Consider the following 55,179-nt stretch of genomic DNA (forward strand, 5'->3'; position numbering starts at 1 on the left):
ATGGCGCGCAGTAAAAAATCAAATCTGTTTAAAATATCGATCTCATCTGTTCTTTATATGTCCGCCGTGAGCGCTTACCCAGCTGAAATGATCAGCGATAATCAAGCTCAGCCGCGAAGTACAGGTGAAACGACTGATAAGTCAAACAAACTCTTAGTCGAGCTTCCCACTCGCATCTTATCGTCAGAAGAAGGCATTGAAATCGATGAGACCGGCGTAAATTTCCTTCCAGACGAGTCTGGAGTAGCCTGCTTCACTAAACTTGGTCGCTTCCATACAGATGATCGTGGCATACATATCAAGTACAGAAAACGGGCGCCGGAAATTTATATCCATAGCGAGTTCGATAGAAAATCAAACAATTACCACATCGTTTTCGGTAATAATTTTTGTCGTTATACTCTGACAATCCAGCGTGAAATCAAAAAATCTGGCCAATGGAAATCTTCAACCGTGTCAGATTGATTGTATTAAAGTATTTTTTTATCTTACATGTTGATGCGAAAGTATAAATCATCTGTCCGCGCACTGCTTCGGACTTTCCGTCTCGGCCAGCCGAGCGGGCGGAGCCGAACACACCATATCTGCAGCTTGCCGCCGGACTCACGGTCGGCCGTAGCCCATGGCGTTTGCTCACGGGATGCCGTCACAAGTTGCCGAATGATGATATCGGAAGTCGCCCACCAATCCTGAAACTGTGATCATTTGCGGTCTCGTGCCGTCTAGTAACATTCTGGCGCTTCGCCGAAGGGCACCCTCATTTGGCCTCATCGACACGCGGCGGCGCGGCGGGCGTGTTGCTGGCCCCAATGGCATACACCCTGACCTACGGTAGCGCCGGCTCTGGCTCAATGGCGGCCCACGAGCTTGGCTGGTTCGGCCCGTCCGCGCCGATGCGCCCCTCGGCTCCCGCAGAGATCGCAGGCCGCCGCTTCGACTACCCGACTGGTTACAACCTCAACACCACGGCGCGGGCCTACGAGCCGGTCTCGTTCGCGCAGCTGCGCCGCCTCGCCGACGGCTATGACCTGCTGCGGCTGGTGATCGAGACGCGCAAGGACCAAGCGGCCCGCATGAAGTGGACGATCAAGGCGCGCGACGCGGGACGGTCGTCCAGTGCGAAGGCCGCGGCGATCACCGCGTTCCTCGCCAAGCCCGACGGCGTGCATCCCTGGACCGACTGGCTGCGCATGGGCCTGGAGGACGTGCTCGTCCTCGACGCCTGGACGACCTTCAAGCAGCGCTCTCGCGCAGGCGACCTCCTCGCCCTTGAGCCGATCGACGGTGCCACCATCAAGCCGATCCTCGGCGAAGACGGTCGCGTGCCGACGCCGTGGGTGCAGAGCGGCGAGACCGTCTGGCCCGAGGCCTACCAGCAGATCCTCAAGGGCCTTCCGGCGGTGAACTACACCGCCCACGAGCTGCTCTACCGCCCGCGCAACCTGCGCACCGACCGCGTCTACGGCTTCTCGCCGGTCGAGCAGGTGATGACCACCGTCAACATCGCCCTGCGCCGGCAGGTCATGACCCTGGAGTACTTCACCAGCGGCACCGTGCCGGACGCGCTGATCGGCGTCCCCGAGACCTGGGGGCCGGACCAGATCGCGACCTACCAGACCTACTGGGACTCGCTGTTCACCGACAACCTGGCTGCCCGGCGGCGCGCCCGGTTCGTGCCCGGCAAGGTCGCGCTCCACCAGACGAGCGAGCCGCAGCTCAAGGGCGAGTTCGACGAGTGGCTGTCCCGAGTGGTGTGCTTCGCTTTCTCGGTCTCGCCCCAGGCGCTGATCAAGCAGATGAACCGGGCCTCGGCCGACACGCAGAAGGAACTCGCCGAGGAGGAGGGCCTCGCGCCGCTGCTCGACTGGATCAAGGGCGTCCTCGACGACGTGATCGCCGACGACCTCGCCGCGCCCGAGCTGGAGTTCGCGTGGCAGGAGGACGAGCAGATCGACGAGGCCGCGCAGGCCGAGCGCCTGCGCGGGCTGACTGCAGGCGGGCTGATGCGGCTCAACGAGGGCCGCAAGATCCTGGGCCTCGATCCCGATCCGAGCCCGGCTGCCGACGTCCTGATGGTGATGACCGGCACGGGCCTCGTGCCGATCGACGCGAACACGCTGGCGGGCAAGAAGGCGGCGCTCGACGCGTTCGGGCCGCCGCCCGCGTCGGGCACGTTCGGCGCGGCGCCGGAAGAGCCGGATGATCGCGACGACGGCCCCGCGGCTGCGGTCGCCAAGCTGCTCACCAAGTTCGACGACGCCCAGCCGCGGGACGCACACGGCCGCTGGACCGATGGGAGCGTAGGCGGCGAAGCGGATGAGGCCGCCGAGCGCGCCGCGTTCAAGCGCACCGTCCTGCGCACCGCGATCGGCGGGGCGGTGATCGCCGGGGGCGCGATCGTCACGGCCGCGTCCGGCGGCACCGTGCCGGCCGCGGTCGAAGCGGCGGTCTGGATCGCCGAGAACTACCTGCTCGGCGACGCGCTGGTCACGGCTGGCCGCCATATCGGCGCGCATCTCGGCTACGACGACGAGGAGGTCGCGCACATGCTCGACCACCTCGCCGGCGCGGTCGGGTTCGGCAAAGCGTCCGGGAACGCCGCCGCGGGCGAACGGATCCGAGACCGGCTCAGCGAGGTGGTGGGCGCCGCGCTCGACGCGATGATCGCTTCCATCCGCGAAGCCGGCCTCGACGCCGACCGCCGCAGCGCCATCGTGGCTGCCCTGGAGGATCTGCGCGGCCGCCTCACGGCGCGGATCGCCCATTTGCCAGCGCCGGCCCACAAGGCCGTCGGTGCGGAACTCACGAAGCGCCGGGTGTGGAGGCCGGCCGATCCCGTCCCTTTCGACCGGCCGGCCACGCGCCGGGCGATGCATGCGATTGCGGAGCGGCTGGAGAGAGCCCTGGCTGCTACCAGCTCTGACGTGGTCGCCGGGCTCCGCGGGCTCTTCAAGCTCGCCAAGGTCGGACCGGAGCCCGACGACGTCGACGCATTGCGCCGCGCGCTGGACGCCTTTCTCGACGAGTTCGACTTCACGGATCTACGCGCGGTCGCGCCGGAGGTGGCCGACGAACTTGAGGCCGTCGCGGCTGATGCGGGTCGCCGCGCGCTGGCGCAGATTGGCGCAGCCAGCCGCGCCCAACTGGTCGAGCGCGTGAACACCCGAGCGGTCGCCGCGGCGCGGACCCGCGCGGCCGAGATGGTCGGGATGCGCTTCGACGCCGACGGGCGGCTCGTGCCGTCGGCCGACGCGCGGATGGTGATCACCGAGGCGACCCGCACGCGGCTGCGCGAGACCATCGCGTCGGGCCTGGAGCACAACGTCGGTCTCGACGCCATCGCGGAGGCGATCGAGGCGGACTACGCCTTCTCGGCAGAGCGGGCAGCACGCATCGCCGAGTACGAGGTGGCCAGCGCCAACGGTGCGGCGTCGCTGGAGAGCTACCGGGGGCGGTCGAGGACGGCATCGCGGTCCGCAAGGCGTGGTGGGCCGAGGAGGGCTGCTGCGCGGTCTGCCAGGCCAACGCGGATGCCGGCGCGGTCGAGCTCAACGACGCATTCCCGAGCGGGGACGACACAACGCCCGCGCATCCGTCATGTCGCTGTGTGGTGGTGCCTGTCGTCGAGGACGACGCGTCGATCGACAAAGCGTTCGACCCGTCGAAGCATCCGCGGGATCCGGACACGGGCGAATTCTCAGGCGCGGGTGGATCGGGACGGGCGGCCAAGCGGCTCGCGACGCGGGCCCTGGCCGACCGGTCGCACCAAGACGTGCTGGATCTCGGACGCGTTCACGGCGATCGCTTCTCGACTCACGCCGGGCGGAATGTGGATGGATGGCGACACGGCGTCACCGCCGAGTTCGTCCGGCACATCGACCGTCGGCACGGCCCCGGCAGTGGAGCCCCCAACCCGATCGTTCCGGCCGATTACAGCAACCTTCCGCGGCTGCTCCGGCACGGTTCGGTGGCGCGAGGCGGCAAGACGCGCGGACAGGGCCTGCAGGGCGTCGTCGTCCGGCACACGATCCGCGGGCAGACGTACGAGGCCGTTCTGGCCGTGCGCAAGCGGACGGGATCGCTCACGCTGCACACGTTCTACAAGGTCGGGGTTTAGAGGTGGCGCGGCCCGCTGACGCCGCGTGCCCGATCTCGCGATCGCCCTTGGGCTTGACGTCCGAAACGGTCGACGGGTCCGCGCCTGAGTAAAAGCTACGCCGGTCGGGTTGCGAACTCAAGCAACGTGAAGATGTAGATCTGCTGCGCTGCCGTACTGACGCGAAATCACTCGAGCCCACGGCTGGACCGATTGGTGGCTGATCAACAATGGTCTATCCCGTCGGAGCCTCACATGCCCGAGCTGTCCCTGTTCCTGCCGCTGACGAAGGTCGATGCGGCCAACCGGCTCGTCTACGGCCTCGCCACCGCCGAGGCCCCGGATCGCGCCGGCGAGATCTGCGACTACACCTCGACGAAGCCGTTCTACGAGAAGTGGTCGGGCGGCATCGCTAAGGCGACCGACGGCCGCTCGCTCGGCAACCTGCGGGCGATGCACGGCAAGATCGCGGCCGGCAAGGTCACGCAGATCGCCTTCAACGACGACGCCAGGCAGATCGAGATCTGCGCGAAGGTGGTCGACGACGCGGAATGGAAGAAGGTCGAGGAGGGGGTCTACACGGGCTTCTCGCAGGGCGGCGCCTACGCCAAGCGCTGGCGGGGCGAGGACGGCCTGATGCGCTACACGGCCGACCCGAGCGAGGTCAGCCTCGTCGATCTGCCCTGCCTGCCCTCGGCGACGTTCCAGGTCTTGAAGAGCGACGGCGCGGCCGAGACGCGGGCCTTCGCCGTGTCCGTGCGGATCGCCCCGCCGCCCGAGCCGACCAATGCGGCCCTCTTCGCCAAGGCCGAGAATCTCGCCGCGGCGGCCGGTCGGCCGGGCGAGGTCGGCGACCTCGTGGCGCCGGCGCGCGAGGCCCTCGTGAAGGCTGCGGAGGTCGAGGCGCTGGCCAAGGCGCGGCTAGCTTCCGAGCCCACCGGGTCCGCGCCCGCGAGCGAGGGCGCGGTCGAGCAGGTATGGAAAGCCAAGGACGGCAGCACCTTCGCCAAGAAGGCGGACGCACTGGCCCACAACGCGCGCACGGATGCAGACGCCTCGGCCCGGGCTTCGGCCGGTCCGGTGCTCGACGCGCTGTCCGATCTCGGGAAGCAACTCGGGGCTACGGACGGAGAGGCGGTCGGCTCCGCTAGCGCCGGGCAATCCCATAAGCGGCGGCGCACCGATCCCGCCAAGGCGGACCTCGCCAAGGATCTCTACGGCGTGTCGCGGCTGGCGGTGCTGCTGAGCGAGATCAGGAGCATGGTCGGCTCGGCGGTGTTCGACGCGGTCTACGCCGATGGCGACGCGGCGTTGCCCCGGCAGATGCAGGCCTGGGCGACCCAGGGGGTGTCGCTCCTGCAGGCGATGGTGGCGACCGAGATGGCCGACCTGATGGGCGACGCGCCGAGCGACGCGGCGATGGCGCTCGCCGCCGGGCCGCTGTCGGATGTCGCCTATGACGCGCTGGTGAAGGCGGTCGCCGCCGACAGCCCGGCCGGGCAGGCGCTGGCCAAGGTCGGAGCACGCAACAGCCGAGCGGACCGGGAGCGGATCCAGCGCATGCATGACGATGCCTGCAGCCTGAGGGCGACCTGCGGACAGGCCGAGAAGGTGGCCGGCGGCGATCTCGCAAAGGGGGGCGACGCAATCGAGGCCGTACGCGCCGAACTCACCAAGATGACCGGTCAGCGCGACGCGCTGCAGCAGACGCTGACCGACGAGGTGCTGCCGCAGATCGCCGCCCTGGCGAAGATGGTGGGCGACCAGCCTGTGCCGCGCCACCTCGTGGGCCGCGCCGTCACGAAGGGTACGGAGGGTATCTCTGGCGCGTCAGACGCTCCATCGGCCGACGCGATCCGCATCACCTCGCGAAGATGAGCCCCGAGGCGCGCGCGGATCTGCTGATCAAGGTCTCTCACCAGAACCCGCAACCGCTTGCTCTCACGCGCTGAGGTGGCCCGGGGCGCTACTTGACGGTTATCGATCCAGCCCAGTCAAAGTCGAAGCTCCAGGGATCGCTCGAAAGCGGTCATTCGTTTCGCGCTGCCACAGCTTATTTTTCGCCCTGACCGTCCTTGCACGCGTCGCAAGTCACTCGGCATAGACTTGGCACTTCGGTCGCGCTCCGATCATCCCGGTGCGCGTTCGGTGAAGTCGTCCTTGAATTCCTTCAGCTCGACGGCGTTGAGATCCGACACGGCCCAGTAGGTCAAGCCAGCCTGCCGCCAACCAAATATGTTGTAGCCGTCCTGGGCGAGGCTGCGCGGGGAATATGCATTGGAAGGCCAGACGAACAGATTGATGACGTGCTTGTTCCGCCTGTAGATCAGCGCGGCCACGACCTTCCCGTCGAGATAGTCGAGCCGCCCGCCTATGAGAGGAAAGCCGCGGTCCGAGAGGTCGATGACCGGTGGCGAGAAGTCGATCTTGCCGGAAAACCACGGCTTCACCGTATGCTGGTCGGATGTCTCGATGTCCATAAGGTGGTTCGCCAGGAGAGAGCGGACATGGCCGGCGACGAGCTGTCCCGTGAGGTCGGCGGCGGGTTCGGGGCGCGTTAGGACGACGGCGAAGGCCAGGCTCGCCGCCAGGGCGAGGCCCGCCGGCAGGACCGTCCGGCTCGCCGCCAGAGTGCGCAGCCACGCCATCGCGCCGGGACGCGTCTCCTTCGGGGACGGCGCGTCGTGCCGTCCCTCCTGCGCCAGGGCGTCGAGGATGCGGATGCGCAGCGCCTCCGGCGCCCGCCACGCGACATCTCCGCCCGCCAGGCGCTCCCGCATGGCGCGCAGCCGGTCGAGTTGGGCGGCGCAAGTTGGGCATGAGGCGACATGCGCCTCGCACCGCAGGATGTTGGCCGCATCGAGTTCGCGGTCGAGAAGGGCGTGGAGCAGGATCGCCTCGCCGCAGGGCACATCGGACCGCTCCGTCATGTGCGGTCCTCGCCGTTCAGGCGCCGCCATGCGGCTCCGAGCTTGGTCCTGGCCCGGGCGAGGCGAGACATCACGGTCCCGATCGGTGCCGCGGTGATCTCGGCGATTTCCCGGTAGGAGAGGTCGTCGAATTCGCGCAGCACTAGCACCTCGCGAAAATCCGCGGGCAGGGTCTCGATCAGCCGGCGGAGGGAGGCCGCCTCGCCCTCGCGCAGGAGGGCGGCCTCGGGCGTGGCCTCTTCAGGGTCCCAGAACTCCCTGTCTTCCGGTTCGCCCTCCCCTTGCTCGTCGGCCTGTGCAACGCCGCTGAGCGGCTCGCAACGCGCCCGCTCGCGGGCGCGAGCGTTCGCCCAGGTCCGAGCGCAGTTGCGTACGATCGCCAGAAGCCACGCCCGGGCATCGCCGCCTTGAAAACCCTCGAAAGCCTTGAAGGCGCGCAAGAAGGCGTCCTGCACGATGTCGTCGGCGGCGTCGGCGTCCCGGGTCAGGAAGCGGGCGAGGTTGTAGGCGGCATCGAGATGCGGCAGCACGAGGTCGCGAAACGAGGTAGTGGACCGGCCCACCGCCTGGCCCCCTTCCGCAGCGGCAGAAGACGTCCGGCAGCCGAGGCGGTCTGCGCCGGAGCCGGGCCACGAGGACGCGACGGCTGCGTGAAGCGCCAGGGCTGCGTCGGCGAGAGTGCCCAGCAGTGTGGTGGGCGGGGAAAGCCGCCGGGCCGGGTCGAAGGTCGCCAGCGCACCTGCTCCCACGAGGCCGCTCCCGTCCCATCCCCCGCCCCCGAGCCGGGTCATTCCGGCGTGTCCCGCACGACGACCTTTCCGGTCATGTGTGGGTGGAGYGAGCAGAAATAGGGATACTCCCCCTTCGCCGCGAAGGCGAAGGAGAAACGGTCTTCGGTGTCGAGGGTTTTCGAGCGGAACTGGCCTGACGGCGACACGACGGTGTGCGGGATGTCGTCGCCGTTGATCCAGGTGACCTTGGCGCCCGGCGCCACGGTGATCGTCTCCGGACTGAAGGTGAAGTTGTCGATCCGGACGACGAGATCCTGGGCCGGTCCTGCCATGGCGGGATTGGCGCCAAAGGCCAGGATCGCGGCGAGCACGGCGGCGCCGGAACCCGGGCGAAGCCGGCGACGGAGGGGCGCGGTCATGGCGGCCTCACCCACCAAGCGGGATATCGACGATCGCCAGCGGGCCGGTGCCGCGCACCAGGCTTACGCTCGTGACGCCGAGGAGACCGCGCAACTCTCCGGCCGGCACCTTCATCGGCCCCGGCGAGGGAGCCGAGCCCGGCGCCGGCTGCGGGAAGGCCGTCGAGCGGGCGGTATGGAAGGCGACATTGCCCTCGACCTTCTGGATGATCTGGTGGATATGCCCGTTAAGCACCGTCACCGAGCCGAAGCGGCCGAGGAGCGCAAGAGCCCGCCCGCCATCCTGCGTGCCCCACCCCCATTCGGGGTAGACCGTCCAGAGCGGTATATGCGCGAACACGACGATGGGCGTGCTGGAGGAGAGCCCCGCCACGTCGCGCTCCAGCCAGCCGAGCTGCTCGGTGCCGAGGTTGCCGAGGCCGCCGGCCTTCAAGTCGACGACATTGACGAGTCCGATGAAGTGGACACCATTCCGGTCAAAGCTGGTCCAGCCGGCCCCGCGCGATCCCTTGCCGTAGCGGCGGAGATAGGCGCGACCCTGCCCCTCATCGAGAAGATCGTGCTCGCCCGGCACGAAGACGATCGGCACCCCGATCTCGCGCAGGATCTGATCGGCATCGTCGAACTCCTGCTCCTTCGACAAGTGGCTGATGTCGCCGGTATGGAGGATGAAGGCCGGCTTCTCGCGGAGCTTTGCGATCTTGCCGACCGCCTCGCGTAGCGTGCCGAGGGCATCGGGATTGGCCGGCTTGCTGAAGCCGACATGGCTGTCGCTGATCTGGAGGAAGGTGAAGGGCGCTGGCGCTGTCTCACCCGCCACGGCCCTCTCCAGCCCGATCGCCCGGGGCAGGCCGCCGCCGAGAGACCAGAGGAGGCCGGTGCCGGCCCACACCATGCATTCGAGCGTGCCCCGGCGAGTCGGGCCGGGCGATCCTTCCTCGGGCTGCTGGAGATCCTGCATGATCTGCTTCCGGAAAGAGCCGGGACGTTGGCGTCCCTGCACATCCGGATCGCGGCACCGCCCGGTTTATTCCGGCTCGACGACAAAAAGTGACAGGCCTGGTCGGGCCGCGTCCGGCCTGTGTGGGGACGGGGCCGGAACGATCCCTGCGGCCGGGATTCCCTCAAGTCTTTTTTCTTGATCTCACCTCTCAGAAGCAGTCGGGCAGAAAGCCACCCTTAGCGGACTGCTGAGACTGTTTCCCGCGACCTGGCTCGACTTATCAGTCACTTCGTAAACCTGCCGCTCTTGAGGCGCCGCCGATCCGGGGACGGATCGCGCGTCACATTTCCTGGCCCTCATCGCCCGCCTCCCCTCAACGTCCGATGCCGCGCGCCCCGGGGACGGGCCGGCGCCGGCGCGGCCGTGCATCCGCACAGGATCACGCCCCATGACCCAGCACGTCGACGTCCTCGCCCTCCTCAGGGAGGCGCAGTCCAAGCCGCTCACCGATCCGATCCTGGCCCAACTCGGGATCGACCTGCAGAAATCGACCTTCGCGCAGGGCAGCTCGCCCACCTCCGGCCTGACCTTCTACGACCTCGAACTCGGGGCGAAGTCGCTCTACCCGGTGCTCACGCCCCTGCGGAACGCGATCCCGCGCGTCTCTGGCAGGGGCGGCATCCAGGCCGCGTGGCGAGCGATCACCGGCATCAACGTCTCCGGGATGCGCATCGGCGTCTCCGGCGGCAACCGCGGCGTGCAGGTCGTCGCCACCGCCGACTACACCGCCAGCTACAAGGGCATCGGCATCGAGTCGAACGTCGAGTTCGACGCCCGGTATGCCGCGAAAGGGTTCGACGACGTGCGCGCCATCGCGGCGCGCACCGGCCTCCAGAGCCTGATGCTCGGCGAAGAGGCGATGCTGCTCGGCGGCAATACCTCCCTGGCGCTCGGGACGACGCCGACCCCGACCCTCTCGGGCTCGGCGACCAGCGGAACGCTCGCCGCCCAGACGTGGTCGGTGATCGCCGTGGCGCTGGCGCTCGACGGCGTGATCAACGGCACCGTCGCGGGCGGGATCCAGGCGACCATCACCCGCACCAACGCCGACGGCTCGACCGACGTGTTCGGCGGCGGTGCGGCGGGGCGCTCTGCGGCGGCTACGGTCGCGACCACTGGCGCCGCCGGGTCGATCGCGGCTTCTGTGGCCACCGTGCCGGGGGCGCTCGGCTACGCGTGGTTCTGGGGCGCGGCCGGCGCCGAGGTGCTGGGCGCGATCACCACGATCGCCTCGGTGCTGATCACCGCCGCGGCCGCGGGCACGCAGACCGCCGCCTCGCTCGGGACCGTCGATCGCTCGACCTCGGCGCTGTCCTTCGACGGGCTCCTGACCCAGGCGTTCAGGCCCGGATCCGGCGCCACCGTCTACACCCTGGCGCCCGGCACCGTCGGCATCGGAACGCCGCTCACCGCCGACGGCGCGGGCGGCATCGTCGAGATCGACGCGGTGCTCAAGTCCATGTGGGACCTCTACCGGCTCTCGCCCGACACGATGTGGGTGAACAGCCAGGAGGCGCTCAACATCTCGAAGAAGATCCTCACCGGCAATGCCGCCTCGGCCTACCGGTACGAGATCGCGGTGACCCGGGACCAGCTCGGCGGCGGCTTCATGGCTCGCACCTACCTGAACCGCTTCTCCATGGCCGGCGGCGCGACCCTCGACATCAAGGTCCACCCGAACCTGCCGGCCGGGACGATCCTGTTCACCACCGGCACCCTGCCCTACCCGATCAACAACGTCGGCAACGTCATGCAGGTCCGGACGCGGCAGGACTACTACCAGATCGAGTGGCCGCTGCGGTCGCGGAAGTACGAGTACGGCGTCTACGCCGACGAGGTCCTGCAGCACTACTTCCCGCCGTCCCTGGCGGTGATCACCAACATCGCCAACGGCTGAGCGCAGATGGCCGGACCGCTCGCCCGCATGTTGCCGCCCGGAGACGGGCGCCCGCACGTCACGATCGCCAATGGCCGGCCCTACCGGGGCACGGCCGGCAGCGTCCTCGACGTGCCGGTCTTCGACGCGCAGGTGCTGGAGGCCAACGGCTGGATCCGCGCCGGCGCCCACGCGCTCGCCGGCCCGACCGCGGCCCGGCCGAGCGCCCCCCCGGCCGACCAGCTCTACTTCGACACCACCCTGTCGCTGCCCGTCGTCTGGGATGGGCTGGCCAAGGTCTGGCGCAGCGTCTGGACCGGCGCCCCGGCCTGACGCTCGCCCCTCGCAGCAGGAATCCCGACATGATCAAGATGCGCGCGCCCGAGGGGCTGACCGGCTTCTCGCACCATGGCCACGCGATCGCGGTGGACGCCGACGGCGCGGTGCACGTCGACCCGCGCCATCGCCTCGACCTGGAGGCGCACGGGTTCACGCCCTGGGACGCCCCTGCGGCGGCGGCCTCGGTGGCGGTGGCCCTCGGGCCCCTCGACGCGGACCGCGCCCGGCTGGTGGCGCTGTTCACCGAGACGGTTGCGGCGATGCCCGACGAGGACGTGGCGCGCATGATCGCCGAGGCGGATCAGCGCCGGCGCCTGGAGCAGGAGGACGCCGAGCGGATCGACCCAGCGAAGGTCACCGCCGCGGACATCGACGGMATGAAGCGGCATGAGCTGTTCGCCTTCCTGAGGAAGCGCGGCATCCGGGTCGTTCCGCCAATCGACAACGACACGCTGCGAGCCAAAGCGCGCGATGCCCTGGCGCCCGCCGCTTGAACCATGATCTGGCCGAGTTCCCACGACCTCGTGCGGCTCGCCGATCTCGGCGTGCAGGAGGATGCCGACGGCTCGGTGCAGCGCCTGATCACGGCGGTGAGCCGCACGATCCTGGCCGCCCTGAACCGCCCCGCGATCCTGCCGCGAAGCTACACCGAGGTCCGGACCGGGGGTGCGGGTCGCATCCTCCTCGCCAACTGGCCGGTCACGGGGATCGAGACGGTCACCGTCGGCTCGACCGCGATCGCGGCGGCCGAGGACGCCGGATCGCGCGCGGGTTACACGCTCCAGCGCGCCGACGAGGCCCCGCCCGGCCGTCCCCAAGTTCTGACGCTGCCAGCCCCGCCGGGCTCCGCGGCGGTCACGGTGACGTACACGGCCGGTTACCAGATCGCCGAGGAGCCCGTGCCGCTCCCGGGCAGCGCGCCGTGCACGGTGTATCCGGACCAGCCCTACGGCGCCTGGGCGTGCGATCTCGGCGTGGCCTTCGGCACCGGCGCGGCGCTCACCCAGGTCGATCGGGATCCCGCGCAGGGCCAGTACGCCGTCAATGACACGGGTGGCTACCTGTTCGCGCCCGAGGACGTGGGCGAAGCGGTAGCGATCACCTACGGCTACGTCCCGGCCGACCTCGCCAACGCCGCGCTGGACTGGATCCGCGATCGGATGGCCTACGGCGAGCGGATCGGGCTGCAGTCCAAGTCGCTCGGCGGCCAGGAGACCGTCTCCTACCGGATCGCGGCCCTGCCCGACTTCGTGTCGGCCGCGCTGCAGCCCTACCGCGCGGTGGTGCCGCCGTGCTGACCGACATCCAGGTCGCGGAGACCCGGGTCGTCGCCCGGTTCGACCGGATGCCCGACGCCGTGCGCGCCGAGCTGGTGAAGGCGGTCCAGGTCGAGCGGCTGGTGCTGGAGGCGCTGATCAAGCGCAAGCTCTCCGGCGAGGTGCTCAACGTGGTCACCGGCCGCCTGCGCCGCTCAATATTCTCGGATGTCGAGACCCGCGACGATGCGGTGGCCGGCACGGTGAGCCAGTCCGGCGACGTGACGTACGGCGCCCGCCATGAGTTCGGCTTCACCGGTGAAGAGACGGTCGCGGCGCACGTACGCACGATCGCGCAGGCCTTCGGGCACGCGATTGCGCCGCGCGCGGTCGACGTGCGCAGCTTCACCCGCACCGCCAACACGCCGGAGCGGTCATTCATGCGCTCCTCGCTGGCGGATCGGGCCGAGGCGATCGTCGCGGCACTGAAGGGTGCCGTGGCCAGGGGGATCGCGGGGTGAGCGCCCCACTCGGCCCGCGCAACGCGGCGGTGGTGGCGCTCCAGAAAGTGGTGGCTGGCGCCTACCCCTGGAAGTCGGGTCCGACCCGGCGCCTGAAGCTGTTCGCCGACGTGCCGGCCGCACAGCGCCCGGCCGTGTTCCTCCATGAGGGCGGCGACGAGAGCTACGCGTGGTCGTCGGGCGCGGTGCCGCGGCGGACGATCGAGGTGAAGATCTTCGTCTACATCGATGCCCGCGACCCGCGCGTGATCGGGGCGGCGCAGCTCAACGACATCATGGACGCCCTCGACGCAGCCCTGGCGCCCGCCGGCGCCGACCTGGCGCTGGGCCGCACCACGCTCGCCGGCACCCCGTACATGGCCCGCATCGCCGGCCGACCGGTGAAGGTGCCGGGCGACCTCGACGGCGACGGCCTCCTCGTCGTGCCCGTCGCGATCGAGCTTCCCTGACCCAGGAGATCCCTATGGAATCCGAGGACGATGCGGGCGCCACCGTGGCGCCCCAGCCTGCGCCCGTATGCGCGGACGAACCGCCAACCCGCGGCGACACGCTGGCCGAGCGCATCGACAACCTGCACGCCGACATGCTCGGCGGCACCGCGCTCGGCCACCACACCGCGCTGTGGAACCTCGTCCACGCCTTCAAGGAGCGCGTGAAGGCGCTGGTCGCCGAGTTCGAGCGCGCCGCGCCCTGACCGCCCCGCCCCTCCTGAGAGGAGACCCGCATGTATTCCTTCGGCTCCGGGGTCCTGATCGAGACCCGCACCGACATCGCCAACGCGACCCCGGTGAACTTCGGCCTCGTCCAGGAGGTCACCATGGACGAGACCGCCACGATCAAGGAACTCTACGGCCAGCAGCAGCACCCGCTGGCCATCGCCCGCGGCACGATCAAGACCACCGGCAAGGCCAAGGTTGCCCGGATCTCCGGGCTGGCCATGGCCTCGCTGTTCTACGGGGTCGCGCCCGTGCCCGGGCAGATGATGACCGCCTTCGGCGAGGCCGGGACGATCCCGGCCGGCGCGCCCTACACGATGACGGTCGCCAACGCCGCGACCGCGGCCGACGATCTCGGCGTGCTGAACGCCCTCACCGGCCTGCCCTTCACCAAGGTCGCCTCCGCGCCGGCCGCCGGCCAGTACAGCGTGGCCAATGGGGTCTACAGCTTCGCGGCCGACGACAAGGGCAAGATGCTCTTGATCAACTACACCTACGGGCTCGCCGGCGCCGGCCAGCACTTCACCGTGACCAACCAGCTGCTCGGCACGACGCCAACCTTCCAGGCGCAGTTCTACACGACGTTCCAGGGCAACGCGGTCAACGTGCGGTTCAACAACTGCACGTCCTCGAAGCTCGGGTTCGGCACCAAGCTCGAGGACTTCGTCATGCCGGAGTTCGACTTCAGCGTGTTCGCGGACGCGGCCGGTAACGTCGCGACGTGGTCGTTCGGGGATGCCGGATGAGCGCCGATCMGCGGCCGCTTCCGGCCACCATCATGCTCGGGTCGAAGACCTGGACTGTCCGCCCGCTCACCCTGCGCCAGGTCGAGGCCCTGGAGCCACTCGTGGCGGGCGGTTCGGGCGAGAGCCCGTTCGCCTACGGGCTAGCGGTGGTGAGCGCGGCGCTCGCCCGCGACAACGCGCCGGACATCGCCACCTTGCGCGACCTCAAGGCCACCAGCGCCGATCTCGCCGAGGCGACGCGCGCCGTGCTGATCCTCGCGGGCTACCTGCCGGGTGCCGACCCGGGTGCCCACCCGGGGGAAGCGCGGGCGGCGCAGGGCGCCGCCTCGATCTCGACGCTGTCTACGGCCGAATCTGCACCGTCACCGGATGGTCTCTCGACGCAGTCGGCGAACTGACGCTCTGGGACGTGCGGCGGCTCTATCGCTACTGGTCGGCCCATCCGCCGGTGCACGAACTGGTCGCAGCGTACATGGGCGTGAAGGCGCAAGCCGATCCGCCACCGCTTGCCGAAGCGGCCGGAGCCGCGGCCGACGACCCGAGCGGCATCGGCGCGATGATCCTCCGCTTCCCGGACGGGCAGGTGAAGGCGCATTAGGATTGAAGGTCGATCAGTTCGGTTTTCAGAGCGACCGCTCACGACCCAACTCAGCCGCCAGACGCGCTGTCGGCGTTCCCCCGAAGCGGACGCTCGTCGCCCGTCCGGCAACGTCAGCTCGGGATGGGAAGCGGACGTTCCAACATCGCGCTTTGACGAGGGACCAGGAGCACTCAGGATCGCGCCTGTGTGGCCGTGACACGCTTGTAAGAACAAGCCTCAGTAGGCATCGCTTCGCCATGTCCGTGCGCCGAACCGTCACCGTCTCGATCACCCCAGAGCAGGACGCGCTCCTGTGCGCATTCCTTGCCTCGGGCCGCTACCGCAGCATCAGCGAGGTCATGCGTTCCGCACTTCGCCTCCTGGAGCGTGACGAAGCATCAACCCTTGCGGCGATCAGGGGCTCGGCTCCGCGCGACGAGGTGAGCCGTGGTTGACGTGATCGGTCATGAAGCCGCGTTCCTAACTGGCGGCGGGGAAATGGGTGCGCTGATACGTGCACATGATTGGGTAACTACGCCACTTGGGCCGCCCGCAGGGTGGCCGCGATCACTGAAATCCGTGCTGTCGGCCTGTCTCAATTCACCCATGTTGGGAGCCGTGTTGTGGGGGCCAGACCTACTGTTCCTCTACAACGACGCGTACATACCCTCGCTTGCAGACCGTCATCCGAACGCCCTTGGTCGGCCTGTGCGGGATGTGTGGGGTGACGCCTGGGAGCAAGTGGCGCCGCCATTTTACCAAGCGATGCAGACCGGAGAAGGCTTCGCGAGCACCACGGTGCCGATCACGATGACCCGTAACGGCGTCGAGGAAGTCACCCATTGGGACTTCACTGCATCTCCATTTCGAGATGAAGAGGGCCGGATCGCAGGGTTGCTCAACCAAGGCGTCGAGATCACCGAACGGCGGCGCGCGGAGAGTGCACTTCGCGTTAGCGAGCGACGCCTCCGGGACATCAACGCGACCCTTGAGGAACAGGTTACCCAAAGAACACAAGAACGCGACCGTCTCTGGCGAAATACGCAAGATTTGCAGTTAGTCATCGACTTGGAAGGGGTCATCAAGGCGATCAATCCAGCGTTCACTGAAACGCTCGGCTGGACGACCGATGATACGCTTGGGAAGAACATCTTCGAGTTTATTGTTGCGGATGATAACGCCAGCCGAGGGGCGCTTGAGCACGTGCGCGGACAAAAGCTGCCTGTTTTCGAGAACCGTTACCATCACAAGGACGGTGGTATTCGTTGGTTGTCTTGGGTCGCTACGCCCGAGGATGGATTGATCTACGCGAGTGGACGTCACATAACGGCCGAGAAGGAGCAGGCCAAGGCGCTCCATCTGTTCGAGAACATTGCTCAGTCGAACGAAGCGCCAATCTGTGTTTTCGACCATGATTTTCGCCTGACTGCCTTCAACCGGGCGCATAGCGACGAATTTTTCCGCATCTTTGCCTACCGTGTGCAGGTCGGTGACGTGTTCCCCGATCTTTTTTCGCCCGATCAAGCGCCAATTATTCGCGGTTTCATGGCGCGGGCACTCGCGGGAGAAATCTATACAGTCACTGAGGAATTTGGTGATCCTGATCTTGCCAAACCCTATTGGGAGGTCGCTTACTCGCCGCTGCGGGATGCAGACGGGCGGATCATCGGCGCGTTCCACATTGCCAGGGACATCACCGTTCGCTTGCGCGCCGAGGCTGAGCTGGCCGCGACACAGGATGCCCTCCGCCAATCGCAGAAGATGGAGGCGGTCGGGCAGCTCACGGGTGGCCTCGCTCACGACTTCAACAACCTGCTGGCAGGGATCTCCGGCTCCCTGGAGCTGATGCAGACGCGCATGCAGCAGGGCCGCATGACAGACGTAGACCGCTACATGACAGCGGCGCAGGGAGCCGCGAAGCGCGCCGCTGCGCTCACCCACCGCCTGCTGGCTTTCTCCCGCCGTCAGACGCTCGACCCCAAGCCAACCGACGTGAACCGGCTCGCCTTGGGAATTCACGAGATGATCCAGCGCACCGTGGGGCCGGGCATCCCTGTCGAGGTCGTCGGGGCAACCAACGTTTGGCCCGTGCTGGTGGACCCGTCGCAGCTTGAGAACGCGCTGCTCAATCTCTGCATCAACGCCCGCGACGCGATGCCAGATGGGGGCACGATCATCATCGAGACCGCCAACAAGTGGATGGACGAGCGGGCCGCGCGCCAGCACGACATGCCCGAGGGGCAGTACCTCAGCCTTGCCGTGACCGACACCGGCACGGGCATGTCGCCCGAGGTGATCGCGCGGGTGTTCGAGCCGTTCTTCACGACGAAGCCGATTGGCGAGGGCACGGGGCTCGGGTTGTCGATGATCTACGGGTTCGCTCAGCAATCCGGCGGGCAGGTGCGCATCTACTCCGAGGTCGGCCAGGGCACGACCGTGTGCATCTACCTACCGCGCTACTACGGCGCCGTCCTCGATGACGGGGTGGCGGAGAAGGCCGCCGACCTACCACGCTCGGAGGCCGGGGAGACGGTGCTGGTTGTGGACGACGAGCCGACCGTGCGAATGCTCGTCACCGACATCCTTGAAGACCTCGGCTACACGGCCATTGAGGCGGGCGACAGCGCGGCGGGCCTGAAGGTGCTGCAATCTGATGTGCGCATCGACCTGCTGGTGACCGACGTGGGCCTACCGGGCGGGATGAACGGACGACAGATGGCCGACGCCGCGCGCGTATCCAGGCCGGACCTGAGGGTGCTGTTCATCACCGGCTACGCAGAGAACGCGGTACTGGGCAACGGCTACCTCGCACCGGGCATGGCGGTGCTGACGAAGCCCTTCGCCATAGAGACAATGGCGGCGCGCATTCGCTCGATGATCGAGGCGGGGCGGGAGGCGAGGCTTCAACGTCGAAGCTGATGGTCCGCTATGGGTCGTGAGCGGGCACGGAGGCGATGTCCGCTTCCATCGATTACTGCCCGAAAGCGGACCGGCCGAAAACCACCCCGAGCGGCCATCCCGCTTTCGACCCAACCCAGACGCCTGGACCGCCGTCATCGCTTCTCCGAAGCGGACGTTCGTCGGCCGTCATGCAACTTCAGCTTGGGGTGGCAACCGGACCTTAGCTTTTCGTCCTCAAGCAGGCGTTCACTGATTGAGCGGCTTCGAAGGGCTGGACGACCTGCCCTGTCTCGCACTTGGCGCGCCCCCCTTTGAGTTTAAGCTAGTTGCGTATGATGCGCTTCCGTCTCTGCCAGGTGGCCACCTTCCGGAGGAGACGCGATAGCTGCTCGACCGAGTACGGCTTGTGCAGCAACTCGAAGCCGTAGGTGCCGTTCTGCGCCAGAACGTGGCTGTAGCCTGAGGCCAGCAGCACGGGCAGGTCGTCATGCCGGCGGCGGATCTCATGAGCAAGGTCGATCCCGTTCATGCCCGGCATCACCACGTCGCTGAAGACCACGTCGAAGCGCTCGGCATCCTTCTCCAACTCGGCGAGCGCTTCCTCGGCGTTGTTGGCCCAGACAGTGACGTAGCCGAGTTCGACCAGGGTCTGGGTCGCGAACGTCCCGACCTCGGCGTTGTCCTCGACTACGAGGATGCACATGCCGTGTCCGTCGACGAGCGGCTCGGGCTCCGCTTGGGGCAGGTAAGCCACAGCCTCAACCCTCGGCAGGTACAGAACGAACATTGTGCCCTGTCCGACGGTGCTCTGCACCCGGATCTCGCCTCCGGACTGCTTGGCGAAGCCGAAGACCTGGCTCAGCCCGAGACCCGTTCCTTGCCCAACGCCTTTGGTCGTGAAGAACGGCTCGAAGATGTGCTCGATCCGCTCTGGCGCGATGCCGGCGCCTGTATCCTCGATGCACACCGCGACAAAGTCGCCGCTTACCGCGGGATGGCTGCGGATGGGCGGGATGACTGAGATGGGGTGCACCGTGATGGTGAGGGTGCCCTCGCCGTCCATGGCGTCCCGGGCGTTGACGGCCATGTTCACCAGGGCGGTGTCGAACTGGCTCGGATCCGCGTCGACGAAGCACGGCTCGTCCGGGATGTCCGTGACGATCCTGACGCGCGAGCCGCTCAGGGTGCCAACCATGTCGCTGATGGCGGCGACGCTCCGACCGGCATCGAAGACCTCCGGCTTGAGCGCCTGCCGGCGCGCGAAGGCGAGCAACTGACCCGTGAGCTTGGCGGCACGGTCAACGGTGTCGGAAATCGCCTCGACGTAACGTTGGCGCCGCGCGTCGGCGAGGTTCGGTCGCTTCAGGAGGTCGGTGGATGACTTGATGACGGTCAGCAGGTTGTTGAAGTCGTGGGCCACGCCGCCGGTGAGCTGGCCGACCGCCTCCATCTTCTGGGCCTGCCGCAAGGCTTCCTGGGCGGAGGCAAGCTCGGCCTCGCGCGCCTTGGCGTGGGTCAGGTCGCGGCCCACCGCGATGAAGTGCGCGTCGTCGGGCTYGGGCGCGACCGTCCACTCGATAGGCTTCCAGCCTCCGGCGCTGGTGGCGATGCGGTTCTCGAAGCGCGTCGGCAGCGACGTCTCCCCCATCCGCGCGAGGGCCGCGAGCGTCGGCCCCATGTCGTCGGGGTGCATGAACGTCCCGTACGGCCGAGACAGGAGTTCGTCATCCGACCACCCCAGGACCCGCTGCCAGGCGGGGCTGACCGCCGTCATCATCCCTTCGTAGTTGGCCCGGGCCAGCATGTCCTCGGACAAGGTCCAGAGTTGGTCGCGCTCGGCCGTGCGCTCGTGGACCTGCTGCTTCAGGGCGGTGTTCAGGACCCGGAGTTCCTCCTCCATGCGCTTGCGCTCGGAGATGTCGCTGAACAGCACCGCGACCCGGCGTGCGGCCGGGTCTCCGACGCGCAGGGCACGCACGTCGAACCACCGCCCGAACACATCGGCCCTGTTCTCGATGTGGGCGGGCTCGCCCGTCAGCGCAACGCGCCCGTAGGTGTCGAACCAGTATCGTTCGAGGTCGGGCGCGAACTCGCTGACCCACCGGCCGACCACGTTGGCCCCGGTCTGCCGCTCGTAGGCCGGATTGGCCTCGACGATGAGGAAGTCGACGGCCCGGTCCGCGTCGTCGAAYGCCACCTCGATGATGCAGAACCCGACGTCGATGCTCTCGAAGAGGGTGCGGTAGCGCCTCTCGCTTTCGGCCAGGGCAACCTGGGAGTGGATCTGGTCCGTGACCTCGTAGCCGCCGGCGAAGATGCCGGTGACGGCGCCTGCCTGATCGCGAATGGGCTGATAGATGAAGTTGAGGTAGCGGTCGCCGTCCTTGCCGTCGAGCCGGATCGGCAAGGAGCTGGCCACGAACGGCTCGCCCGTCGCGTAGACGTGGTCGAGGAGTTCGTAGAACCTCTGGCCTACCAGTTCCGGGAACACCTCGCGGACGTTGCGACCGATGTAGTCGCGATGGCCCGCCACCGTGAGGTAGGCGTCGTTGACATACTCGAAGACGTGGCTCGGCTCGCGCAGCACGGCGACGAAGCCGGGCATCTGCTGGAGCAGGGCTTGCTGCCGTTGGCGCTCGGAAGCGGCCTGCCGCTCGGCGTGCACCTGGCTGGTCGTCTCGGTGCAGGCGCAGAACAGGCCGGCAATCGCGCCGTCGTCTCCCGGCACGGGGGTGTAGGAGAAGGCGAAGTGTGCCTCCTCTGGGTAGCCATTGCGGTGGAGGGTGAGTTGCAGGTCGTCCATGTGCACGGGCTCGCCCGCGAACACGCGGTCCATGAGCGCGCCCACCTCGTCCCGGACCTCGGGCCAAGTCTCGAAGAACGGGCGTCCGAGGGCGGCGTGGTGACGCTCGCCGAGCATGGGCGCGTAGGTGTCGTTGTAGATGAGGGTGCGGTCCGCGCCCCAGGCGATGAACATCGGCTGGCGCGAGTTGAGCATGACCTGCACGAGCGTCAGGAGCGCCTGGGGCCAGCACTCTTGCGGCCCGAGGGTTGTCGTCGACCAATCGTAGGCGCGCATGTGCGCGCTCATGCCGCCGCCGCGGAAGACCGAACTCACCGAACCCATGGCCTCAGGACCGCCCTTTGCCGATCGGCACCGGCATGGCAGAGGCGGCCTGGACAGCGACCTTGCCCTCGTCCTGGATGCGCAACGCCCGGATAACGGTGCGGATTAGGTCGTTGGAGGAGGCGTAATTGCCCTTGGCCACATGGCAGCCGATCCAGGCAGCAAGCGTTTCCGTGAGGGCTATGTGGCGGGAGTGCTTGGCGGGCATATCCACCTTCTAACACACCCGACGCTTGGGGTGTTTCCTTCCGAGCCACCAGGGAGCAAACACCTATCTGCGGCCCGCGCTGGGAAGCCGGAGCTGGCGCCCTGCATCCTCGGCTTTGCGCTATCGAAATGCTCCGAAACGCTTTCACCAGCGTTACGTTTGGTCTGACGCGGGCCGAACGACGATGTCTGCTCCAGTCGAAGGGTGTCTGGATGCGGGACGGGCAGAAATCCATCCGACCGGGTCTTAGATCGCCATCCATCAAACCGCCGCGAAGCGGACCTTGCGAGGGTCTGTGAAGGGTCGTGAACGGGCGCGGCGGCAACGTCTGCTCACATACGTTGCCGTCCGAAAGCGGACCGGCGGAAATCCACCCAACCCAGACGTAAGCCATCCACTGCCCCCTGCCGCGAAGTGAACCTTCCAAGGGTCTGGGGAGGGTCGCGAGCAGGCCTCTATGGATCAGCCATGACGGCTACGTCGGGAGGATCAGGCAACCGTCGTCTGCGAGAGCGAAGTCAGGGTTCCAGGCCACCTCCCACACAAACCCATCCGGGTCGCAGAAATGGCCGTGGTATCCACCCCAGACTGCGTTCTGTGCCAACTGGGTAATCGTCCCTCCGAGCGCCTCGGCACGCGAGAGCACTTCATCCACTTCGTCACGGCTGCGCGTGTTGTAAGCGAGCGTGAAGCCCTGCGAGGAGTGGCTCTGCAGAGGGACGCCAGCATCCGCGGCCAGCTCAGCGCGTGGATAGAGCGAGAGGCCCAGACCGCCTAGCTGAAAGAAGGCGACACCCTGTGCGGCAATGACCCGGCGAGGCCAGCCCATCCCTTCGTAGAAGGCGGTTGCGCGGTCGAGGTCAGTGACGCCGAGAGTGACGAGGCTGATACGTGGTTCCAGAGCAGGTCCTCCTATCAATCGGCGGCAAGCCCTTCAGGCTAGGATCAGATCGCGTGCGAAAGGTCCGGATCGAGTCGATGGGGGAGACAGCGACCGCATCCGTGCATTGTCGCCCTGAAAGCGGAACGGCGGAAATCCACCCCGAGCGGTCATCTCCGTAACAATGCGACGCCATCGCTGGAGGTAAAAATCACTCGCCTCCTGAAGTCGCCATCGGCTCTCCGGCCTGACACCGGGCATCGAAGCCGCGCGCCAGTTGCGCCAGGCTAATCGAACTAAGCCGCGCGACCAGCAGAGCCTCGGCCGCGCGCAATGTGTCCTCAATCGCCTCGTTGACGGCCTTCTCGACGGCGCAGTCGGGGTTCGATCGATCGCTCCCGATCGCGAAGATACGGGGACCGCCGACCGCACGATGGATGTCGAGCAGCGTGACTGCGTCCAGATCCGCGGCGATGCTCCATCCACCGCCGTGCCCCTTCTCTGACCGCACGTAACCGGCATTACGCAGCCCGGCCATCGTCCGGCGGACGACGACGGGGTTCGTGCCGAGCATTCGCCCGATGGCTTCGGACGTCATCGGCCCGTCGTGGCGCGCCATGTGGAGGAGCACGTGGAGGGTTCGGGAGAGGCGGCTGTCGTTGCGCACGGCGCGATCCTCGGTCGCCGCATCAGGATTGGCAACGGCCCCGTATCACGATACTTCATAAGTTACGTAATACGTGGGAGCGACACCGATGCGCGAGTTTGAGAACCCCGACCGGTGGGACAAGGTCGCCCTCCACTATGAGCGGACCGCCCACCCATTCACCGCTCGCTTCGCTGAAGCGGCTCTCGCGCAGGTGCCCCTGAACGCCGGCAGCCGGGTCCTCGACGTCGCGGCAGGAACGGGGGCGCTCACGCTCGCTGCGGCACGCACAGGTGCCCAGGTCTTCGCCATCGACTTCTCGCCGGCCATGGTCGCTCGGATCGCGTCCGCGGGGCTGGCCAACGTCGACGCGAGAGTGATGGACGGACAGGCCCTTGCTCTCCCCGACGGGAGCTTCGACGCCGTGTTCTCAATCTTCGGCGTGATCATGTTCCCCGAGTGGCGACGGGGGCTCGCCGAGATGGCGCGGGTGACCCGGCCCGACGGCCGCGGTGTCATCGCGACGTGGCAGGAACAAGGGGCGGCGACCTTCCTTTTGCTCGGACAGATCCGCCGCACGCTCTTCCCCGAGCGCGAGACCCGCGCGATGCTGGAAGGCGTCAGGGCGCTGGGCGATCCCGAGGGGTTCGCTCGCGAGCTGGTCGCCGCTGGTTACCGCGATTGCCGGATCAAGCGGGTGGTCTTCGACTACGAGCTCGACATCGCCATGTTAGACGACCCCGACACGGTGTTCGGCCTGTCGCCGGACTGGGCCGACTTGAACGATGCGAACAAGGCTGCGGTGATCGCAGAGGCGCGACGCATGGCAGGCGATCGACCAACGCTGCTCATCCCGTCGGCGGCGCKGATCGCCGTGGCGCGGCGGTAAACATCACGCCTCGTGCCAGCGACGAAACACCGGCATAAGCCTTCGATCGAAAGCATGCCCGGCAACACCGAATGAACATCGTCAACCAAGCTCGCGACCGGGTTCTGGCGCTCGTCCGGCGGTCGTTGCGGGAGTTCATCGGCCTTCCCCTTCTCGTCGTCGCGATGTTCCTGGTCCTGTTCGCGTTGAGCTTTCTGCTCGATGCCACGCTCTGGGATCGTCGCGGCCCGACGCCGATCCCATGGCTCGCTCACCTGCTCGGCGACACGACCGCGATCGCGAGCCTTCTCAGCACCGTTGCCTCCGGCATGATCACGGTGACCTCAATCACCTTCTCACTCCTGCTGATCGCCGTGCAGCAGACCGCCTCGACGCTCTCGACGCACGTCTACGACCAGTTCATCCAGCGACGTTCGAACAAACTCAGCTTCGGTTTCTTCGTCGGGCTCAGCGTATTCGTGCTGTTGACCCTCGGCAGCGCCAACCCCGACCACAAGCCGATCATCGGGGCTCTGCTCTCGCTCCTGATGACTGGAGCGGCGCTGTGCATGGTGGTGATCCTGATCTACAGCACCATCGATCAGATGCGACCGCACTCGGTCATCACCGCGATCCACGACCATACGATCAAGGCCCGCACAGTAGACCGGGGCGTGATCGAGGGTACCCGCCGGACACCGCGTGCGGGCCTGTCGTGGTCGCGGATCGTCCGAACGGACGCTTACGGCGTGGTGTGCGGGATCAACCTCCCGACGATCGAGCGGTCGGCGGCTAAGCATGACGCCGATATCGAGATCATGGCCCGCGTCGGCACCAATCTCGCCTTCCGCGACCCCCTATTCCGCATTCACGCGGCCCGATCCCTGTCGGGCGAGGCGCTGCTGGCGCTCGATCGGTCGATCACCGCGTCCATCAAGATCGAACCACGCCGAACGATCGAGAGCGATGCCGGCTTCGGGATCGAGCAGCTCTACTCAATCGCCTGGACGACCGCCTCGACATCGAAGCAGAACCCACAACCGGCGATCCTGGTGTGCCACTGCCTGCGGGACATCATCGCCCGCTGGAGCAGCGCTGATACGATCCCGGAGAACAGCGCGTCCCGGATCGTCTATGCCGATCGGGGCGTGGACGATGCGATCCTGGCGATTGCCGCAATCGGCGTCGTCGCGTCCGAGAGCATGCAGAACACGCTAGCCGCCGAAGTCTGGCGGACCCTGGCGACGTTGATCGATGATGTACCGGACGAACGCCTGCCGGCGCTCACCGACACGGTGCGGCGGCTCCTGTCGAGCCTCGGGGACCACGTGCTGACCCGCGACCTCGAGGACGAACTGACCCGTTGCCGGCGAAGCTTGGAGAGCAGGGGTGAGCCGGATGCCGCCGAAGAGATCCGGACGGCGGCTGGCATGCTGGCCGAGAGCATCGGTACGCTCAACTCACGCGGGACGCGCGTGCCGTCATCCACCTGAACGATCGTTGCGCGTCACTTCTTCCCTGACGAAGGACGCGACGGCTCCGGAGACAAGCCTTTCGCCTCGTGAGCGCCGGTGCCGTGTACGGCATCGCTGCCGATGATACCCCCGCCTACGGAGGAGGCCGGTGTGCTTCCGCCGGAGGCTCCGGCCCCGGTATCAGGTGTTTGACGGGTCGTCATGGTTGCCGTCCCTGCTGCGTTCGGTGCAGCTGTCTCTGCGAGGGCAAGGCCTGACCCGGCGGCGACAATAACGGCAGCAATAAAGACCTTGGAAAACATGATGCTCTCCAGCGGGGCCGGCCTCAACGCTTAAAGATCATGCCGGTTTCGCTGGCCTGGCTGCGGTCGCGTCTGTCTGATCAGCAACGTCTGCTTCCGCGCGTGGTCGCCCACAAGCGGACCTTCGTAAAACCACCCTTAGCAGCCGTTCGCTCGGTCAACCCATTCGCGTTTGAGCCCACCTATGGCCGACGACATCCAGGTCCGCTTCGGCGGCGACGCGGCCGGCATCCGCAATGCGGCCGATCAGGCCAAGGGCACGATCCAGGGCTTCGCCGCGACGGCCCGCGGCCAGAACGCGACGGCGCGCCAGAGCTACGACGACCTGAAGGCGGCCATCGACGCGGCCAACGCGTCGCTGCGGCAGATCCAGGCCAGCGCCGAGAATACGTCCACCCTGGCCACCCAGGCCCGCGCCGTGGCGGCGCTGGTCGCCGCCTACGAGGGCCTGCGCGCCGCCGACGAGGCCGTGTCCGGCGCGACCGGACGGACCTACGCGGCGGTCGGAACCGCTATCTCGGCCACCGCGACGGCGGCCCGGTCCGGCGCCACCGCGCTGGTGGAGTACGCCTTCAACGCGCTCTCGGCCTCGCGCGCCCTCGACGTCACGGCCCTGTCGACGCAGGGGCTCACGGGCGCGATCGAGCGGCAGCGCAGTGCCTTCCAGGAGTGGCGGCGCGGGTCGCAGATCTACGGCTCCGGCCTGCTCGAGGTCGAGGGCCGCGCCATCGCGGCCGCCGGCACCATGGACCGCCTCCAGGCCGCCGCGCAGGCGCGCGGCTTCGAGAACGCGACCCGGATGCTCCAGGCCTTCACGCTGGAGCTGACCAAGGTTCCGGGTATGACCGACCAGGGCGCGGCCTCGATCGAGGCCATGCTCGCCTCGGTCCCGAGCTACACCGGCTCGGCCAACGCCTCGATCGTCTCGCTGGTCGCCATGATGGCGTCCTCCGAGGACGAGGCGAAGCAGATGGCGTCGGCGCTGACCGGGGCGCTGCGCGATCCCGCCGCCGCCGGCGAGCCGTATCTCGCGGCGCTCGGCGGCGTCTCGCGCGAGCTGCGCGCGCAGTTCGATCTCGCCCGTCAGAACGGCAACGCCAACCAGATGCAAGCTGCCATCCTGTCGGCCCTGGTCGAGCGCGCCCGCGCCTACGGCAACGAGATGACCCGGTCGCTGCAGGAGCAGCTGAAGAGCTATTCGGCGCTGGGTCCGCTGGCCGGCCTGTTCGCCTCGCGCCTGCGCGGGCAGGTGGATGAGGCCAACCGGGTCACCGAGGCGCTGGAGAAGCAGCTGGAGGTGATCGAGCGCCGCAACGCCACCCTCGCGCGGACGCCGCTCGACGCGGGTCAGCTCACGGACGCCACCGCGAACCTCCTCGGCAACACCGCGCAGGCCGGGATCGATCAGGCGACCGGCCGGATTGACCTGCTGCGCCAGCGCCTCCAGGGCGCGACCGGGGACGCCGCGGCGCTGATCCGCAAGTTCGAGGGGTTCAGCGGCGCAGCCTACCGCGACAACGACGGCCGCTTCCGCGTCGGCTTCGGGTCGGACACGACCACCGGCGCCGACGGCCGCGCCAGCCCGGTGACCGCCGGCACGGTCACGACGCGGGAGGATGCCGAGCGCGATCTCGCCCGCCGGCTCGTGGCGTTCCAGACCGAGGCGGCCGCGCAGGTGGGCGCGGCCTGGCAGGGCCTGTCCGACCGCGCGAAGGCCTCCCTCACCTCCGTGGCCTATAATTACGGCTCGCTGCCGCGCGATGTCGCCGCTGCGGCGCGCGGCGGCGACGAGGGCGCGCTGGCCGCCACGATCCGCGGGCGCTCGGGCGACAACGGCGGGATCAACGCCGGGCGGCGCAATCAGGAGGCCGACAACATCTCGGGTGGCGCCACCGCCGAGGCGCTGCGCGCGCAGCTCGACCTGCGCCAGCAGCTCGCGGACCGGCAGGCCGGCGGCAACGCGCTCGACCGCGAGGCGCTGGCCACCGCCCAGGCCAACGCGGCGGGACGGCGTGACGAGGTCGCCGCGCAGGAGCGGGCGAACGATGCCCTGCGCCGGCAGCTCGACGCGACCACCGACCTCTCGGCGCGCACGGCGCTCCAGACCCGGCTCGCGCAGGGCGAGGCCGCGCTCGCCGAGAAGCGCGTCGCGCTCACCCGATCCGAGGCCAGCCTGCAGACCGCCGAGATGGAGACCGGCTCACGGGAGCGGCTGCGCATCCTCAACGACGCGCTGACCGTCGAGCAGGGACTGCACGCCCGCGGCACGGCGGCCTGGAACCAGCTCGAGGCCCAGAAGATCGCCAACACCCGGGCGGTGGAGCAGGCCGAGGCGCAGGAGCGGGCCACCGCCGAGGACACGGCCTACCAGAACGCCAAGCGCGTGTTGGAGGACCGCATGCGCGACCTGCGCCAGGAGGCGCAGGAGCGCGGTCTCGGCTTCGCACAGCGCCAGGCCGAGACCGGCGCGGTGCTGGGGCAGATCGAGGACCTGGAGCGCGACCACCAGCGCAAGCTCGCCGAGATCTGGGGCCAGGGCACCAGTCAGTACCGTCAGGCGATGGCGCAGCTCGACCGGCTCGCGTCCGAATCCGCTTCCCGCCGCGCGCAGGCCGAGCGCGAGATGCAGAAGGCCGAGTACCAGGACACCAAGCGCACCTACGAGCAGATCGGCTCGACGCTCACCGGCAACGTCTTCAGCGTGATCCAGGGGCAGACCACGATCGCCCAGGCCGCCCGCAGCACGGCGCTGTCGATCGTCCAGAGCTACGTCCAGGCGCGGGTGAAGCTGATCGCCGACTGGCTTGCCGGCGTCTCGGCGCACCAGGCCGGCGGGGTCGCCAAGACCGCCGCCACCACCGCGGGGTCGCCGCCCGGACCGGCGCCGAGGAGACGGGGGCGGCGTCCGCATTCGCCACGCAGGCGGGCGCGATGGTGAAGTCGATCATGGCCTCGGCCTCCGAGACCTTCGCGGGCATCTTCGGCTTCCTGTCGCCGGTGCTCGGCCCCGCCGCGGTCGGCCCTGCGGCCGCCGGCGAGGCGACCGTGGCGGCCGCCGCCGCGGCGATCCCGTCCTTCGCGGTCGGCGCGTGGTCGCTGCCCGACGACATGGTCGCCCAGTTACACAAGGGCGAGATGATCGTCCCGGCCGGTCCCGCCGGTGCGCTGCGCGCGGCCGTGGGCGGCAGCCCGGCCCCGAGCCTCGCGCTCAACCACACCACCCAGATCAACGTCTCGGCCCTCGACGGCGCCTCGGTGGCGGACTTCTTCCAGACTCATTCCCGCCCGCTGATGCGGGCGATCAACCAGGCGGTCCGGCAGGGTGCGCATCTCGGCCTGTCGCGGCTGGGACCGGGCTGAGCCGTGATCGACTACATCACCGGCTTCAACCTGCTGCCCGCGACCGGGGAGTTCGGCTACGACCCCCTGCCCTACCGGGCCTCGCGGTGGCGGCCCGCGGCAGCCGAGCGCCCGTTCAAGCCGATCAACACCTACGCGGCGCCGGGCTCGGGGCGCACCGACTGCAGCCTTGCCCTCCACGCGCTGGCCGAGCAGGTGCCCGGCTGCACCACCGTCAACCTGCTCGTGGCGTGGTTCGGCTCCTCGATCGACGCGCGGACCTGCAAGATCTACCCGTCCACGATCTACATCGACGGGTCGTTCCAGCGCATGGACGGGCCTGCGCCGGTCGAGGAGAACTGGCAGGTCTCGGGCCTGACGCAGCTGTCGCGGGGCCTGGGCGGCCCCCCGATCCTGATCCCGATCACCACCGTCGACGGCCACGCGGTCTATGGCGGCACGCCGTCCGATCAGAGCGTGGTGCGCTGCCTGCGCGACCTGCGGGCACGCGGCTACCGCGTCGTGTTCTATCCGTTCCTGCTGATGGACTGCCCCGGCTTCCCGTGGCGCGGGCGCATCGGGCTCGACGCAGATAGCACGGTGGCCGCCGCCGCGACGGTGGCCCGGATCCTCGGGCCGGCGACGCCGTCGCTGTTCACCCGCCACCCCGACCGGCTGACGGTCGACTATGCCGGCCCGGCCGACGACTACACGTTGCGCCGGATGATCCTGCAATGCGCCAACCTGTGCGTACTGGCCGGCGGCGTCGACTTGTTCCTGCTCGGCTCCGAGCTGCGCGGACTGGAAGCGATCCGCGGACCCGGCTGGACCCGGGCCGGCACGACCGGCGACGACGGCACCGTCACCTGGGACTATCCCTTCGTCGACGGGCTCGGGCGGCTCGCCGATGACGTGCGCGGGATCTTCGACGCGGCCGGCCTGACCCGGGACGCGGCGGGCTTGCGCAACCTGATCACCTATTCGCCCGACTGGTCGGTGTGGATGGGCGTGCAGCACCGAGGCGAGGCCGGACAGTGGCCGCATCTCGACCAGCTCTACGGCCGGGACAGCATCGACCTCGTGGCCTTCGACAACTACCTGCCGCTGTCCGACTGGACCACGGCCGGCGGCGGCCTCGACGCGGCGAACTGGACGGCGTCCGCGCCCGACCGGAGCACGTGGCCGCCCGGGCCGGACACGATGAACGGCCTCGGGCTCTCGGGCGAGCCGACGCTCTATTCGATGGCCTACCTGAAGCGGAACATCGAGGGCGGCGAGAAGTACGACTGGTTCTACCTCGACTCGGACAACCTCGGGATCGGTCTCGACCCGCTTGGCTCGGACCAGCAGGTGTCCCGGCCGACCGGCGACCGCGTGACCCAGACTCGCAGCCGGTACTATCCGGGCCAGGAGATCCTGGCCAACAAGCAGCTGCGCTGGTGGTGGACGAACCCGCACCGCGCCGTCTACGACACCGGCGACGGTCGGGGCTGGGTGCCACGCGGGCCTGTCACCCGCTGGGTGCCGCAATCGAAGTCGATCACCACCGTCGAGTACGGCTTCGGCTCGATCGACCGCGCGACCAACCAGCCCAACGTGTTCTACGACCCCAAGAGCACGGAGAGCTTCACCGCGTTCTGGTCGGTGTGGGACAGCGCCGACGGGGCGACCTACACGCCCAGGCGGGACGACACGCTCTGCGCGATGGCGCTGCGGGCGGTCTACGAATACTGGTACCGCGACGGCCACAACGCGGTCTCGGCCGCCGGGCTGCCGATGCTGCAGACCGCCTTCTTCGCGGCCTGGAACTGGGACGCGCGGCCGTTCCCGACCTTCCCGCTGCGGTCCGATGTCTGGGGCGACACCCTCAACTGGCCGGCCGGGCTATGGATCGGCGGCAAGGGGCCGGCGCTGCCGCCGCCGCCGCCTGATCCGCCACCGGTGCCGGGGGCATACCCGACCTTGCCGGTGCTGTCCGGACGCGCATGGTCGGTGCGCTACGCGCCCGTGTTCCGCACCGGCGCGGCCGCGCACGTCTCGGGCCGGGAGTCGCGGGCAGCGCGTACGGGCGCCGTCCTGGGAAATCGAGCTGGCCTACGATGTCTTGGCCGCCGACGGGTTCGCCGCGAGCGGCCTCGCCGGAGACTTCGAGCACCTCGCCAGCTTCTACGGCCGGGTCGCCGGGCGTGCGCTGCCGTTCCACGTCGCCGTCCCGGCCGAACTCGGGGCCGGATCCAGCCTGCTCTGCCACTTCGCCGACGATGACCTGGATCTCGAGGCATTCATGGCGCTGCTGTTCGCCACGCAAGCCTTCCGGCTCGTGAGCGTGCGCGGGTGAGCGAGACTCCGCCCGCCTTCCCCGCGCTGCCGGGCCAGGGCTGGTCGGTGCACAAGCGCCCGACCTTCGCCACGCGGCTCGCCCCGCACGTCTCCGGCCGGGAGGTGCGCGAGCCTCTACGCGGCGCCGCTGTGGGAGTTCGAGGTGACCTTCGACGGTCTGGACGCGGGCGCGGCCTTCCCGGGCCTCGGGGTGAACTCCCTGCAGGCGCTGCTCGGCCTGTTCCTGCGCTGCCAGGGCCGCTTCGGCACCTTCCTCTACACCGACCCGACCGATGGCACGGTCGCGGCCGGCGCGGTGGGGATCGGCGACGGCGCAACGCGCGTCTTCCCGGCCCTGCGCACCCTCGGCGGCTTCTCCGAGCCGATCGGCTGGGTGACCGCGCTGCGCGCCGTCACCGTCGACGGCGTGCCTGCCGACGGCTGGAGCCTCGCCGCGCCGAACCGGATCGTGCTGCCGGCGGCGCCGGCCGCGGGCGCGGTGATCGGCGCCGATTTCGACTTCGCCTACCTGTGCCGCTTCCTCGACGACATCCAGGACTTCGAGAACGTCATGGCCGGGCTGTGGAAGGCGGAGGGCGTCAAGTTCCGGAGCGTGCGACCACATGAGGCCCGCCGATCCCGGCCTCGTCGCCTACCTGGCCGAGATGCGCGCGCGGGCCGACAAGCGGCTGCTGATGGCGGACTGCTTCACCTTCACGCTGCTCTCGGGCCTGATCCTCGCCTACACCGACGCTGACGTGCCGATCGCGCTGAACGGCACCACCTACCGCGCCGATTCCGTGCTGGTCGACGGGCTGCGCTACCGCTGCACCACCGGCCTCGACGTTGACCAGCAGCGGATCACGGTCTCGGCCCGCCCGGCCGATACGGTCGGCGGCGTGCCGTTCCTCGTGGCCCTGCGCGAGGGCGTGTTCGACGGCTGCACGATCCGTCGCGACCGGGCGTTCCTCACCGCCTGGGACGCCCCGCCGATCGGCGGGGTCACGCTGTTCACCGGGCGCCTGGCCAGCGTCGATCAGGTCGGGCGCACCGGCGCGATCCTGACGGTAGCGAGCGAGCTGACGCTCCTCGACATCGACCTGCCGCGCAACGTCTGGCAGCCGACCTGCAACCACACGCTCTACGACACCGGCTGCCGGCTGGTGCGGCAGGCCTACGCCTCGGCCGGGGCGGTCGGCGACGGGGCGAGCACGACGGTCATCCCCTGGGCCGGTGCGAGCGAGGCGCTGACGCAGGGCACGGTGACGTTCACCTCGGGCGGCAACACCGGGGTGTCGGCCACGATCAAGTTGGCGGACGCGACCGGGCTGACGCTCACCTACCCGCTGCCGGCGCCCCCGGCGCCGGGCGACGGCTTCACGGCCTATCAGGGCTGCGACCACACCCTGGCGACCTGCCGGTCCAGGTTCGCCAACGATGCCAACTTCCGCGGCTTCCCGTTCGTGCCCACGCCCGAGGCGGCGTTCTGATGAGCGGATTCTGAGCCTTGGAGTCGTATGATCCCGACACATCGCAGACCCTCAGAAGGTCCGCGTCCTGCTGGCCCGGCTGACAACGACTTACGGCTGAGACGGATGGTCTTCAGCTCGTCTTCTGACGGAGGAAAGTTTAAAAAAGTGGATCCCACAACCGTGGCAAACGTGGCTCGAACAACCCGCCCCCGAATAGGCGTTCCGGTGTAGGAACGGGGGAGGCAAGCGATCGAGACGCTGATGCGCGTGTTGCTGATCGAGGACGATGGCATGATCGGCGCGGGGCTGTCCGCCGCCCTGCGGGCAGAAGGAATGTCGGTCGATTGGGTGCGCAACGGCTCCAACGCAGACGCAGCCCTGCGGACGGGCGACCACACGCTCGTCCTGCTCGACCTCGGCCTGCCGCAGGCCGACGGTCTGGATCTTCTGCGAATGACCCGCGCCGCCGGCAACGACACGCCCGTCCTGATTATTACCGCGCGCGACGCGCTCGATACCCGGGTGGGCGGTCTCGACCTCGGCGCGGACGACTACCTCGTCAAACCCTTCGAAACGCGCGAGCTTCTGGCGCGAATGCGAGCCGTGCTACGCCGGAGGGCCGGGCGCGCGACCGCACGCCTTCTAGCTGCCGATACCGAACTCGATACCGAGACCCACACGCTGACGCACGCCGATGCGACCGCGTTGCTCCCCGCCCGTGAGTACGCCCTTATGCGCACACTGATGGAGCGGCCGGGCCGCATCCTGTCGCGTGCTCAGATCGAGGAGCGCATCTACGGCTGGGGCGAGGAGGTCGAGAGCAATGCCGTTGATGCCCTCATACTTTCGATCCGTCGCCGGGTCGGCCGAAGTGTGATCCTCAACGTCCGCGGCGCTGGCTGGATGGTGCCGAAGCCATGAGCAGCCCCTCGCTGCGCCGGACCGCACTCGGCTGGATGACCGCCCTGCTCGCTGGTGTCGGGCTTGCCGCAATGGTCGCCGCCTACATCCTGGACCGAGGCGAGGCTGCCGACTTCCTCGACGGCCAGTTGCGGCAGGTCGCCCTGAACGCCGGTCCCGGCCTCGCCGAAGCCGATGCACCCCCCGCTGCCGACCAGGACCCCGAGGATCAGATCGCGGTCACGATCTGGAAAGGCCCGACGATTCTGCGCAGTGACCCCGGGGTGGATGCGCATCGGCCTGAGCGGACTGGCTACGCGGACGCGGTCATGGGCGGTGAGCCTTGGCGCACCTACACGACCGAGAGCGGCACGTTGACGGTGCGCGTCGCTCAGCGGGATCTGGTCCGCGCCGAATTCGCCCGCAACGCGGCACTCGGGGCGGCGACACCACTGCTGTTGCTCGTTCCGCTCTCGTGGATCGTCGTCGGGTGGGCGATGAACCGGGTCCTCGGCCGCCTCGACGGACTGGTGCGTGATCTGGCGGGTCGCAGCGCCGCAGCGACGGCTCCGCTGTCGACCTCAACCGTGCCCACGGAGATCGCCTCGCTGGTAGAGGCGTTGAATGGGCTGATCCTGCGCCTTCAGGCTGCGCTCAACGCGCAGAAGCAATTCGTAGCCGACGCCGCCCACGAGCTGCGCACGCCGCTTGCTGCGATGCAGACCCAGGTCGATGCACTGGCCTGGGCGGACGGTCCAGTTCCGGCCGAAGGAAGGTCGGCACTCTCTGGCGGCCTTCGCCGCGCGAGCCGGCTGGTCGATCAGTTGCTTCGCCTCGCGAGGCTCGACGATCAGGTGCCGCACGCCGGGGAGCCGGTCGACGTCGGGCCGCTGTTACTCGACTGCGTCGCCGACCACGCTGTGCTCGCCGAAGGTGCAGGCATCGACCTCGGCGCTGAGATCGAAGCATCGAAGGTCATCGATGGCGCAGAGGCCGAGGTCCGGACCCTCGTCGCGAGCCTGCTCGACAATGCCCTGCGCTACACCCCGGCCGGCGGGCAGGTGGATGTCGGTCTGTCCCAGGAGAACGGGCAGTGCGTCGTCACAGTGCGCGACACCGGGTGTGGTCTGCCGCCGGGCAGCGAGGAACGCCTGTTCGACCGCTTCTTCCGCGCTGCGCCTAAGGATATCGAAGGCACTGGGCTCGGTCTCGCCATCGCCCATCGGGTGGCGGAGCGCCACGGTCTCGGCCTGACGGTCGAGAACCGCCGGGACGGACAGCGCGGCGTCCTGGCCCGGGTCGTCCTGCCGAGCTGACGATCCAAGCTCCCGGAGCGCAGCTCATTCTGTCCTCATTCTGCCGCGCTACTGCGCGCGGCCAGAGCCGACCCCGTTTCGCCACGCCGGTCCGGCTCTCCAGCGACAGGGCCGTACCGCATGAACGACGACAGTCGATCCGCCGAGTGCAAGGTCCCCGCGGTCACGACAGGCTTCTGGGCGATCAAGATCGTCGCCACGACGCTCGGCGAGGTCGGCGGCAACGCGGTGACGCTGACGCTCGGACTCGGCTACCTTGCCGGAACCGCGATCTTCGCCGCCGCCCTGATCGTATTGCTCGTCGCGCAGATCCGCGCCGACCGCTTCCACCCGGCTCTGTACTGGGCGGCCATCACCGCGACTACGCTCGCCGGCACCACGCTCGCCGACTTCTGCGACCGCTCGCTCGGCATCGGCTACGCCGGCGGATCGGTGATCCTGCTCTCCTCGGTGGTGCTCACCCTGCTGCTGTGGAAGCGCACGCTCGGCACCGTCGCGGTCGAGACCGTTCGGACCCCGCGGGCCGAAGGCTTCTACTGGGCGACGATTATGTTCTCCCAGACGCTCGGCACCGCGCTCGGCGACTGGATGGCCGACAGCACCGGGCTCGGTTACGACGGCAGTGCCCTGCTCATACTGGCCGCGCTGGCCGGCACGGCGGCGCTGTACTGGCGCACGAGGGTCTCCCGACCGCTGCTGTTCTGGACGGCCTTCGTGCTGACCCGGCCGCTCGGCGCCACGCTGGCCAACTCACTCGACAAGCCCCCGGCCTCCGGTGGCCTCGGCATCAGCGACATCACGATCTCCGCCGCGCTCGCCGTCCTGATGGTCGCGTGCGTGCTGGCCATCCCGCAGCGGGCCGGCGCGCATCCGGCCAGTGCCGACGCCGAGTGATCTTTCCCCCGACCGAAGGAGCCGATCGATGGACGACAGCACGCAGCGCGCCCTCAGCAAGGTGCCCGCCGTCACTCTCGGGTTCTGGATCATCAAGATCTTGGCCACGACGCTCGGCGAGACCGGCGGCGACACCGTCACGATGACGTTGGACTGGGGCTATCTTGCCGGAACGGCGCTGCTCGCCGTCGTGCTCGTCGCGCTCGTGATCGCCCAGATCCTGTCGCGCCGGTTCAACCCGGCCCTGTACTGGGCAACGATCATCGCCTCGACGACGTTCGGCACCACGACGGCCGACTTCGCCGACCGTTCGCTGAGCATCGGCTATACGGGCGGGTCGAGCGTACTGCTGGTCTGCCTCGCGGCAGTGTTGGGTCTATGGTACGCAACGGAGGGTACGGTGTCGGTCGAGACGGTCTCGACCCCACGGTCCGAGGCATTCTACTGGGCAGCGATCACAGTCTCGCAGACGCTCGGAACGGCACTCGGCGACTGGCTCGCGGATACCGGCGGCCTCGGCTACGAAGGCGGCGCGCTGGTCTTTGCGGCGGCGTTGGCCGTGGTCGTCCTGCTGTACGCCCGCACGAAGGTTTCGCGGGTTGGCCTGTTCTGGGCGGCCTTCATCCTGACGCGCCCCCTCGGCGCGACGGTGGGTGACTTGTTGGACAAGCCGGTCGCCGACGGGGGCCTGAACCTGAGCCGACCGATCGCCTCGGCTGTGCTCGTCGCCTTCATCGTCGCCCTGATCGTGCTGTTGCCGCAGCGACCTGGGCAACACCCAGGCGCACAACCTGCGAACCTTGATGCATGAACGGCTCGATCAAGTAGGAAATATGGGCGCATAAACGTTCGACACGAATGCCCCTCCGCTGAAATGGCGGCGAAGCGGACGACCGAAGTCGTAAGTGCCTCCTGAGAGTGGGCGGATATAGGATGCCCCATTGCGGTCGCCTCGACGCGGACGAGCTGTCATAAAGCGGCCGTCGAAAATGCAAGCGCCCGCTGTGAATCACATCTGGTGGACCGCGGAATTTTTTGATAGATATCCAAGTGTTGCTTTGCGAGGTTCGATATTGCTTTGCGAGATGCAATGCTGCGGAGAACACTTCTCTCGGGCTCTATAGCCGGGCTCAGCCTCAAGGCGCTCATGCCCCCTGCGTGGGCGCAGGATCATGTTCCTCGGATCGGTCTGCTTTGGCATGCGGCCGGTCCGGACCAAGAAGCGTTATACATGAGCGCTTTTCGTCGGGGACTTGCTGATCACGGCTTTTTCGAAGGCCAAAATATTATCATCGAGCATCGATTTCCGGCTGAAATTCCGGAACATTTTCAAGCCATGGCTGCAGAGCTCGCATCGAAGAATTTTGATATATTGATAGGAGCGGGCCCGAATTCGGCTCTGGCACTGCAAAAAGTAGCAAAAGAAACGCCAATAGTCTTTATTGCAGCATTTGACCCGGTCGGGCGCGGGTTGGTCAAAAACATACCTCATCCGGACGGAAACATAACGGGGATAGAATTCCCTGATCTCATCAAAAAGCGGCTTGAAGTTATAAAAGAGGCCATCCCCAGCATAAAAGTCGCAAAAATTATGGTCAATACTGATACGTCCGACACTCGTCAGTACGTGGACCGGATTAAATTAGAAGAAAGCAATTTAAATTTGAGAATTGAGCCTCTCGAGATAAATGGCATATCGAACCTGGAATCTGCATTTGCTGCTATTCAGCAAGATGGCCATACGTGTCTCGCAGCACAGCCGGATCCTTCATTTGTTGTCGAAAGGAAGCGGATCGCGGCACTAGCTCTCAAGCAGAGCTTGCCTTCGGTGTTTCACAACGAACTGTACGTGAGAGACGGCGCTCTCATGTCATATGGAACGAATATCCCTGATATATTTCGAAGCGCCGGCAGTTACGTGGATAGATTGCTGAAGGGGGCTAAAATTTGCGACCTTCCTGTAGAACAACCGAGCAAATACCGGGTAGTTATTAATATGAAAACCGCGGATAAACTAGGAATTAAAATCTCGGGAAATATTTTAGCGAGCGTCGATGAGTATGTAGATTAAATATAACCGAATTTAGGTGGTTATTATATTCGCATTAATCTATCTTGTGCCTAATACTAGTTAATATTGCGGATCAGTATAAATTACAAATTGGACAGGCTACCTCGATATCTTAGTGCTTTTTGTATTTGATAGGAAAATACCAGATTTAGCAATTTCGTGGACTTATCGAATTTTGTTGCAAAGCAAATCCGAGGGGACGTTAGGAAGCGGCCGGCATACGACCGCTCTCGGGAACCGCTGATAACTGTTTGCACGGCCGACACGGGTCGAGCACGGAACGTCCCCTTCCGACATGAAGCCCAAGGCCCAGTCGCGATCCAGCGTCGACCTTCGGGATCGGGATTCTGCATCAGATCTGAAGTGCTCCATCGAACCTGATCCCTTCCAGGAGCGAGCGGCGCGCGGTCACGTGCCTTTGCATGGAGCGCGTCGGGGGCCTGCCATGCATGCTGAAGACGAAGGGCGCCAAACGCTCGTGCGCGACGCCCTGAGCTGGATCGGCACGCCTTACCACCCCGGCGCCGACCTGCGCGGCGTCGGCGTCGATTGCGGTATGCTCCTCGTGCGTGTGTTCGTGGATGCCGGGCTCGTGCCGGCCTTTGACCCGCGGCCCTACCCGCAGGACTGGCACCTCCACCGCGCCGACGAGCGCTACCTCGGCTTCGTGTTCGACTGCGCTGCGGAGGTCGCCCGGCCGCAGCCCGGCGATGTCGTGGTCTTCCGCTACGGTCGCGCCTACGCCCACGGCGGCATCATCACCGTGACGGATCCCCTGACTCTCGTGCACGCCTTCTCGCCGGCTCAAGCCGTGGTCGAGGAGCCGCTCGCCCGCAACCCCGTCCTCGCCGAGCCGGGCCGGCACCCGCGCTTCTTCAGCCTGTGGGCCGCACGCGCGGCCGCCGAGGCCGACCCGGTCTGAGGCCACGATGAGCCTGTTCGGCGCGTCGGGTGATGCGTCCTACCAGACCTATTGCGCGGCCCTCGGCCTCGGGCTCAGCCCGGCCCTGACCGACGCCGAGACGGCGAATGCCATCCTGGCGCGCTGGCTGAGGCTGACCAACAGCGCGGCGGTGTGGTCGGGGGCGCGGCTCAAGATCGTCCCCTACGGCGACCAAGTCGTGACCGGCACGACCCACTCGGGCGCCCGCGTCACCTACGTGCCCGACGTCACGCCGGTCTACGACCTCACCGACGACGACTTCCTGGCCGCCGAGGGCGACGATCCGGTGCGGATCGCGCGCAGCGATCCCTACGGTCTGCCCAACGTCCAGCGCGTCGAGTGCTCCGATCGCAGTCATGGCTACACCACGACGACGGTCGAGGCGCGCGACCAGGGCGCGATCGAGCGCTACGGCCTCAAGGTCGGGGGGACGATCACCGCCCGGGAGATCTGCGCGCTCTCCATCGGCCGCCTCGTGGCGCAGCTCGCCCTGCAGCGCGCCCTCTACATCCGCAACACCTTCACGTTCCGCCTGTCCTGGGAGTTCTGCCTCCTGGAGCCGATGGATATCGTGACCCTGACCGACCCGGGGCTCGGGCTCGCCCGGGCGCCGGTGCGCATCACGGCGATCGAGGAGGACGAGGACGGGCTCCTCACCGTCACGGCCGAGGAGTTCCCGCGCGGCACGGCAACCGCAGCGGCCTATCCCACAGTCGGTGCGACCGGCTCCGGCATCGACCGCGGCGTGGTACCGGCGGCCGTCAACGACTCGCTGATCTTCGAGCCGCCTGCCGCGCTGACCGCGGGCGTGCCCCAGGTCTGGATCGCGGCCTCCGGCGCCAATGCCGACCCGTTCTGGGGCGGGGCGAACGTCTGGGTCTCCCGCGACGGGTCGACCTTCGTCGAGATCGGCACGCTCACGCAACCGTCCCGCCAGGGCGTTTTGACCGCGGACCTGGCTGCGCCGGCCTGGCCGAACCCCGATCTCGGCAACACGCTGTCGGTCGATCTCGGCCGATCCGGCGGGACGCTGGCCTCCGCGACACAGGCCGACGCGCGGGATGGCGTGATCCTGGCGCTGGTCGACCGGGAGTTGGTCTCCTACGCCACGGCGACGCTCACCGGATCCCACGCCTTCGCCCTGACCTATCTGGAGCGCGGGCTCTACGGCTCGGCGATCGGCGCGCATCCGGCCGGGACGCCCTTCACCCGGCTCGACGAGGCCGTGTTCCGCTACAGCGTGCCGGCCGCCTATATCGGCACGACGCTCACCCTGAAGCTGCAAGCGTTCAACATCTTCGGCGACGCGCTGCAGGACCTTGCGACCTGCACCCCCTACACGGTGACGCCGATCGGCTCGGGCCGGTTCGGGCCGGTCGCCGAGACCCTGGCCCTCGGCCGCGGTGCGGATCATGGGTTCGCTTCACAGACGGCAGTCCGCAACGACGATTTCGGGCGCGCCTCCGACCCCTATCCCAACTTTCTCGATCTGGGGCTCGTCTCCGCATGAGCGTGCGCACGCAGTGGCTGAGGGACGCGTGGTCGTTCCTCGCGACCTTCGTCGGGAAGCCGGGCGAGTTTGTGGTCGACACCACCAACTGGCGCCTCGTCGTCCACGATGGCGTTACGCCCGGCGGCCACCCGACCGTCTCCGCCGGCGACCTGAAGACCGGCGTGCCGACGCTCGGCATCAACACCGCCGCAGACGCCACCAACCGCCTCGCGGTGAAGTCCGAGGCCGCCCTCCTCTCCTGGGACGATGTCACCCCGGGGGCCGGCAACATGCGCCTGACCCTCAACAAGAAGACCGCGGCCCACGACGCCGGCTTCATCCTGCAGACCGGCTATGTGAGCCAGGTTCTGTTTGGCACGCTCGGCAGCGATGATCTGACGTTGAAGACGAGCCCGGACGGCGCCGTCTTCCGGACGGCCATGACGATCGCGGCCGCGACTGGCTATGTCGGCTTGTCAGGGGTGACTTCCCCGAGCGCACCGCTGCACGTCCTCGGACTCGGCCAGCAGCCCATCGTCCAGCTCGACGCTTTCGGGGACGATGTGGCCGGCACCCGGGCGCCCGTCGCCAGTTGCAACGCCCGGRCCGCCCGGGGTGTGGTCGGGGCGCCGCTGCCGATCAAGGCGGCCGACCGGCTCTTCGGTCTGTTCGGCGCCGGCTACCACGCGGGCGGTGCCTACACCGCCAACGCCGTCGCCGTTCTGGGCACGGCAGAAGAGGGTCTCACCGCGATGGCGCAGGGCACCTGTCTCGATGTCCAGACCACGGCGCCCGGCACGGCCACGCGCCGGGCGGTGGTGAAGATCCGCGGCAACGGGGCGCTGGAGCTGCAGCCGCTGTCCGCGGAGCCCGCGGGCGGCACGCAGGGTCAGATCTACGCGGACAGCACCCTGGCGGCGCGCGAAGGCTGCCGTCTGCGCGCCTACCCCGACAGCGTTGGAACATGGACGATCGGACGGGGCCATACCTCGGCCGCTGGGCCGCCCGTCGTGACGGCCGGGCTGATCCTGACCGAGGCAGAGGCCGACGCGCTCTTCGCGGCCGATCTCAAGCCCTACTTGGCTGCCGTGCGTGCCGCCCTCGCCAAACCGGTGCCGCAGCCGTTCTTCGACGCCTGCTGCTCGCTCGGCTTCAACATCGGCCCAGCCAACTTCGCGCAGTCCAGCGTCGTGCGCTTCGCCAATGCCAGCGACCTGCCGCGGGCGGTGGAGGCCTTCCTGCTATGGGACCGGCCGGCCGCGATCCTCACACGCCGGCAGGCCGAGCGGGACCAGGCCGGGCTGTCCGCCTACGGCACCGTCTATGCCCGCCGGGGCGATCCCGCCCCGGTGCGCGCATCCGGGGGAGCGGCACCCGCCGCGCCCCGATCCGCTCGGGCCGATGACCGGCGCGCCGGCCGTCCCCATCGAATCTTGGTGGCTGCGCCTGCGGGATGCGATCCGCCAYAACATGCAGAAGGGCACTTGACCATGGGCTTCCTCGCCATTCTCCCCTCGCTGCTCGGCACCATAGGCCCGATCCTCGCGAAGGTGCTGCCCGACGAGGGCCAGCGCTTGCAGGTACAGTTGGAGCTGCAGAAGACTCTGATCGACCAGCAGGGCGACCTCAGCCGCGCCATGGCCGAGGTGATGAAGACCGATGCCGGCTCGGAGAGCCGGCTCGCCCGCAACGCCCGGCCGATCACCGTGCTCTGGGCGCTGGCGATCATCACCTGGGTGGGCGTGGTCTCGCCCATGGTCGGACTGTAGGTGGAGGTGGTGGCCGCGCTGAAGGGCGTGCCGGCCGAGCTGTGGTCGCTGCTCACCGTCGGGATCGCCGCCTACATGCTGGCCCGCTCGGTCGACAAGATCGTGCCGCAGATGATCGGGCCGAAGGGGTGAGCCCCGGGACCGTGGGCGCGCAGCGATGACGGACGAAACACCGTCCCGGGCGCGAACAGCGCGGCCGGGTCGCGGCGAGCGAAGGACCGGGGCCATGGCCGACCATCTGCCCGAGTGGATCGGGCGCCTGATCGAGCGCGTGGAAGCCACCGGCCGCCAGATGGACGCGCTCGGGGGCAAGCTCGACCGGATGGACGAGAAGCTGGAGGGCGTCGCCTACCGGCGCGACATAGAGCACTTCGTCGCCCGCGACGAGATCGAGCGGCGGATCGACAAGGCGGTGGACGGCGCCAAGGCGGAGGCCGCCAAGGGGCTCGCCGAGGTCGCCCGGCAGGTGCGGGATCTGCGCAAGATCGGCTGGGGGCTCGCCTCGGCGGCGCTGCTGGACTTCGGCGGGATCGTGCTGGCGAAGGTCGGGCTGGCGGGCCGCTGAGCCGGCCCACTCGAAGAGCAGTGGTCTCGAACTCAGACAAGCGCGTTTCGAGTCAGAGCCTGGGACCCCGCTGCCGCCTGCGCGTAGACCGGGCCTCAAGTTTCCCCAAGATCACATCAGCCCCGCCGGCACTGCCGCGGGGGGCTCTTTCGTTGGTGATTATACCGTTCGCACACGCGAGTAATCGAGCCTTCGCTGCAGGCTGAGGTTCTTCTATGCGGCGTCCGCGATCCATGCGAGACTGACGGATCGCAGGGTGAAACCTTTCAGGCTCCGGCGACTGAGCGACAAGCGCGCTGGCCTGCAATGGACAGGCGCACCCATGGATAAAATCCTGTCTCCTGACGAGCACGAAGCTCGTGAAGCCGAAAACTCATCAACAGTAGTGCCATTCCACAGATTGGCATCTTTAGTTCAAGTGGAATTTTGTAATACAGATAAACTGAGCGAATTACACGATCTGCTTGCAGCTCGCCGCCGTAGCATTATTGTCGCGGCCGCCACGTCGAAAACTATACCTTCCCGTAGCTCTATACGACAGATTGCTGAGATACAAATCGCTATCGCGGCAATTGAATCCGTGGAAGACGAAGATATCTCGTCGTAAGTCGTTTTGCGGGAGTTACATCACTGCCCGGTCGGTCCGCGGTGGGGGCTTTATCGTGCTTGGCATCTCGGCGCGGGATCGCTGAGCCGCAGGCACGCGCACGGCCCGGTAACCGCCACTTGCCATCGTACCCCGAGCCAAGTTGCGTATCGGCTCGGCTCATACTCTGGTGAGATCGGACGCTCTCCCGCCCCGTGCGCAGACTGGGGTGTGGCCGAGCGGATGAGGTGTGGCTTCGCAGCCCTGGCGAGCGGTCTGCCGAGGCGGCATGGTCGGGCATGCCGACGCCGTCAGCACAGACCTGCGAAGTGAAAGCGGACGGCGCTTGGCGAGCTGTCAGTCTCAACGAGGCGCGCCTGCTGCCTAGCAACGTCCTCAAGCGCTGTCCGATCTGCCACGGCCGCGTTACGGTCATGGGTGTCTACAGCGCACAGGGGCACCTGACTCTCTCACACCGCCGATCGCACAATGGCTGCTCGCAGATCTTGCGGCACTACACAGGCGTGTGGTCGCGGCACCCGGAGGCGGTCGAGTAGCCGTCAGGGCTGCACTGCCTCGATGTCGTCCTCATAGATCGAGTCCGGCTGGCAGGCGTGCCATTCCATTTTTCCCTCAGCCTGCCCCTTCCGGCCATAGCAGTGGCCGGCCTGGGCCAAGCGGCCGCTCAGCCGATCTCGGAGCCTGCACTGCTCCTTGATGATGGCGGGATCACCAGATCCCTCGCAGGCTTGAGCAGCTTTCAGTTCAGCTGTCAGCAGTTCAGGGACGGTTGATATCTGCTGCTGCGCTTGCGCCCCACAGGCAGCGACAAAGAGAGCGAGGGCGGCGAGAGCTGTGCGCATCCAGGCACGATAGCTATCGGTACGGCGGCGTCGAGGGCCGGGCCTACACGATGATGGCCAACAGAGGGCAGGGGTGAGAGCGGCCAGACGGACTACATCTCTATCCAGCCGATCTGAGCGCCACCCTACTTCTTCGAGCCCGCAGCGGGCTTTGCAGTCACAATGCCCTTGGTCGACGGCGCCGAGGCGTTGGTCTTCACCTTCGGAGCCTTGGGCTTCTTGGCTTCGCGATTGCCGCGCTTGTTGTCCGTAGCCATTGACATCTCCTGGCGAAGGCTAGTGACCTAATGAGCGTGGGCTAGGCAATCAACGGCTCATCGTCAATTCGGCCGGACGGTAGCGCATCCCGGCAGGACATCCGCCGGGATGGCGGTGTCGAGCAGGGTGCGCAACATTCTTAAGCCCCGCCCGCGGCCCCTCGCCGTTTTCCTCAATAACGGTGAGGCCGGCGGTTTCGAGAGTTGCTTCAGGAGCCCCGGCCTGCACGAGCCAACCGCATCGCCCGTAGTCGCTCCGTGCGCTCGTCGACTGCCCGGCGCGCCTCCTCGATTTCCTCCCGGACCTCCGCAGAGGTCGTCTCGCGCGTTTCTGCCTTCATTCGGGAGCTTGTACGGTGGATGTGGCGGGAAGCCTGGAAGTGGGACATGCACCCTCTCGTGAGCCAGTGTCGGCCGAGATAGGGCGCCGGTCCGAGCCGTCATCATCGCTTCGCCTTCAGGGCCTTTTCCACGAGGCGGCGGAGTGGGTGCGATATTACGCCTGCGGTGATGGCTCGGCTGCTGCAGCGCCCGCACCCGGCGCTGGTCCGGTGCTGAGCGTGCCGTTCGACGCGAGTGCATCGGCCCAGGCCCTCGCGATCACCCGCACCTGCTCGATAGCCTCTGCCTTGGAGAACCGTCCCCTGCTGGATCGGCACTGCCCATCGTCGGACCAATAGATGTAGCCGGTGCAGCGACCGTTGGCGTCCTCGACGCACACGGTCTCTTCGAGGACACAGATGCGGAGCGGAAGCTTGAGGCCGAGCGTGGGCATGCGGCCGATATAGAGCCGCTACTGCTTCGGAGCAGGTGCGGGCGGCTGCGGTGATGCGCCAGGCTGGCCGGGGGCCTGCGGGATCGAGTTCGACGGGGGCGGCGGTGGCTGCTGCGACGTAGGTCCGAGCGAGCCTTGATCGTTCTGCAGCGTCTGGTTCGCCTTGGTCTGAATCTGGTCAGCGGTCTGCTGGCTGACAAGGCCATAGGAGACGGCCGCCGCGAGGGCGATGGCGATGACGGCGCCGATGATCGTCTTCGTCAGCATGGGCGGCATCCGAGCCTCCATCCATTCGTGATTGCGCAGCCTTCAACGCCGATCCCACCATGATGGGCTCAAATAAGTGGATCGTGCCGCAACGCCATGCCGCGAACGACGCCATGCCGTCCGCCTCGACCATCGCAGTGAAGGTTGCGTAGGCTTCCTGCTCCGTCGCGAAGGTCCCAGCCCAAGCGGTGGAGCGACCCGACGCCAGATCGACCGCGACCAACCGCCAGGGCTCCTGCGTGCTGGAATACCGGTAAATCTCGACATCGACAGCCGCGCCATCGCGGCCGAATGAGCCGGGCAGCGGCGAGTGCTCGAAGTCGCGGTCCTCAACGTCCACGGATTCCCTCCAAGCGTTCCGCGGCTTTGACGACGGCCTCGCGCAGGACGGGTGGCCATGACACATCGTGGTCATGGAGGAATTGGGTGGCGCTTAGGAGAACCTTGAGCCTCTCAGGGTGAGCTGACACCTCCGCGGCGTCTGACTTCAAAAAATGCTCTGCCAAAGCCGTCGCGAGCCGAAGGATCTCGCGTAATTCCCAAGGCTCGGCTTCAGCGTTGCTCACTTCAGATAGTCCTTCGCCTTCAGGTGCTCGGGCTGGTCCGCGATCAAGGCGCAGGCTCCTGCAACGGCTTGCCCTTGTCGATGACGTACACTGACAGGATCTTGATTGTTCGCTCGCCGACCACCGTATAACCCGCATGCGGTACGCCGCGCTGGTTGATGCCGTGCTCACCGCTAGCCCGCTCTCTCGGCACCTGACCAGGCACCTGCACCGTGCCGCCCTCCAGCACGTAGAAAGCCTCTTCGCCGTTGTGGAAATGCCGAAGTGAGGTGGCGCCCGGCGGGAACTCCACCAGCTGCATGACGATCTCTTTGGTATCGTCACCAGACACCGGCGAGCGGTTGAGTTCGGTTCGTTTGATGTCTTGCGCCTTGGCTGCGGCTCCAGCGGTGAAACCGGCAGCCCCGAAGGCGAGCGCGAGGCCAAGGCTTGCGAACCGTCGCATGCTGATCATCCTCCCTTTGGACCAAGCATGGCACGGCGGGGATTGAACTGGAATACATGCATAGCTTGGCTCAGACAGCGTCGCTCGTATTCGACCCTTCCTCAGCCGCCCCCCGGCCCCTTGCCATTCTCCTCGATGACGGTGACGCCCGCAGCCTCGAGCGGCTCAGATGGTGTTGGCGATCGCATGGGCTCGGCGGTGGCGACGACCCCTTGACCCGGTCTGTATGATCAACCTCTGCTCCGAGTGTTCATCTGAACAAGCCGAGTCAGGGCCGCTTCGAAACTCGGATCTCTTTTGACGCCATCCACGACGTTTGCTGTCGCGATCAAATCGCGCTGCATGTCGGACTCCAATAAGGGCCAAGCCAGGATCACGGCCGCGCCTAATTGCGCCAAGGCGACGTTGTCTTGTTCGCCGTGCGTGTCGATGAGCGCACGATCTTGCTCGGCCATGGGAGCCTCCTGCTTGGCGTCAAGCATACGCCAGCGGGAGAGGACGCGCGAGGGCACGGGGACGGGAATACGAGACGATCTAACCGGGGCGAAGATTTCAATCTGAAACGCTACTCGATTTTCTGGTTTTCACTGCTCTGCACAGCTTCCTCGTCCGCGATAGCCCGATCGATTGCCTCGATTTCGGCCTGTACGTTCCGGATGCTCTCCTGCTGATCCACCAACTTGCGGCGATCCATCACCATCTCGTCGCGCAGTTTTCGCAACGCCTCTACCGGACTCAGCATCGATTGCTCCTCTCGGGACTCGGCGCCCTCGATTTCTACGGTTCTGATAGACGAAGATGACTGCGGTAGTCTCCGGGCGCATCGGGCTCGGCGCTCGCCTGCGCCATGCGCCTCGCTCGGAATCGGCAGTCCCCTCTTCGAACTCGCCCCTCTCGGCGTCGCGTTGCCGCTGCGCCTGCCCTGCCTGTCTCTGACGGATCCCGTTTCGGGCTGCCGTCGTCGACAGCTGGCCGCAAGATCAGTTTGGAAATCGCGCTTTCGATCACGGCCTTCGGATCTTACCCTCGCTTCTTCGTGCTCGCGAAGCGCTGAAGCTTATCGGTGGACGAAGGCGTCGCATAGCGGTCCCGTCTGTGATCGGTATCCCACCGTCATGCCAACCAGCCTCGACACCGCCGACCTCCTGCCCGCCGTCGCCTCCTGGCGCGACCAGATTGATGGTGACGGCGCCGTGATGCGGTGCTCCCAGCCGTCGAGCATCCGTCCGCAATTGAACGATGTCATTCCAAGCGGGTGAGACAGGAATTATTTCGACCGCTTGTCTGTCGGACAATCCGATAAGCACGGGAATTCTATTGCGCTATTGTTTCCGGGCCTAAATGATTTGACCTACGTTAATCGCGCCAAACCATCTCCAGCAAATATCGCCATATGATGGATGCGCTGGCCTGAACGGTCTGCTAGAGACTGATTTCGAATCAGGCGGAGAGTTCGATGTACGGCTCGGTCTGCGATGGCATGGATATGCCGATTGTGCATCCAGAACTCTGCCCTACGGCCGAGAGCGTTCTCATCCGCAAGCACATCCGCAAGATCCTGCGCAAGCTATCCCGCCTAAAAGCCGACACTCAGTACAGCTGAAACGAGCGCAGCACGACACCGGCATCGTCGTGGATCTCCAAGGACCAGCGTTCGCCAGGATCGGGCAACTCGCTTCGGGCGCGCATCTCGGCGATGAGCTGCGTTGCCTCGGCTACGGCAACCTCGATCGAGGTTGCCAGGACGCCCTCGGTATCCTCGATGACCTCTCTCGGCCCCCTCAGGCGGAAGTGATAGCGCTCTGCCATGTCGCTCCTGCTCAGACCGTCGGCGTAGCCCTCCGACGAGGGAAACATCCAACGGATTGGCCTTATGGCCAAGCTGGCATGCCAGGTCGAGTAGTCCCAAAATTGGATCGGACCTTCCCCTCAGAAACGCAGGCGTCTGCCGCCGCCTTGGCCATTGCGAAGCTCGTAACGCAGGCCGTGAAGTCCTTCACCGGCAGACCCATGGGCGGCCTGATCTAAGCCTCGCCAGTCGGCCTGGCACGGCGCAGCTCGCCCTCATCCTGAGCCGCGTGCGGCTTCTTCGTCGCGATCAGCATGTCGAGCCATGCGATGGCCTGCTCGTGGGCCTGCATGGCGCGCGCATCGCCAAGGCACTCGCTGATCTGCCACCGATGCCAGAGGCGCATGGTGGACAGCGCATGTAGGTAGCCCTTCTGCTCATCGGTCATGGCGTCCTCACGCCAGCGGCAGCCCGGCCCGAGCGCTCAATGCCTTCGCCCGCGCCCATTCTGGGCCAGCACCTCGATCACCGCGTCGGGATCGGACGCCTCAACCATGGACCCGGCGCGATCCCGCCCTGCACGCCGTCGGCCCAGCCGCCGCCCGGATCGCGCGCGTCCTCGGCATTGCGCACCATCCGCACGACGTGCCGCTTGCCTGACCGCATCTCGATCACGATCAGGGCCGCGCTCAGGATCGTGCTGACGCCGTGATCGTAGGCCCAGAGCCAGTAGGGGTTCTGCCGCTTCTAGTCCCGGCCCGCGAGGTCTACGGCCTCGCGCAGGACCAGCCGGAGGCGGCACTTGCCGTCGAGCTGCTCCTGGAGCAGGTGATGCACCGCCCGGCCGGCGGCGATGTAGGCCGAGCCGCCGACGTCGTCCTCGTGGATTCGCGGGTGGTAGTCGTCCGTCGTGACCTCGCGCCAGGGCGGCTGGGTCGAGGGTGCCGCCGCCGGCTGCTCCTGGTGGTCCTCGATCAAGCCGCGGCTGGCCGCCAGGCGCCACAGATCCGCGTCCGTGAACGTCATGTCGCCAATCTGCCAGCGCTCCAGATCGGCGTCACGACCTCGCCGGCGGCTCGCAGCGCGTCGACCGCATCGAGGATCGGATCGCTCTCGTCGCCCGACATTAGTCAGCCGGCCGACTTGAACTTCGGGTCCCGATCCGAAGGCTGGATGCTCGTGATGTGATCAGGAAACCGGCGCGCGCAGCCAAGCAGGAAGTAGCCCAGAGCGTTGTCAACGAAGACATGGCCATCTGCCGCTGGCGAGTGGAGACCTGGACCATGCGAGCGTCCCTGACCGAACCCGCCAAACCCTCCGCCCTCGCCGAAACCGAAGGGTGGGATGGATGCCTCGTCGCCGGGCTTGAAGGGCGCACCGCGGTTGTGATCTCGGCCGCAGTGCTTGGCGCCGTTCGCTATGCCCTCGATCGCATCGTACCAGTGGGCCATATCCGTCTGGAGTACCCCTCGGATGCGCTTCAGCTCGGCCTCGCCCTGACTCGTGGTCGCCGGCTGAACGGCGCGCATCAAGTAGTCGGTGATGTGGAAGGCAGCGATCGCGGACAGACAGGCCAATCGCCGGTCGTCGGGCTTCGCCATAAATTCTCGCACTGCCGGCAGGACGACCACCCTGACGTATTCGTCTGGCGTCACAGCACCGCCCCCGTCACCCCTTCACCGGGTGCGCCAAAAGGATTGCCGTCCGGACCATATTGCGCTTCCAGGTCGGCTTGTTGGGTGGTCAGCGCCTCCGTCGCGCGGGCGTTCGTCCGGAGCGTCTCGACGAGGTCGAGGGTCCAGCCCTTCGCGAGCGGATAGGCCTCGGTCGCCAAGTCCGTGAGCACGGCGTCGACCGCGGCGTCGATCTCCTGGTCGGAGACCTCGGCCGCCTTGCGCAACTCGGAGACGATCGCGGGTTCCTTGGCCATTCGATCCTGTGCCGCGGCCTGTGCCGACCCTTGTGCCGACCCCCGAATTTCTCGGGAGCCGGCTTTTCGGCTCGCCCGAAGGGCAGCGCGAACGAGCGGTGAACGGAATGTGCCGTCTGATGTGCCTTGACGAAGCGCCCCCAAACGTAGTCAAAAGCGCCTCTGACGCACCGAAACCACCAATTCCCTCAATGGTTTCAGAGCGCCTGCCGGTGTAGCACAGCGGTAGTGCAGCGGTTTTGTAAACCGAAGGTCGGGAGTTCGATCCTCTCCACCGGCACCAGACGATTTCCGAACGGACCCTGACGGCGCCGTCCATCCGGGCGACGGGGTCCCGTGATCGGGCGCCCGCGGCGGCTGGAAGCGCCTGCGGCGGACGCGGATCGACCGCGCCTCGCCCCGCAGTGGTGAGTCGGTTCTGCGGCCCGCGATCCGTCGGTACCCCCCTGTCCGCCCTCATGCCGTCCCACCGACACCCTATCGTGCAGGTAGAGACGGAAGTGCGTCCCGAGGGCGCGGTTCCGCCTCTCGCAGGCGCATCGGGGTCGCCATCGCGTGCGGGCCGTGCCCAGGACATCGGCCCCGAAGAGCCGGTTAAGGCCCGTCCGACCGTCTCGGGATCCGCTCATCCTGAGTTCAGGCACGCCGACCGACTGTCGGTACAGCCACGCTAAAAACAAGTATTTCTGGATTGTTTCTGAATATATATCCAATAATTTCAATTCAAGCTGGGCCATTGCAAGATTAAAATTAGATGAATGCGCGATTCAGAGCCGATTAAATCCGTCGCGCCTACCAGCGCCGCCGGAAGGCGATGAGGCGCGTCTCTGCCAAGCCGATGGCGCGAACGGTCCAAGGGACCGCCGGGCTCCTCGGAGGCGCATCGCGCATGGCAGAGGGGCGACCATGTCAGGAATCGAGGACGATCAGGCGAACGCGGGCGTCCCTGAGCCGGATGGCGCGTCCGCGTCCCGCCCGAAGCGGCGACCGATGGCACCCGGCGGGCCGATCGGCCACGCGGCGCGGGACCGGATCGGGCGTGGCTTGCGCCTGCACTATGCCGGCGTCCTGGCCCAGCCGATTCCTGACCGGCTCCGGACGCTCCTCGACGACCTCGCCGCCCGCTCCGATACGGAGGCCTCGCGATGACCCTGTTGCTGCAAGCCGCTCCCGCGGGGAGCGGATCCGGCCCGATCCCGACGGGCGCCGATGCCGAGATGCGCGACCTCCTGCTGGGGGCGATCCCGGCGCTGCGCGCCTTCGCGTTCTCGCTGACCTACGATTTCGATCGATCCGACGACCTCGTGCAGGACACGCTGGTGCGGGCCTGGATCAATGCCGCCAGTTTCCGGCGTGGGACCAACCTGACCGCGTGGCTGTTCACGATCCTGCGGAACCTGTTCTACTCGGAGCAACGCAAGCGCAAGCGTGAGGTCGAGGATGCCGACGGCGTGCATGCCGGTCGCCTCACTGCCCTTCCGGAACAGGAGATCCGCATGGAGATGGCGCAGTTCCAGAGCGCCCTGAACCGCCTGCCGCCCGCCCAGCGCGAAGCCCTGGTGCTGGTCGGAGCCCAGAGCTTCACCTACGAGGAGGCCGCGTCGATCTGCGGCGTCGCCGTCGGTACGATCAAGAGCCGGGTCAGCCGCGCCCGTACACGCCTGATCGAGGTGCTGGGCATGAACGGGACCGACGATATCGGGCCTGACGCCCAGACCCGCGCGGCGCTGGACGGCCCCTGACGCCGGCGGCGCTCACTTGATGAGCTTCACGACCTCGCGGAAGCGGGGGTGACGCGCGGTTCCGAGCCATTCGAACACCACCATCTCGGTGGTTACGATCTCGGCGCCGTGGGCTGCCATGCGGGTGAGCGCGGCCTCACGGCTCTCGGTCCGCCGCGAGCCCACGGCGTCGCGGACCACGAAGGCGCGACGCCCCGCATCGAGGAGCCCGAGCACGGTCTGCAGCACGCAGATATGCGCCTCGCAGCCGGTGACCACGAGGTCCCGGTCCGCCGGCAGCCCTTCGAGGAACCCCGGTGCCCCGGTGGCCCCGAAGTGCATCTTTGGAAAAGCCGTCCCGGGCTCGGGCGCCAGCGCGGGCACCGTCGGCCCGAGGCCGCCGGCATTCTGCTCGGTGACCAGGACCGGGACGTCGAAGAGCTTCGCGGCGGCGGCGAGGCGACCTGTGTTGGCGATGACCCCGGCCCCGTCGGCGATCGCCGGCATGAGCCGGACCTGAACATCGATGACGAGGAGAAGCGCGCGGGCGGGATCGATCAGCGGCATCGGTCTCTGGAACCTGTGGGACGTGGCCTGTCGGGGACGCTCGGCCCCATCCTCGCCGCATCCGCGCGCGTTGGAACCACGCCGCCGGCATGACAGGTCCGCGTCCTGACCGCACGGAGCCGAAGCCGGCCCCTTGCCCCGGACCCGATTTGACCGCACCCGGCCGACCGCTCCAGCGCCGCGTCGCACCCGCAGTCAGGCGACGACCTGTGATCCGCTCCGCCGCATCGTGCACGGGCGGCGCGCAACGGCGCCGGGCGTGTCCGCGCCCGCGCCGCCGACGGCCGTCTCAGAGCCTAATAGGTCGCAAACAGCCGCGCCACCGCCTCCGGCTCCGTCGTGACGGTCAGCGCCAGGGCGAGCAGGATCCGGGCCTTCTGCGGCGTCAGGTTGTCGGCGCTGAGGATGCCGCGCGTGCGCAGCCGGGTGGTGAGGGGGACCACGCCGCTCCCGGCCCGGGTCGACATCACCACCACGAGGCCGTCGGCGGCCGCCGCCTCCAGGGCCTCGGCCTCGGCGGGCGGAGTCATGCCCGGGGCGAGGCCGGCCGAAACCAGGCCGCGCGCGCCGGCCGCCCGGAAGGCCCGGACCGCGGTGCCGTCGGCATCGGCGTAGCCGTAGGCGATGTCGACCCGGGGCAGCGCGGGCAGGCTGCGGATGTCGAAGGGCGTGCCCGGCGCGTGCGCCCGCTCCGAGCGGCGATAGTAGCGGACGGCCGCGCCGTCGACCTGGCCGAGCACCCCGAAATCCGCCGTCCGGAAGGTCTGGAGCCGGGCCACCGAGGTCTTGGTCACCTCGCGCGCCGCCTGGATCTCGTCGTTGAGCACCACCAGCACGCCGCGCCCGCGGGAGGCCGGATCCGCGGCGGTGCGGATTGCGGCCACGAGGTTGAGCTTGGCATCGGTGGACAGCGCGCTCATGGGGCGCTGCGACCCGACCAGCACCACCGGCAGGTCCACCGTCAGGGTCAGGCTGAGGGCGTAGGCGGTCTCCTCCAGGGTGGCGGTGCCGTGCCCGATGACGATGCCGGCGAGGTCCGGATGCTCGGCCGCGAGGCGCTCGCACAGGCGGACGAGGTCGCGCCACTCGGCGAACCCGATCGCCGGGCTGGGGACCGCCCGGAACGGCACCGGCACCATCCGGGCGACCGTCTCGAGTTCGGGGACCGTCGCGAGGATGCCGTCGGCTTCGAGGCGCCGGTCAGTGGCGGTGTAGTCGAGGATATCGAGGGCGTCGCGTCCGAGGGACGAGATCGTCCCGCCCGTGCCGATGAACGCGACCTTGGGTAATCCTGCCACCATGCCGTTCCTCCCGACCGCGACCGGTCGCGCGCCTGCGATGGCGTCGTGATGCCGCGTCGCGCGGCCGGGGTCGACCCCGGCCGCGCGCAGGCGGGCGATGCGCCGGGCGAGAGATCCCACGGCCCGCCCCGGCGCGTCAGCTCCGGAAGTCGACCAGCAGGGCCGAGATCGTGCCGCCGTTGGTGGTGCCGCCCGCGCCATAGCTGGCGCTGCCCGACTGGCTGCCCTGGAGCTGCTGGATGAAGGTCGAAAGCAGGTCGGTCGTCGCCTGCGTCACCGACGTGGAGGACGACGTCCCGCTCCCGGTGCTGCCGGATGCGGACTCCCCCGGCGGCGGGCCGGGGGGCGGCCCGTCCTGTCCGGACACGTCGCCGGTGGCGTCGGCGCTCTGGACACTCTGACCGTGGCTGGAGAACAGGTTTTTCAGCTCCGTCGCTTGGTCGGCGGTGAGGCTGCCGCTGCTGACCTGATCGGCGATCAGGCCGTCGATCCGGTCCTTCATGGAGGACGGATCGAGCTTGGCCCGGGTCGTGGTGCTGGCCGAGGCGGACCCGGCCCGGTCGGACGACAGGCTCGAATCGATCGTGCTCAGGGCGCCCGTGAGGGCGGTCGCGTCGGTGCTGCTGATCGTACCGGCCGACAGTGCGCTGCTGATCGTGTCGGACATCCGGGTCTTGGGCGATTCGGGCGGCGACCATCGCGGCGCGGCCAATCGCGCGGTCGCGTTGGACGAGACAGTATTCATGACGGGGCTCGGATCACGGGAGAGCCGGAATCGCCCGGCGGCGGGTCCGTGTGCAAATTACCCACGTCATTCTTAAAGCCGCGTTTCCGCGCCGGGCCGGAAGCCCGGCGCCCCGCGGCAACGGGACCGGCCCCGAGCGGGTCCCGAAGGGCGCGATCGGGGGGCGCGATCGGCGGTGCCGATCGCGGTCGTCTCAGAGGCTCGCGGCCATGCGCAGCTGCGCCGTCTCGGCCGGGCGCGCCGCGGGTTCGGCGTGACCATAGAGCCCGCGGTGTTTCGGGTTCGGCGAAAGCCGATCCGTGAGGCCGATCACCGTCTCGGCGGCGCCGAGGAGGAGCGCGCCCTCAGGCGCGAGCTGCGCGGCGAGCCGCGCCAGGACGTCCGATTTCGTCGGCGCATCAAAGTAGATCAACACGTTGCGGCAGTAGATCACGTCGAACTGGCCGAGGGACGCGAAGCTGTGCAGCAGGTTGAGCTGCCGGTAATCCACCATGCTGCGCAGGCTCTGGGCGATCTGCCACTGCTCGCCGACCTGGGTGAAGTACTTGATCAGCCACTGCACCGGCAGGCCGCGCTGGACCTCGAAATGGCTGTAGAGCCCGAGCTTGGCCCTCTCGATCACCTCGGTGGACAGGTCGGTGGCGACGATCTCCACCTGCCAGCCGGC

General features: G+C 67.6%; 60 protein-coding genes, 1 tRNA gene and 1 pseudogene (1 of these 62 only partly in view). 38 read left to right on the plus strand and 24 right to left on the minus strand.

Annotation, left to right across the window (positions count from 1 at the left end; all coding sequences use genetic code 11):
* The 3 genes from AC1DXK_RS08250 to AC1DXK_RS08260 form a co-directional block, all read left to right on the plus strand.
* Nucleotides 1-465: hypothetical protein (locus tag AC1DXK_RS08250; RefSeq protein ID WP_457105933.1), on the plus strand; the 465-nt coding region annotated here is incomplete at its 5' end.
* 344 nt (nucleotides 466-809) lie between these two features.
* A complete protein-coding gene (locus tag AC1DXK_RS08255) occupies nucleotides 810-4,136 on the plus strand; it encodes a phage portal protein (RefSeq protein WP_477297405.1) in 3,327 nt (1,108 codons plus the stop codon).
* Between the two features lie 215 nt (nucleotides 4,137-4,351).
* On the plus strand, nucleotides 4,352-5,974 hold the full coding sequence (locus tag AC1DXK_RS08260; RefSeq protein WP_477297407.1) for a hypothetical protein: 1,623 nt from the start codon (nucleotides 4,352-4,354) through the stop codon (nucleotides 5,972-5,974).
* 251 nt (nucleotides 5,975-6,225) lie between these two features.
* Here AC1DXK_RS08260 and AC1DXK_RS08265 read toward each other — a convergent pair whose 3' ends face one another.
* From AC1DXK_RS08265 to AC1DXK_RS08280, 4 genes are read right to left on the minus strand one after another with little or no spacing between them, the layout of a single operon-like run.
* Nucleotides 6,226-7,026, minus strand: coding sequence for an anti-sigma factor family protein (locus AC1DXK_RS08265; RefSeq protein WP_457105930.1), 801 nt, complete (start codon nucleotides 7,024-7,026; stop codon nucleotides 6,226-6,228).
* On the minus strand, nucleotides 7,023-7,817 hold the full coding sequence (locus AC1DXK_RS08270) for a sigma-70 family RNA polymerase sigma factor (protein WP_477297409.1): 795 nt from the start codon (nucleotides 7,815-7,817) through the stop codon (nucleotides 7,023-7,025). The genes AC1DXK_RS08265 and AC1DXK_RS08270 overlap by 4 nt, the downstream gene beginning before the upstream one ends.
* Nucleotides 7,814-8,176, minus strand: a complete 363-nt coding sequence (locus AC1DXK_RS08275) for a cupredoxin domain-containing protein (protein WP_457105928.1) — start codon at nucleotides 8,174-8,176, stop codon at nucleotides 7,814-7,816. The genes AC1DXK_RS08270 and AC1DXK_RS08275 overlap by 4 nt, the downstream gene beginning before the upstream one ends.
* 7 nt (nucleotides 8,177-8,183) lie before the next feature.
* Nucleotides 8,184-9,137 carry a metallophosphoesterase family protein gene (locus AC1DXK_RS08280; protein ID WP_457105927.1) on the minus strand — a complete coding sequence of 318 codons (954 nt, stop codon included), beginning with the start codon at nucleotides 9,135-9,137 and terminating at the stop codon, nucleotides 8,184-8,186.
* Nucleotides 9,138-9,567: 430 nt separating this feature from the next.
* Here AC1DXK_RS08280 and AC1DXK_RS08285 point away from each other — a divergent pair, with 430 nt between their 5' ends.
* From AC1DXK_RS08285 to AC1DXK_RS08345, 13 genes and pseudogenes are all read left to right on the plus strand, one after another.
* Complete coding sequence (locus AC1DXK_RS08285; RefSeq protein WP_477297412.1) at nucleotides 9,568-11,076, plus strand: hypothetical protein; 1,509 nt, start codon at nucleotides 9,568-9,570, stop codon at nucleotides 11,074-11,076.
* Between the two features lie 6 nt (nucleotides 11,077-11,082).
* Nucleotides 11,083-11,388: a hypothetical protein gene (locus AC1DXK_RS08290; protein WP_457105925.1), complete on the plus strand. Its 306-nt coding sequence runs from the start codon at nucleotides 11,083-11,085 to the stop codon at nucleotides 11,386-11,388.
* 29 nt (nucleotides 11,389-11,417) lie between these two features.
* On the plus strand, nucleotides 11,418-11,888 hold the full coding sequence (locus AC1DXK_RS08295) for a hypothetical protein (protein WP_457105924.1): 471 nt from the start codon (nucleotides 11,418-11,420) through the stop codon (nucleotides 11,886-11,888).
* A gap of 3 nt (nucleotides 11,889-11,891) precedes the next feature.
* Entirely contained in the window at nucleotides 11,892-12,692 is an 801-nt protein-coding gene (locus AC1DXK_RS08300; RefSeq protein WP_457105923.1) for a phage head-tail connector protein, read from the plus strand.
* A complete protein-coding gene (locus tag AC1DXK_RS08305) occupies nucleotides 12,686-13,171 on the plus strand; it encodes a phage virion morphogenesis protein (protein WP_457105922.1) in 486 nt (161 codons plus the stop codon). The genes AC1DXK_RS08300 and AC1DXK_RS08305 overlap by 7 nt, the downstream gene beginning before the upstream one ends.
* Nucleotides 13,168-13,620 (plus strand): hypothetical protein, encoded by a 453-nt coding sequence (locus AC1DXK_RS08310; RefSeq protein ID WP_457105921.1) that lies wholly within the window; start codon nucleotides 13,168-13,170, stop codon nucleotides 13,618-13,620. Before AC1DXK_RS08305 ends, AC1DXK_RS08310 begins: the two co-directional genes overlap by 4 nt.
* A 14-nt stretch (nucleotides 13,621-13,634) precedes the next feature.
* Nucleotides 13,635-13,865, plus strand: coding sequence for a hypothetical protein (locus AC1DXK_RS08315; RefSeq protein WP_457105920.1), 231 nt, complete (start codon nucleotides 13,635-13,637; stop codon nucleotides 13,863-13,865).
* A gap of 30 nt (nucleotides 13,866-13,895) precedes the next feature.
* Nucleotides 13,896-14,633 carry a hypothetical protein gene (locus AC1DXK_RS08320; protein WP_457105919.1) on the plus strand — a complete coding sequence of 246 codons (738 nt, stop codon included), beginning with the start codon at nucleotides 13,896-13,898 and terminating at the stop codon, nucleotides 14,631-14,633.
* Nucleotides 14,630-15,031 (plus strand): hypothetical protein, encoded by a 402-nt coding sequence (locus AC1DXK_RS08325; protein ID WP_477297416.1) that lies wholly within the window; start codon nucleotides 14,630-14,632, stop codon nucleotides 15,029-15,031. Before AC1DXK_RS08320 ends, AC1DXK_RS08325 begins: the two co-directional genes overlap by 4 nt.
* A gap of 11 nt (nucleotides 15,032-15,042) precedes the next feature.
* Nucleotides 15,043-15,231, plus strand: coding sequence for a hypothetical protein (locus AC1DXK_RS08330; RefSeq protein WP_457105917.1), 189 nt, complete (start codon nucleotides 15,043-15,045; stop codon nucleotides 15,229-15,231).
* Nucleotides 15,232-15,470: 239 nt separating this feature from the next.
* A complete protein-coding gene (locus AC1DXK_RS08335; RefSeq protein WP_457105916.1) occupies nucleotides 15,471-15,668 on the plus strand; it encodes a ribbon-helix-helix domain-containing protein in 198 nt (65 codons plus the stop codon).
* Nucleotides 15,669-15,819: 151 nt separating this feature from the next.
* Nucleotides 15,820-16,554: pseudogene (locus AC1DXK_RS08340) on the plus strand (PAS domain-containing protein); the annotation flags it as partial.
* An 18-nt stretch (nucleotides 16,555-16,572) separates the two neighbouring features.
* On the plus strand, nucleotides 16,573-18,132 hold the full coding sequence (locus tag AC1DXK_RS08345) for an ATP-binding protein (protein ID WP_477297452.1): 1,560 nt from the start codon (nucleotides 16,573-16,575) through the stop codon (nucleotides 18,130-18,132).
* Nucleotides 18,133-18,436: 304 nt separating this feature from the next.
* Here AC1DXK_RS08345 and AC1DXK_RS08350 read toward each other — a convergent pair whose 3' ends face one another.
* The 4 genes from AC1DXK_RS08350 to AC1DXK_RS08365 form a co-directional block, all read right to left on the minus strand.
* On the minus strand, nucleotides 18,437-21,241 hold the full coding sequence (locus AC1DXK_RS08350) for a PAS domain-containing protein (protein ID WP_477297418.1): 2,805 nt from the start codon (nucleotides 21,239-21,241) through the stop codon (nucleotides 18,437-18,439).
* Between the two features lie 4 nt (nucleotides 21,242-21,245).
* Nucleotides 21,246-21,449 carry a ribbon-helix-helix domain-containing protein gene (locus AC1DXK_RS08355; RefSeq protein WP_457105914.1) on the minus strand — a complete coding sequence of 68 codons (204 nt, stop codon included), beginning with the start codon at nucleotides 21,447-21,449 and terminating at the stop codon, nucleotides 21,246-21,248.
* A 475-nt stretch (nucleotides 21,450-21,924) separates the two neighbouring features.
* Nucleotides 21,925-22,368 (minus strand): VOC family protein, encoded by a 444-nt coding sequence (locus AC1DXK_RS08360; RefSeq protein ID WP_457105913.1) that lies wholly within the window; start codon nucleotides 22,366-22,368, stop codon nucleotides 21,925-21,927.
* 172 nt (nucleotides 22,369-22,540) lie between these two features.
* Nucleotides 22,541-22,996 carry an Rrf2 family transcriptional regulator gene (locus AC1DXK_RS08365; protein WP_457105912.1) on the minus strand — a complete coding sequence of 152 codons (456 nt, stop codon included), beginning with the start codon at nucleotides 22,994-22,996 and terminating at the stop codon, nucleotides 22,541-22,543.
* A gap of 88 nt (nucleotides 22,997-23,084) precedes the next feature.
* On the opposite strand from AC1DXK_RS08365, the gene AC1DXK_RS08370 reads away from it, so the two are divergent.
* From AC1DXK_RS08370 to AC1DXK_RS08455, 18 genes are all read left to right on the plus strand, one after another.
* Nucleotides 23,085-23,864, plus strand: coding sequence for a class I SAM-dependent methyltransferase (locus tag AC1DXK_RS08370; RefSeq protein ID WP_477297421.1), 780 nt, complete (start codon nucleotides 23,085-23,087; stop codon nucleotides 23,862-23,864).
* Between the two features lie 71 nt (nucleotides 23,865-23,935).
* Nucleotides 23,936-25,336, plus strand: coding sequence for a DUF2254 family protein (locus AC1DXK_RS08375; protein WP_457105910.1), 1,401 nt, complete (start codon nucleotides 23,936-23,938; stop codon nucleotides 25,334-25,336).
* A gap of 468 nt (nucleotides 25,337-25,804) precedes the next feature.
* Nucleotides 25,805-28,558, plus strand: a complete 2,754-nt coding sequence (locus AC1DXK_RS08380; protein ID WP_457105909.1) for a lysozyme — start codon at nucleotides 25,805-25,807, stop codon at nucleotides 28,556-28,558.
* On the plus strand, nucleotides 28,552-28,980 hold the full coding sequence (locus tag AC1DXK_RS08385) for a hypothetical protein (protein ID WP_457105908.1): 429 nt from the start codon (nucleotides 28,552-28,554) through the stop codon (nucleotides 28,978-28,980). Before AC1DXK_RS08380 ends, AC1DXK_RS08385 begins: the two co-directional genes overlap by 7 nt.
* A gap of 3 nt (nucleotides 28,981-28,983) precedes the next feature.
* A complete protein-coding gene (locus AC1DXK_RS08390; RefSeq protein ID WP_457105907.1) occupies nucleotides 28,984-31,224 on the plus strand; it encodes a baseplate megatron protein TIM-barrel domain-containing protein in 2,241 nt (746 codons plus the stop codon).
* 217 nt (nucleotides 31,225-31,441) lie between these two features.
* A complete protein-coding gene (locus AC1DXK_RS08395) occupies nucleotides 31,442-32,035 on the plus strand; it encodes a DUF2460 domain-containing protein (RefSeq protein ID WP_457105906.1) in 594 nt (197 codons plus the stop codon).
* Nucleotides 31,944-32,768, plus strand: a complete 825-nt coding sequence (locus AC1DXK_RS08400; RefSeq protein WP_457105947.1) for a DUF2163 domain-containing protein — start codon at nucleotides 31,944-31,946, stop codon at nucleotides 32,766-32,768. Before AC1DXK_RS08395 ends, AC1DXK_RS08400 begins: the two co-directional genes overlap by 92 nt.
* 243 nt (nucleotides 32,769-33,011) lie before the next feature.
* Nucleotides 33,012-33,671: a response regulator gene (locus tag AC1DXK_RS08405; protein ID WP_457105905.1), complete on the plus strand. Its 660-nt coding sequence runs from the start codon at nucleotides 33,012-33,014 to the stop codon at nucleotides 33,669-33,671.
* A gap of 35 nt (nucleotides 33,672-33,706) precedes the next feature.
* Nucleotides 33,707-34,966 (plus strand): ATP-binding protein, encoded by a 1,260-nt coding sequence (locus AC1DXK_RS08410; protein ID WP_477297425.1) that lies wholly within the window; start codon nucleotides 33,707-33,709, stop codon nucleotides 34,964-34,966.
* A 120-nt stretch (nucleotides 34,967-35,086) separates the two neighbouring features.
* Nucleotides 35,087-35,860 (plus strand): COG4705 family protein, encoded by a 774-nt coding sequence (locus tag AC1DXK_RS08415; RefSeq protein ID WP_457105903.1) that lies wholly within the window; start codon nucleotides 35,087-35,089, stop codon nucleotides 35,858-35,860.
* Between the two features lie 28 nt (nucleotides 35,861-35,888).
* The gene (locus AC1DXK_RS08420) at nucleotides 35,889-36,671 is read left to right on the plus strand and encodes a COG4705 family protein (protein ID WP_457105902.1); all 783 of its coding nucleotides are present in this window, start codon (nucleotides 35,889-35,891) and stop codon (nucleotides 36,669-36,671) included.
* Nucleotides 36,672-37,091: 420 nt separating this feature from the next.
* Nucleotides 37,092-37,931, plus strand: a complete 840-nt coding sequence (locus AC1DXK_RS08425; protein ID WP_457105901.1) for an ABC transporter substrate-binding protein — start codon at nucleotides 37,092-37,094, stop codon at nucleotides 37,929-37,931.
* A 445-nt stretch (nucleotides 37,932-38,376) separates the two neighbouring features.
* Nucleotides 38,377-38,853: a C40 family peptidase gene (locus AC1DXK_RS08430; RefSeq protein ID WP_457105900.1), complete on the plus strand. Its 477-nt coding sequence runs from the start codon at nucleotides 38,377-38,379 to the stop codon at nucleotides 38,851-38,853.
* Between the two features lie 7 nt (nucleotides 38,854-38,860).
* Complete coding sequence (locus tag AC1DXK_RS08435) at nucleotides 38,861-40,384, plus strand: phage tail protein (RefSeq protein WP_457105899.1); 1,524 nt, start codon at nucleotides 38,861-38,863, stop codon at nucleotides 40,382-40,384.
* Nucleotides 40,381-42,135, plus strand: coding sequence for a 3TM-type holin (locus AC1DXK_RS08440; protein ID WP_477297429.1), 1,755 nt, complete (start codon nucleotides 40,381-40,383; stop codon nucleotides 42,133-42,135). Before AC1DXK_RS08435 ends, AC1DXK_RS08440 begins: the two co-directional genes overlap by 4 nt.
* Before the next feature lie 9 nt (nucleotides 42,136-42,144).
* Complete coding sequence (locus AC1DXK_RS08445; RefSeq protein ID WP_457105897.1) at nucleotides 42,145-42,267, plus strand: hypothetical protein; 123 nt, start codon at nucleotides 42,145-42,147, stop codon at nucleotides 42,265-42,267.
* Between the two features lie 94 nt (nucleotides 42,268-42,361).
* Nucleotides 42,362-42,700, plus strand: coding sequence for a hypothetical protein (locus AC1DXK_RS08450; RefSeq protein WP_457105896.1), 339 nt, complete (start codon nucleotides 42,362-42,364; stop codon nucleotides 42,698-42,700).
* Between the two features lie 322 nt (nucleotides 42,701-43,022).
* The gene (locus AC1DXK_RS08455; protein WP_457105895.1) at nucleotides 43,023-43,307 is read left to right on the plus strand and encodes a hypothetical protein; all 285 of its coding nucleotides are present in this window, start codon (nucleotides 43,023-43,025) and stop codon (nucleotides 43,305-43,307) included.
* Nucleotides 43,308-43,846: 539 nt separating this feature from the next.
* On the opposite strand, the gene AC1DXK_RS08460 is transcribed toward AC1DXK_RS08455, so the two are convergent.
* From AC1DXK_RS08460 to AC1DXK_RS08485, 6 genes are all read right to left on the minus strand, one after another.
* On the minus strand, nucleotides 43,847-44,149 hold the full coding sequence (locus AC1DXK_RS08460; protein ID WP_457105894.1) for a hypothetical protein: 303 nt from the start codon (nucleotides 44,147-44,149) through the stop codon (nucleotides 43,847-43,849).
* A 125-nt stretch (nucleotides 44,150-44,274) separates the two neighbouring features.
* A complete protein-coding gene (locus tag AC1DXK_RS08465; RefSeq protein WP_457105893.1) occupies nucleotides 44,275-44,406 on the minus strand; it encodes a hypothetical protein in 132 nt (43 codons plus the stop codon).
* Between the two features lie 793 nt (nucleotides 44,407-45,199).
* Nucleotides 45,200-45,457 carry a hypothetical protein gene (locus tag AC1DXK_RS08470; RefSeq protein WP_457105892.1) on the minus strand — a complete coding sequence of 86 codons (258 nt, stop codon included), beginning with the start codon at nucleotides 45,455-45,457 and terminating at the stop codon, nucleotides 45,200-45,202.
* 600 nt (nucleotides 45,458-46,057) lie between these two features.
* On the minus strand, nucleotides 46,058-46,459 hold the full coding sequence (locus AC1DXK_RS08475) for a cupin domain-containing protein (RefSeq protein ID WP_457105891.1): 402 nt from the start codon (nucleotides 46,457-46,459) through the stop codon (nucleotides 46,058-46,060).
* 230 nt (nucleotides 46,460-46,689) lie between these two features.
* Complete coding sequence (locus tag AC1DXK_RS08480) at nucleotides 46,690-46,914, minus strand: hypothetical protein (protein WP_457105890.1); 225 nt, start codon at nucleotides 46,912-46,914, stop codon at nucleotides 46,690-46,692.
* Between the two features lie 110 nt (nucleotides 46,915-47,024).
* On the minus strand, nucleotides 47,025-47,201 hold the full coding sequence (locus AC1DXK_RS08485; RefSeq protein ID WP_457105889.1) for a hypothetical protein: 177 nt from the start codon (nucleotides 47,199-47,201) through the stop codon (nucleotides 47,025-47,027).
* A gap of 714 nt (nucleotides 47,202-47,915) precedes the next feature.
* On the opposite strand from AC1DXK_RS08485, the gene AC1DXK_RS08490 reads away from it, so the two are divergent.
* A complete protein-coding gene (locus AC1DXK_RS08490; protein ID WP_457105888.1) occupies nucleotides 47,916-48,062 on the plus strand; it encodes a hypothetical protein in 147 nt (48 codons plus the stop codon).
* Here the strand turns inward: AC1DXK_RS08490 and AC1DXK_RS08495 are convergent.
* From AC1DXK_RS08495 to AC1DXK_RS08520, 6 genes are all read right to left on the minus strand, one after another.
* Nucleotides 48,050-48,268: a DUF6894 family protein gene (locus AC1DXK_RS08495; RefSeq protein ID WP_457105887.1), complete on the minus strand. Its 219-nt coding sequence runs from the start codon at nucleotides 48,266-48,268 to the stop codon at nucleotides 48,050-48,052. The genes AC1DXK_RS08490 and AC1DXK_RS08495 overlap by 13 nt on opposite strands.
* Before the next feature lie 215 nt (nucleotides 48,269-48,483).
* Entirely contained in the window at nucleotides 48,484-48,696 is a 213-nt protein-coding gene (locus AC1DXK_RS08500) for a hypothetical protein (RefSeq protein WP_457105886.1), read from the minus strand.
* A 77-nt stretch (nucleotides 48,697-48,773) separates the two neighbouring features.
* Nucleotides 48,774-48,914, minus strand: coding sequence for a hypothetical protein (locus tag AC1DXK_RS08505; RefSeq protein WP_477297435.1), 141 nt, complete (start codon nucleotides 48,912-48,914; stop codon nucleotides 48,774-48,776).
* Between the two features lie 81 nt (nucleotides 48,915-48,995).
* Entirely contained in the window at nucleotides 48,996-49,274 is a 279-nt protein-coding gene (locus tag AC1DXK_RS08510) for a hypothetical protein (protein WP_457105884.1), read from the minus strand.
* A 104-nt stretch (nucleotides 49,275-49,378) separates the two neighbouring features.
* Nucleotides 49,379-49,849, minus strand: a complete 471-nt coding sequence (locus AC1DXK_RS08515) for a hypothetical protein (protein ID WP_457105883.1) — start codon at nucleotides 49,847-49,849, stop codon at nucleotides 49,379-49,381.
* A 50-nt stretch (nucleotides 49,850-49,899) separates the two neighbouring features.
* The gene (locus AC1DXK_RS08520) at nucleotides 49,900-50,178 is read right to left on the minus strand and encodes a hypothetical protein (protein ID WP_457105882.1); all 279 of its coding nucleotides are present in this window, start codon (nucleotides 50,176-50,178) and stop codon (nucleotides 49,900-49,902) included.
* Between the two features lie 208 nt (nucleotides 50,179-50,386).
* Between AC1DXK_RS08520 and AC1DXK_RS08525 the strand changes: the two genes are divergently transcribed.
* The 3 genes from AC1DXK_RS08525 to AC1DXK_RS08535 all read left to right on the plus strand — a co-directional run bounded on the left by AC1DXK_RS08525 (nucleotide 50,387) and on the right by AC1DXK_RS08535 (nucleotide 51,920).
* Nucleotides 50,387-50,461 (plus strand) — tRNA-Thr (locus AC1DXK_RS08525).
* 623 nt (nucleotides 50,462-51,084) lie between these two features.
* Nucleotides 51,085-51,327, plus strand: coding sequence for a NepR family anti-sigma factor (locus AC1DXK_RS08530; RefSeq protein ID WP_477297437.1), 243 nt, complete (start codon nucleotides 51,085-51,087; stop codon nucleotides 51,325-51,327).
* Complete coding sequence (locus tag AC1DXK_RS08535; protein WP_457105880.1) at nucleotides 51,324-51,920, plus strand: sigma-70 family RNA polymerase sigma factor; 597 nt, start codon at nucleotides 51,324-51,326, stop codon at nucleotides 51,918-51,920. Before AC1DXK_RS08530 ends, AC1DXK_RS08535 begins: the two co-directional genes overlap by 4 nt.
* Before the next feature lie 12 nt (nucleotides 51,921-51,932).
* Here the strand turns inward: AC1DXK_RS08535 and AC1DXK_RS08540 are convergent, their stop codons facing one another.
* The 4 genes from AC1DXK_RS08540 to AC1DXK_RS08555 form a co-directional block, all read right to left on the minus strand.
* On the minus strand, nucleotides 51,933-52,466 hold the full coding sequence (locus tag AC1DXK_RS08540) for an isochorismatase family protein (RefSeq protein WP_457105879.1): 534 nt from the start codon (nucleotides 52,464-52,466) through the stop codon (nucleotides 51,933-51,935).
* Between the two features lie 296 nt (nucleotides 52,467-52,762).
* A complete protein-coding gene (locus AC1DXK_RS08545; protein ID WP_457105878.1) occupies nucleotides 52,763-53,767 on the minus strand; it encodes an asparaginase in 1,005 nt (334 codons plus the stop codon).
* A 136-nt stretch (nucleotides 53,768-53,903) separates the two neighbouring features.
* A complete protein-coding gene (locus tag AC1DXK_RS08550; protein ID WP_457105877.1) occupies nucleotides 53,904-54,434 on the minus strand; it encodes a hypothetical protein in 531 nt (176 codons plus the stop codon).
* A gap of 271 nt (nucleotides 54,435-54,705) precedes the next feature.
* Nucleotides 54,706-55,179, minus strand: the 3' portion of a protein-coding gene (locus AC1DXK_RS08555; RefSeq protein WP_457105876.1) for a CheR family methyltransferase. Its footprint extends 390 nt past the window's final position; 474 of the gene's 864 nt are visible here — the last part of the coding sequence; the start codon falls outside the window, past its right edge — the gene reads right to left on this strand; its stop codon occupies nucleotides 54,706-54,708.

It is taken from the genome of Methylobacterium sp. P3_A11 (assembly GCF_056403155.1).

Bases quoted from the DNA above. Each gene is read 5' to 3' on its own strand.
- AC1DXK_RS08255 (WP_477297405.1), top strand. From the start codon at position 810: ATGGCATACACCCTGACCTACGGTAGCGCCGGCTCTGGCTCAATGGCG.
- AC1DXK_RS08260 (WP_477297407.1), top strand. From the start codon at position 4,352: ATGCCCGAGCTGTCCCTGTTCCTGCCGCTGACGAAGGTCGATGCGGCC.
- AC1DXK_RS08265 (WP_457105930.1), bottom strand. From the start codon at position 7,026: ATGACGGAGCGGTCCGATGTGCCCTGCGGCGAGGCGATCCTGCTCCAC.
- AC1DXK_RS08270 (WP_477297409.1), bottom strand. From the start codon at position 7,817: ATGACCCGGCTCGGGGGCGGGGGATGGGACGGGAGCGGCCTCGTGGGA.
- AC1DXK_RS08280 (WP_457105927.1), bottom strand. From the start codon at position 9,137: ATGCAGGATCTCCAGCAGCCCGAGGAAGGATCGCCCGGCCCGACTCGC.
- AC1DXK_RS08285 (WP_477297412.1), top strand. From the start codon at position 9,568: ATGACCCAGCACGTCGACGTCCTCGCCCTCCTCAGGGAGGCGCAGTCC.
- AC1DXK_RS08290 (WP_457105925.1), top strand. From the start codon at position 11,083: ATGGCCGGACCGCTCGCCCGCATGTTGCCGCCCGGAGACGGGCGCCCG.
- AC1DXK_RS08300 (WP_457105923.1), top strand. From the start codon at position 11,892: ATGATCTGGCCGAGTTCCCACGACCTCGTGCGGCTCGCCGATCTCGGC.
- AC1DXK_RS08315 (WP_457105920.1), top strand. From the start codon at position 13,635: ATGGAATCCGAGGACGATGCGGGCGCCACCGTGGCGCCCCAGCCTGCG.
- AC1DXK_RS08320 (WP_457105919.1), top strand. From the start codon at position 13,896: ATGTATTCCTTCGGCTCCGGGGTCCTGATCGAGACCCGCACCGACATC.
- AC1DXK_RS08335 (WP_457105916.1), top strand. From the start codon at position 15,471: ATGTCCGTGCGCCGAACCGTCACCGTCTCGATCACCCCAGAGCAGGAC.
- AC1DXK_RS08355 (WP_457105914.1), bottom strand. From the start codon at position 21,449: ATGCCCGCCAAGCACTCCCGCCACATAGCCCTCACGGAAACGCTTGCT.
- AC1DXK_RS08375 (WP_457105910.1), top strand. From the start codon at position 23,936: ATGAACATCGTCAACCAAGCTCGCGACCGGGTTCTGGCGCTCGTCCGG.
- AC1DXK_RS08380 (WP_457105909.1), top strand. From the start codon at position 25,805: ATGGCCGACGACATCCAGGTCCGCTTCGGCGGCGACGCGGCCGGCATC.
- AC1DXK_RS08385 (WP_457105908.1), top strand. From the start codon at position 28,552: ATGGTGAAGTCGATCATGGCCTCGGCCTCCGAGACCTTCGCGGGCATC.
- AC1DXK_RS08400 (WP_457105947.1), top strand. From the start codon at position 31,944: ATGCGCGCGCGGGCCGACAAGCGGCTGCTGATGGCGGACTGCTTCACC.
- AC1DXK_RS08405 (WP_457105905.1), top strand. From the start codon at position 33,012: ATGCGCGTGTTGCTGATCGAGGACGATGGCATGATCGGCGCGGGGCTG.
- AC1DXK_RS08410 (WP_477297425.1), top strand. From the start codon at position 33,707: ATGACCGCCCTGCTCGCTGGTGTCGGGCTTGCCGCAATGGTCGCCGCC.
- AC1DXK_RS08415 (WP_457105903.1), top strand. From the start codon at position 35,087: ATGAACGACGACAGTCGATCCGCCGAGTGCAAGGTCCCCGCGGTCACG.
- AC1DXK_RS08420 (WP_457105902.1), top strand. From the start codon at position 35,889: ATGGACGACAGCACGCAGCGCGCCCTCAGCAAGGTGCCCGCCGTCACT.
- AC1DXK_RS08425 (WP_457105901.1), top strand. From the start codon at position 37,092: ATGAGCGCTTTTCGTCGGGGACTTGCTGATCACGGCTTTTTCGAAGGC.
- AC1DXK_RS08430 (WP_457105900.1), top strand. From the start codon at position 38,377: ATGCATGCTGAAGACGAAGGGCGCCAAACGCTCGTGCGCGACGCCCTG.
- AC1DXK_RS08435 (WP_457105899.1), top strand. From the start codon at position 38,861: ATGAGCCTGTTCGGCGCGTCGGGTGATGCGTCCTACCAGACCTATTGC.
- AC1DXK_RS08450 (WP_457105896.1), top strand. From the start codon at position 42,362: ATGGCCGACCATCTGCCCGAGTGGATCGGGCGCCTGATCGAGCGCGTG.
- AC1DXK_RS08455 (WP_457105895.1), top strand. From the start codon at position 43,023: ATGGATAAAATCCTGTCTCCTGACGAGCACGAAGCTCGTGAAGCCGAA.
- AC1DXK_RS08460 (WP_457105894.1), bottom strand. From the start codon at position 44,149: ATGCGCACAGCTCTCGCCGCCCTCGCTCTCTTTGTCGCTGCCTGTGGG.
- AC1DXK_RS08465 (WP_457105893.1), bottom strand. From the start codon at position 44,406: ATGGCTACGGACAACAAGCGCGGCAATCGCGAAGCCAAGAAGCCCAAG.
- AC1DXK_RS08470 (WP_457105892.1), bottom strand. From the start codon at position 45,457: ATGCCGCCCATGCTGACGAAGACGATCATCGGCGCCGTCATCGCCATC.
- AC1DXK_RS08475 (WP_457105891.1), bottom strand. From the start codon at position 46,459: ATGCGACGGTTCGCAAGCCTTGGCCTCGCGCTCGCCTTCGGGGCTGCC.
- AC1DXK_RS08480 (WP_457105890.1), bottom strand. From the start codon at position 46,914: ATGGCCGAGCAAGATCGTGCGCTCATCGACACGCACGGCGAACAAGAC.
- AC1DXK_RS08485 (WP_457105889.1), bottom strand. From the start codon at position 47,201: ATGCTGAGTCCGGTAGAGGCGTTGCGAAAACTGCGCGACGAGATGGTG.
- AC1DXK_RS08490 (WP_457105888.1), top strand. From the start codon at position 47,916: ATGTACGGCTCGGTCTGCGATGGCATGGATATGCCGATTGTGCATCCA.
- AC1DXK_RS08495 (WP_457105887.1), bottom strand. From the start codon at position 48,268: ATGGCAGAGCGCTATCACTTCCGCCTGAGGGGGCCGAGAGAGGTCATC.
- AC1DXK_RS08500 (WP_457105886.1), bottom strand. From the start codon at position 48,696: ATGACCGATGAGCAGAAGGGCTACCTACATGCGCTGTCCACCATGCGC.
- AC1DXK_RS08505 (WP_477297435.1), bottom strand. From the start codon at position 48,914: ATGCGGTCAGGCAAGCGGCACGTCGTGCGGATGGTGCGCAATGCCGAG.
- AC1DXK_RS08510 (WP_457105884.1), bottom strand. From the start codon at position 49,274: ATGACGTTCACGGACGCGGATCTGTGGCGCCTGGCGGCCAGCCGCGGC.
- AC1DXK_RS08515 (WP_457105883.1), bottom strand. From the start codon at position 49,849: ATGGCGAAGCCCGACGACCGGCGATTGGCCTGTCTGTCCGCGATCGCT.
- AC1DXK_RS08520 (WP_457105882.1), bottom strand. From the start codon at position 50,178: ATGGCCAAGGAACCCGCGATCGTCTCCGAGTTGCGCAAGGCGGCCGAG.
- AC1DXK_RS08530 (WP_477297437.1), top strand. From the start codon at position 51,085: ATGTCAGGAATCGAGGACGATCAGGCGAACGCGGGCGTCCCTGAGCCG.
- AC1DXK_RS08535 (WP_457105880.1), top strand. From the start codon at position 51,324: ATGACCCTGTTGCTGCAAGCCGCTCCCGCGGGGAGCGGATCCGGCCCG.
- AC1DXK_RS08540 (WP_457105879.1), bottom strand. From the start codon at position 52,466: ATGCCGCTGATCGATCCCGCCCGCGCGCTTCTCCTCGTCATCGATGTT.
- AC1DXK_RS08545 (WP_457105878.1), bottom strand. From the start codon at position 53,767: ATGGTGGCAGGATTACCCAAGGTCGCGTTCATCGGCACGGGCGGGACG.
- AC1DXK_RS08550 (WP_457105877.1), bottom strand. From the start codon at position 54,434: ATGTCCGACACGATCAGCAGCGCACTGTCGGCCGGTACGATCAGCAGC.